The organism is Pseudomonas sp. MYb13 (assembly GCF_002980075.1).
Classification (GTDB): Bacteria; Pseudomonadota; Gammaproteobacteria; order Pseudomonadales; family Pseudomonadaceae; genus Aquipseudomonas; species Aquipseudomonas lurida.
This window is the reverse complement of sequence record NZ_PCQI01000026.1, coordinates 1-46,580: the sequence shown is the minus strand read 5'-3', so window position 1 is coordinate 46,580 and position 46,580 is coordinate 1. Positions and strand designations below refer to the sequence as shown.

Below are 46,580 nucleotides of genomic sequence, written 5' to 3'. Positions count from 1 at the left end.
TGTGTGCCCCCACCATGAACCTCGCCCCCAACCTCCCCGAAGACCCCGTGATGCAGCAACTCTTGCAACTGCTGCACGAAGAAATCGGCCTGCCGAAACACAAGACGATCCGCCTGCAAACCTCACTCAATTTCGACCTCGGCTGTGACGGCAGCGAGGCCAAGCAACTGATGGAAGCGCTGGAACAGGAATTTGCCCTCGACCTGGGCGACTACGACACTTATCGTTACTTCAACCCGCCGGTGTTCGATGTGTTCCTCAAACGCCGAGCCAAGGGGCGCGGCGAAAAAGTGCCGCTGACCATCGGCATGCTCTACCTGGCCATCAAGACCCACAGCTGGGACACACAGACGCTGGAAAACCTGAGCTGATCCCAAGAACACCGCTCCCACAGGGGTTATGCGTTAATCTGGCGATTAGAGCCATAAAAAGGGACCTTACATGGACGTAACAATGGGCCTGCTGGCCGCCCTGCTCTGGGGCGGTACGGATTTTCTCGTGGGTCTCAATGCCCGCGCCGTCGGCGTTAAACGCGCGGTGTACTTCGGCCAAGCGCTGGGGTTCCTGATCATGACCCTGCTGCTGGTCATCCTTCCAAGCTTCCTGTTCAAGTCCCTCGATGCCCCGCTGAGCGTCTGGCTGCTGGGCATCGCTGCGGCCCTGCTCACCGTGTCCGGCGCACTCGCGCTGTCCAAGGCGTTCGCGCTGGGTAAAGCCGCCCTCGTAGCGCCACTGGTGACGTCCTACGGCGTAGTGACCACACTGCTGTCATGGGCCAGTGGAGAACACATCAACCTGACGCAACTGGGCTGCATCGCGCTGTGCGTCATCGGCGTGACCCTCTCCAGCATGCACAAGGACAACGACATCCCCCACAACAACCCACGCCTGTCCATTGCCTACGCCATGCTCGCCGCATTGCTCTACGGCACCAGCTTCTGGCTGCAGGGCCGCTACACACTGCCGGCGTTGGGGCCAATCGCCATGCTCTGGCTGGGTTACTTGGTGGGCCTGTGCGTACTGGTGGTGATGGTGGTGAAGATCAAGGATGGCCTGAAGATCCCACCGCTGAAAAACTGCGCGACGCTGACCGGTGCGAGCGTGATGAACCTGGGCGGGTTATCGGCGTTTTCGTGGGGCGCGATGGCGGGGTCGGTGTCGGTGGTGACGGTGATCAGTACGTTGTCGGGAGGCATTGCGGCGATCCTGGGGTTTGTGTTTTTCAAGGAGCGTCTGTCGGCGGTGCAGGTGCTTGGGGTAGTGCTGGTACTGGTCGGCGCCGTGGTGTTGCACATCGCCGACTAAGGTGACGCCCACAAAAAAGCCGCCCACGAGAGGCGGCTTTTTCACAACGATCGAATCTTACAACTTGGGACCCGCGGCCTTGATCGCATCGCTCACTTCAAACTTCTTGAAGTTCTCGATGAACAGACCCGCCAGTGCCTTCGCCGCTTCATCGTAAGCAGCCTTGTCAGCCCAGGTGTTGCGTGGGTTCAACAGGCCAGTCTCAACGCCCGGTACGGCCAATGGCACGTCGAGGTTGATGGTGTCGAGGTGTTCGGTTTCGGCACCGATCAACGCACCGCTCTGGATCGCCGCGATGACGCCGCGAGTGGTCGGGATGTTGAAGCGCTTGCCGACGCCGTAGCCGCCGCCGGTCCAGCCGGTGTTGACCAGGTAGACCTTGGAGCCGAAGCCGCGGATGCGCTTGATCAGCAGCTCAGCGTATTCGCCAGCCGGACGCGGGAAGAACGGTGCGCCGAAGCAGGTGGAGAAGGTCGACTTGATACCGCCGCCCGACCCCATTTCAGTCGAACCCACCAGTGCGGTGTAGCCAGACAGGAAGTGGTAGGCCGCTTGTTCTTCGCTGAGAATCGACACGGGCGGCAGTACGCCGGTCAGGTCGCAGGTCAGGAAGATCACAGCGTTCGGCTCGCCGCCCAGGTTCTTCTCGGAACGCTTGGCAACGTGCTCCAACGGGTAGGCGGCGCGGCTGTTCTGGGTCAGGCTGACGTTGGTGTAGTCGGCGTGCTTGGCATCGTCGATCACGACGTTTTCCAGCACGGCGCCATGCTTGATGGCCTTCCAGATCACCGGCTCGTTCTTCTCGGACAGGTCGATGCACTTGGCATAGCAACCGCCTTCGATGTTGAACACCACGCCTTCGCCCCAGCCGTGTTCGTCGTCACCGATCAGGTAACGGCTTTCATCGGCGGACAGGGTGGTTTTACCCGTACCCGACAGACCGAAGAACAGGGTCACGTCGCCTGCTTCGCCAATGTTGGCGGCGCAGTGCATTGGCAGTACGTCGGAAGCCGGCAGCAGGAAGTTCTGCACCGAGAACATGGCTTTTTTCATTTCACCGGCGTAGCGCATGCCAGCGATCAGGACTTTTTTCTGTGCGAAGTTGAGGATCACGCAACCGTCGGAGTTGGTGCCGTCACGCTCTGGCACGCATTCGAAGTTGGCGACGTTGAGCACTTGCCACTCTTCACGACCGGCCGGGTTGTACTGGGCCGGGTTGATGAACAGGCAACGACCGAACAGGTTCTGCCAGGCAGTCTGGGTGGTCATTTTCACGGCCAGGTAGTGGTCTTCGGCAGCCCCTACGTGAACATGGGAAACGAAATGCTCTTGCGCGTTGTTGAATGCTTCTACACGGCTCCACAGGGCATCGAACTTGTCGGCCGGGAACTTGCGGTTGATCGGGCCCCAGGCAATGGAGTCCTGGGTGGAGGGCTCTTCAACGATGAAACGGTCGACTGGCGAACGGCCGGTACGGTGACCGGTTTCGACGACCAGCGCGCCAGTATCGGCAAGCACGCCTTCACCGCGCTGCAGGGCTTCTTTGACCAGATCGTCAACACTCAGATCGGTGTATACGGCGTTATTGGCTTGCGTCATGAGGTTCCCCGTCGGCCTGAGGCCGAGTGCTCCAAACGTTTTGTAGTAGAAAGTTGCGCACTACTACCGCGAAAAAAGTGGGCCGGATTATGCCAGAAAAGCCCAAAAAGAGTAGGGCCCTCCCGTCAGAACAGCGCTAATCCGGCATTTGTCAGGTGATTCACCTGTGCTTAAACGTTTTAGTGGCGGGTGTCGGAAGGGGTGTCGATGCCTGCGCCGGCGAACAATTGGGCGACATCGGCCGCATCGAACAGGTAGCGCTGGTTGCAGAACTGGCAGTCGATCTCGATATGGCCACCGTGCTCCACGACCAATTCCTGCGCATCCTCCAAGCCCAGGCTCACCAGGGCATTGGCCGAACGCTCGCGCGAGCAGCTGCAATGGAAGCGCAGGCCCTGTGCGTCGAACAGGCGCACGGCCTCCTCGTGGTACAGGCGGTGCAGGATGGTTTCGTTGTCCAGGCCCAGCAGCTCTTCAGCCGTCAAGGTGCCGGCCAGGGCGGTCAACTTGCGCCAGCTATCGGTGCGCTCATCGTCATCCTTGATGCGGTCGGCCGGCAATTGCTGCAACAGCAGGCCACGGGCACGCTTGCCATCGGCGTTGAGCCAGAACTTGGTGCCTACCTGTTGAGACATCACGAAATAGTTGGTGAAGCAGTCCGACAGGGTTTCGCCGTCCAGATCGACGATGCCCTGGTAGCGCTGGCCTTCAGTCGGGTCGACGGTAATCGCCAGCACGCCGTTGGCCATCAGGTCGGACAAGCTCGCATCCGGGGCAATCTGGTCAGCTTCGTAACGGGCCAGCCCGCGGATTTCGCGCTCGCTGGAGCATTCGATCATCAGCATCGGCACCGGCCCTTCGGAGCGCGCCTGCAGGATCAGCAAACCGTCGAACTTCATGGTGCCCACCAGCAACGCAGCGGCCGCCATCAACTCGCCGAGCAGTTGCGCGACCGGCTCCGGATAGGGGTGCTTGGCGAGGACTTCGGCATAGCTGCGCTCCAGCGAGACCAGTTCGCCGCGGGCGTCGGTCTCGTCGAAGATGAAGCGTTGGGTGAAGTCGGTATCCGGTAGATCAGTCATAGGTCTGGGTATCTGAATGGATGACAAAATGATTACAAGGTTTATAAAATTAAACGCTTTAGCACCATATTGGTGCGGCTTTCTCCTGGAAACAGAGAGCTTCATAGAGCGAAGAGGGACAGTTTATGAACAATCCGGGTTTGTTCCAAGCCAAGTGGAACCTCCGGCAATGGGCTCTTTGCAATCTACTCGCTATCGGACTGCTGTGTTTTTGGCTGTGGCCCACGGGCCAGATGCTGTGTGTGATTTTCGACGAGTGGCTGTTTCATCTGCTCAATGACCCGCTGGCGAGCAACCCGGCATGGCTGCATGTGTGGGCTGTCGCCAGTTTGCGGCCTTTTGATGCGGTAGTCGGGGTGATTCTGCTGGCGCTGCTGATCCGGGGAGAATGGGTGTTCAAGGCCGTGCAGGTGCGCCAGGCACTGTTAGGTTTTGTCGGCATTCTGCTGCTGTTGCTGTTTATCCGCATGCTGTTTTCCAAACTCGCGGCGCAGATGGGCTGGCAACACAGTAGCCCGTCAATGGTTATCAGCGGGGCGATCCAGATGAGCGACTATTTCCCGGGGCTGGAGAAGACCTGGGAATTGAAGGACCGTTCGAGCCAGAGTTTCCCGGGGGATCACGCTTCGGTCTTGTTGATCTGGGCGATGTTCATGACCGTGTTCGCCAAGCGCTTCAGCCAGGTGCTGGTGATCTGGGGCCTGGCGCTGCTGTTCATGATGCCGCGCCTGGTGGCGGGCGCGCATTGGGGTCAGGACGATTACATCGGCGGCGTACTGCTGGCGCTGTTGGCGCTGGGATGGGGGTATTACACACCGTTTGCGGCGAAAGTATCGGGTGGGTTGTTGCGTGTGACGGCGCCGGTGTTCGGGCTGTTCCAGCGGGTGCCGGTGATCGGCCGCCTGAGCGTCATGAGCTCGCCGCAATAACAGAACGGTGGCGAGTGGGCTGCCACAACAAGCCCGTTCGCCCCCCATAACGACTCGCCTGCGGCGCTAATCGTCATTGCCACTGCCGCGGAACTTGAACAGATCGCGGCGCTGCTTCTTGCTCGGCTTGCCGTCGGTGGTCATGCCGGTGGCGCCCGCCTTGCGCATGGCTGCCGCGTTTTCGCGCTTGGCAACGCTGGCCTCCGTCTCGGTGTACAGCGCCTGCGCTTCAGGCGCTCCGCGACGCACAATGGAAAGCGCCTGAACCACCACGGTCTTTTCGTCGAAACCGGTACGAATCTGAAACTCATCACCGACACGTGGCTCTTTGCCTGGCTTGCAGCGCTCGCCGCGATGATGAACCTTGCCGCTCTCGATAGCGGCCTTCGCCAGGGCACGGGTCTTATAGAAACGCGCGGCCCACAGCCACTTGTCCAGACGGACCTTTTCTTCCTCTTCCTGCTTTTGAGCCACTTGAATTCCTCGCTCTGAAAAATGTCGCAACTTTACCGTTGAAACCCTTCGACGCATAAACCCCAAGGCTCACCTAAGATACGCCAGGTAGCACCCTGTTTTCGCGAGGATACGCTGTGACCGAATTCCCCCCTTCACTCACCTCGCCCAACCAGCGTTGCGTGGGTTGCCAGCAAAGCGAGCCCCTGGGGTTCGATTTCGCGTTCGCTTACCAGCCTATCGTAGACCTTCGGGACCACTCGATCTTTGCCCACGAAGCCCTGGTGCGCGGCCCGCACGGCGAAGGCGCGTTGTCGGTGCTGGACCAGGTCAACGAAAGCAACCGCTACCGGTTCGACCAACGCTGTCGAACCCAGGCCATCGCCGGGGCGTCGGCCCTGGGCATGCAAACCCATCTTTCGATCAACTTCATGCCCAATGCCGTATACCGTCCGGAATTGTGCATCCGTAGCACCTTGGAGGCGGCGCGCGCGCATAATTTCCCGCTGGACCAGCTGATTTTCGAGACCTTGGAAAGCGAGCACGTAGATAACAATCGCCATTTGACGAATATTCTGCGTGAATACCGCGAATTCGGCTTCAAGACCGCCATCGACGATTTCGGCGCGGGCTATTCGGGGCTGAACCTGCTGGCCGATTTCCAACCTGACCTGATCAAACTCGACATGGCGCTGATCCGTGATGTCGATAAGGATCGTGTCCGTCAAGTCATCGTCCAGGGGATTGTCACAATCTGTGAGCAGTTGGGGGTTACTGTCATCGCCGAAGGCATCGAAAGTGCCGGCGAGCGTGACTTCCTGTCCGACTGCGGAATATTTCTGATGCAGGGTTACTGGTTCGCCAGGCCTGCATTCAAGGCCCTGGCCGAGGTTTCCCCTCAGGCCTGGGCGAATTGATCGGTTATCCATATTGAAGACATTTGACCATTTGACCGTTGTGGGTCTGCGTGAGTGGGTGGCACTTCCCGACTTGGGAGTGGCAGGCCTGCGCGCGAAGATCGACACGGGTGCGAGTACCTCAAGCCTGCACGCCACCGACATCGAACCATTCGAGCGCGATGGCGAGAAATGGGTGCGTTTTACCGCGCACCTGGGCAGCGTGGTGCAACTGCGCCACCGTCGCTGCGAAGCGCCCCTGGTAACGATGAAAACCATCAAGAGTTCGAACGGCCATGCGCAGGTGCGCTATGTCATCAGCACCACGCTGGCGATGGGTGATCGGGTCTGGCGTGTGGAGTTCACCCTGGCCTGTCGCAAGGCCATGCGCTACCGCCTGTTGCTGGGCTCCAAGGCGCTGATTGACGGCCAGTTGGTGGTCAATCCCGGTATCAAGTACGTTCAAGACAAGCCGGTGTTCCCGGTCTCTACTATTTCTGCCCCAGGTGCTGCATGAAGATTGCTGTGCTGTCGCGAAACCCGCGTCTGTATTCCACCCGCCGCCTGGTTGAGGCCGGCACCGAACGTGGCCACGAAATGGTGGTGATCGACACGTTGCGGGCCTATATGAACATTGCCAGCCACAAGCCGCAGATCCACTACCGGGGCAAGCCGCTAGAAGGGTTTGATGCCGTGATCCCCCGTATCGGCGCGTCGGTGACGTTCTACGGCTGTGCGGTGTTGCGCCAGTTCGAAATGATGGGGGTGTTCCCCCTTAACGAATCGGTTGCCATTGCTCGCTCGCGCGACAAGTTGCGCTCGCTGCAGTTGCTGTCGCGACGCGGAATCGGCCTGCCCGTTACCGGCTTTGCCCACTCCCCCGACGACATCCCCGACCTGATCGACATGGTCAATGGCGCGCCGCTGGTGATCAAAGTGCTGGAAGGCACCCAGGGCATCGGAGTGGTGCTGTGTGAAACCGCGACGGCGGCGGAGTCCGTGATCGAGGCTTTCATGGGGCTCAAGCAGAACATCATGGTGCAGGAATACATCAAGGAAGCCGGCGGTGCAGATATCCGCTGCTTCGTGGTGGGTGACAAGGTGATTGCGGCGATGAAGCGCCAGGCCAAGCCGGGTGAGTTCCGCTCCAACCTGCACCGTGGCGGCAGCGCCAGCCTGATCAAGATCACCCCTGAAGAGCGTATGACCGCACTACGGGCAGCCAAGGTGATGGGGTTGAGTGTGGCGGGTGTGGACATCCTGCGGTCCAACCATGGGCCGCTGGTGATGGAGGTGAACTCATCGCCAGGCCTGGAAGGTATTGAGACCACCACAGGGAAGGATGTGGCGGGAATCATCATTCAACATCTGGAAAAGAATGGTGGGCCGAATATGACCAGGACCAAAGGCAAGGGTTGAAGGCACTCGACCTATCAAGCGCTATAAAACAAGTGTGGGAGCGGGCTTGCCTGCGATAGCGGCGGTTCACTCAACTACAATGTTGAATGTGCCGACCTCATCGCAGGCAAGCCCGCTCCCACATATGGACTGGGTTGTTGCTTAGACCGCATCTCGGGGTAGCATCAGGCCAAGCGGCAAGCGCACACGTGCTTCCAGGCCACCCTCTTCGCGGTTGCGCAACTCGACATTGCCGCCATGCATCGAGGCAATCCGCCGCACAATCGCCAATCCCAGCCCGGTTCCCTTACCCCCCCGGGCACGGTCGCCACGGGTGAAGGGGTTGAAGATCCCTTCCAACTCGTCTGGGTCGATGCCCGCGCCCCGGTCCATCACGCTCAGCACCACGTAAGGCGCAGTGCTGTCGCCAGACACGTACGCCGCGACTTCCACATCTGAACCTGCGTGGTGCAAAGCGTTGCCAATCAAGTTGTTCAACAGGCGCTTCATCGACACTCGACGCAACGCAAACGGCTGGATCGGCTCCAGGCGCATGCGCACCTGTTCGCCGTTCTGGTTGTAGGGCGCGACCACCTCACGTACCAGGTCGGTCAGGTCGACCTCCTCTACCACCTCATCACGGCCATCGCGGATAAACGCCAGGAACTGGTCGAGAATTGCGTCCATGTCCTCAATGTCGCGGACCATGTCATCGGTGAGGTCGGTATGGTTGCCCATCAATTCCAGAGACAAGCGCAGTCGCGTCAACGGTGTACGCAGGTCATGGGACACCCCAGCCAGCATCAACTCGCGTTCGCGCCCGGCTTGTTCGACGTCCTCCGCCATCTGGTTGAACGCACCGTACACCTCGGTCATCTCACTGGGCGTATCGCTGACCGGCAGGCGCACACTGCGCCCCTGCCCGAGTTGGCGGGCGGCAAACACCAGGCGCTTGAGCGGCTGGTTGAGCTGGCGCACGAAAATCCACGCCGACGCCGTTGAAAGCAGCCCGATCGCCAGGAACCAGCCCAATACGTTCCAGATCTTCTGCCCCCGCAACGGATGCGGGTACAACGGCACCTTCAGCCAATCTTCGCCCAGGCTTGGCGCGCGTACCCATAACGCCGGCGATACATGCATGCGCAGCCGCACCTCGGTGTCCTCACCCAGTTCGGCCTGCATCTGGCGCTGGTAGATTTCACTGTAGGGCCAATGCTGCTCGCCCTCCGGCACACCCGCGCCCGCCACGCGTACAAGCGTGGCGGCCTTGGCGATTTTTTCGCGATTCTCAGGGTCAGCTGCCCAATAGGCGCGCAGCGTCAGGGCGACACCGTGGCTGTATTGCCGGTCTACCAGCACGTCCTCGTTCATCAACAGATAAACCAGCGTAAGTGCCTTGGAAAACAGAACGACGATCAGCACCAGCCAAAGGGTGCGGGAGAAGAAACTTTGAGGGAACCACAGCGGGGTTTTCATAGGAGACAGCTAGACACCTTGCAGGAACGAGCGGCGCTCGCAGAATTGCAGACGCCGGGCATCCCGTCGACTCTCATGGAGTCAAACACCGGAAGGCCCGCCTCTGCAAATCACTGGTCAACTGGTTTTATTGCCATCCGGCACAAACACATAACCTACGCCCCAGACCGTCTGGATGTAACGCGGCTTGGAAGGGTCTGGCTCGATCATCCGGCGCAGACGAGAAATCTGTACGTCGATGGAGCGTTCCAGGGCGTCCCATTCCCGGCCACGGGCCAGGTTCATCAGCTTGTCACGGGTCAGCGGCTGGCGAGCGTTCATCACCAGGGCCTTGAGTACGGCAAACTCGCCGGTGGTGAGCATGTGCACTTCATCGCCACGCTTGAGCTCGCGGGTCGCCAGCGACAGTTCGTAGTCGCCAAAGGTGACACTTTCGTCTTCGCTGCCCGGCGCACCCGGAACCGGCGGCGCCTGGCGACGCAGTACGGCTTTGACCCGTGCCATCAACTCGTCGGGGTTGAACGGCTTGGCCAGGTAGTCATCAGCGCCCAGTTCGAGGCCCTTGATGCGGCTCAGCTCATCACCCTTGGCGGTGAGCATGATGATTGGAATCTGGTTGTTCGCGCCGCGCAGGCGCTTGCAGGCGGTCAGGCCGTCTTCACCAGGCAACATCAGGTCGAGTACGACCAGGTTGAATACTTCACGCCCCAACAGGCGATCCATTTGCTCGGTGTTCGGCACCGCGCGGGCACGGTAGCCCTTGGAGTTGAAAAAACGCTCCAGCAGGCTGCTCAGCCCCGGATCGTCGTCAACGATGAGAATTTTTTCGCCTTCAGCAGTTTGTGCAGTGCTGCTCATTGGATGCTCCTCTTATCTCGGCGCGCATTATGGCGTAGCTGCCGTTATACGCACCGTGTGCATTGTTAGCAGATTTTTCCTTTACCGCCAGCGAACCCGCGCCCTACAACCGTTGGCGCAATCCCCCCCAAGGACAGAACGCTGGTTATAATGCGCCGCCGCCGTGCAGGGCAACGTCAGATCGTTACCGTTTGCTGCCGAGGCTTTTTTCACCCGCTTGTCGTGGTTTTTTCGATTTCGAGGGTCAATAGGCTGCCTCTTGACCCAGGCAGCGGCGCCAGTCGGGCCGCTCAACCAGCTTCCCAAGGCCTTGTTTTCCGGGCCTGCGAGCTGCTTTTAAGAATTTCAGGTGGTTTTATGGACAGCATCAACAGCCGCATCGCCGAGGAACTCGGTGTACGCCCACAACAGGTCGAAGCGGCCGTCGCTCTACTGGATGAAGGCTCCACGGTGCCCTTCATTGCCCGTTACCGTAAAGAAGTGACCGGCAGCCTCGACGACACCCAACTGCGTCACCTGGAAGAGCGCCTGCGCTACCTGCGAGAACTCGACGAACGGCGCATCAGCATCCTCGCCAGCATCGAAGAGCAGGGCAAGCTGACCCCGCAACTCGAGCGCGACATCAAGCTCGCCGACACCAAGACCCGCCTCGAAGACCTTTACCTGCCGTACAAACAGAAGCGTCGCACCAAGGGCCAGATCGCCCTGGAAGCCGGCCTGGGCGAGCTGGCTGACGGCCTGTTCAACGATCCGTCGCTGTCCCCGGAAGCCGAAGCCGCACGCTTCATCGACGCCGAAAAAGGCGTCGCCGACGTCAAGGCGGCCCTCGAAGGCGCCAAGTACATCCTCATGGAGCGTTTCGCCGAAGACGCCAGCCTGCTGGAGAAACTGCGTACCTACCTGAAGCAGGAAGCCATCCTCAGTGCGCGCGTCATCGCCGGCAAAGAGGAAGAAGGCGCCAAGTTCCGTGATTACTTCGAACACGACGAGCCGCTCAAGAGCATGCCGTCCCACCGTGCACTGGCGATTTTCCGTGGCCGCAACGAAGGCATTCTCAGCTCCGCGCTGAAAGTTGGCGACGAGCTGCCAGGCACCATGCACCCATGCGAAGGCATGATCGGTCAACAATTCGGCATCCAGAACCAGAACCGTCCTGCGGACAAGTGGCTCGGTGAAGTCGTGCGCTGGACCTGGAAGGTCAAGCTCTACACCCATTTGGAAACCGACCTGCTGGGTGAGTTGCGCGACGGCGCCGAAACCGAGGCGATCAACGTATTCGCCCACAACCTGCACGACTTGCTGCTGGCCGCGCCGGCCGGCCCGCGCGCCACCCTGGGCCTCGACCCGGGCCTGCGTACCGGCTGCAAGGTTGCCGTGGTCGACTCCACCGGCAAGCTGCTGGACCACGCCACTGTGTATCCGCATGTGCCGCACAACAAGTGGGACCAGACCCTCGCGATTCTGGCCGCCCTGTGCGCCAAGCATTCGGTGGACCTGATCGCCATCGGCAACGGCACCGCCAGCCGTGAGACCGACAAGCTGGCCGCCGAACTGATCAAAAAATACCCAGCCATGAAGATGACCAAGGTCATGGTCTCCGAGGCCGGCGCTTCGGTGTACTCGGCGTCGGAACTGGCGTCCAAGGAATTCCCGGACCTCGACGTGTCGATCCGTGGCGCAGTGTCCATCGCCCGTCGTCTGCAGGACCCACTGGCCGAGCTGGTGAAGATCGACCCTAAATCCATCGGCGTCGGCCAGTACCAGCATGACGTGTCGCAGCTGAAACTGGCTCGCGGCCTGGATGCGGTCGTGGAGGACTGCGTGAACGCCGTCGGCGTCGACGTGAACACCGCCTCCGTGGCACTGCTGGCACGGATTTCCGGCCTCAACGCTACCCTGGCGCAGAACATCGTCAGCCACCGCGACGAAAACGGCGCGTTCAAGACCCGCGCAGCGCTGAAAAAAGTCGCACGCCTGGGCGAAAAAACCTTCGAACAAGCCGCCGGCTTCCTGCGCGTGATGAATGGCGACAACCCCCTGGACGCCTCGGCAGTTCACCCGGAAGCCTACCCGCTGGTACAACGCATCGCCGCCGAGACCGACCGCGACATCCGTTCGCTGATCGGCGACGCCGCGTTTCTCAAGCGCCTGGACCCAAAGAAGTACACCGACGAGACCTTCGGTGTGCCGACTATTACCGACATCCTGCAAGAGCTGGAAAAACCTGGCCGCGACCCACGTCCCGAGTTCAAGACCGCCGAGTTCCAGGACGGCGTCGAAGACCTCAAGGACCTGCAACTGGGCATGATCCTCGAAGGCGTGGTGACCAACGTGACTAACTTCGGCGCTTTTGTGGACATCGGCGTGCATCAGGACGGTTTGGTGCATATCTCCGCGCTTTCGGAGAAATTCATCAAGGACCCGCGCGAAGCGGTGAAAGCCGGTGACGTGGTCAAGGTCAAGGTCATGGAAGTCGACATCCCACGCAAACGCGTCGGCCTGTCGATGCGCATGAGCGACACCCCCGGCGAGAAAATCGACGGTGCCCGTGGCGCCCGTCCGGGTTCCGCACCGCGCCAGTCGCAGAACACTGCGCCGCGCAAGGAAACCGCTACGGCAGCACCAAGCAACAACGCCATGGCCTCGCTGTTCGCTAACGCCAAACAGTTGAAGAAACGCTGATGGAAATCCCGGCCGGCTTGACCCAGAGCGCCTTCAGCGAACTGATCGGCTGCCGCCTGCAACGTCTTGAAGAAGGCGTTGCCGAGGTGGCCCTGACCCTGGAGCCCCAGCTGCGTAATCGCGCGGGCAAGCTCCATGGCGGGGCGATTTTCAGCCTGGTGGACATTACGATGGGGCTGGCCTGTTCCAGCGCCCATGGTTTCGACCAGCAGAGCGCGACTATCGAGTGCAAGATCAACTACATCCGCGCCGTGTCTGACGGCGACGTGCTGTGCACCAGCCGGGTGATTCATGCCGGCCGCCGCACGCTGGTGGTCGAGGCTGATGTGTATCAGGACGAACGACTTGTCGCAAAAGCACAGGGCACCTTCGCTGTCCTATAGCTCCCCACCCCCGATTTGAGTTAATTTCGGCGCTGCAGCAACGGCGTCGGAATTTTCTCGCTGCGCTGTAGCCAAATTCATGGAGTGAAGTCGGCATTTTCAGAACGGGTCAAATTGACTCTAAACCAGGCGATCACGCCAGTTTTAACTTCACCCTTGTAGACCGTCCTGCCCACCCCCATATTGGGGCGACTGACGCGTGAAGGAATCCAACTTGAGCGAACTTCTCAACCGCCGCCTGGCCCTGCTCGGCAAGCGCGAACACCTCTCCCTGCTAGAGCAGTGCTTGCACGGCATCGAGCGCGAATGCCTGCGTGTCACCGGTGAGGGTCGACTGGCGCAAACGCCGCACCCTGAAGCCCTGGGCGCCGCGTTGACCCATGAACAGATCACTACCGACTACTCGGAATCGCTGCTGGAGTTCATCACTCCTGCGCTGCCCAACCCGGCCGATACCCTGAGCAGCCTGGACAAGATCCACCGTTTTGCCTACACCAAGCTCGGCAGCGAATACCTGTGGAGCCCCTCGATGCCGTGCCCGTTGCCGGCCGAGGAAGATATTCCGATTGCCTACTACGGCACCTCCAATATCGGCCAGCTGAAGTACGTGTACCGTAAGGGCCTGGCCCTGCGTTACGGCAAGACCATGCAGTGCATCGCCGGCATCCACTACAACTTTTCCCTGCCGGAACAGTTGTGGCCGTTGCTCAAGGAGACTGAAGGGTTTGTCGGCACCGACCGCGACTACCAGTCCACCGCCTACATCGCGCTGATCCGTAACTTCCGTCGCTACAGCTGGCTGTTGATGTACCTGTTCGGTGCGTCCCCTGCCCTGGACGCGGGCTTCTTGCGCGGGCGTTCGCACCAGTTGGAAGTATTGGACGCCGACACCCTGTACCTGCCGTACGCTACCAGCCTGCGCATGAGCGACCTGGGTTACCAGAGCAACGCCCAGGCCGGCCTCACGCCGTGCTACAACGACCTGAGCAGCTACACCGACAGCCTGCGCGAAGCGGTGGCAACGCCCTACGCGCCGTACGTCGAAGTCGGCACGCACAAGGATGGTGAGTGGGTGCAGCTCAACACCAACATCCTGCAGATCGAAAACGAGTACTACTCCAACATCCGCCCCAAGCGCGTGACCTACACCGGCGAGCGGCCGATCCAGGCGTTGATGGCCCGTGGCATCCAGTACATCGAAGTGCGCTGCCTGGACATCAACCCGTTCTTGCCGATGGGCATCGACCTGCAAGAGTCGCGCTTCCTCGACGCCTTCTTGCTCTACTGCGCGCTGAACGACAGCCCACTGTTCGCTAACAACGAGTGCGGCAACGCCACCTCCAACTTCCTCAGTGTGGTCAAGGAAGGCCGTCGCCCGGGCCTGCAATTGCAGCGCCAGGGCCAAGCGGTGGACATGAAGGAATGGGCTGCCGAGCTGCTGGAGCAGATCGCGCCGCTGGCCGCCTTGCTGGATGAGAGCCACGGCATCACCGAGCACAGCCAGGCGATGGACGCTCAGTTGGCCAAGGTCAAGGACCCGTCCATGACCCCTTCGGCCCAGGTGCTGGCAGCGATGGCCGAGCGTAAGGAAAGTTTCGCGCAGTTCTCCCTGCACCAGAGCCAGCTGCACGCCGAGCATTTCCGCAAGGAACCGCTGCCGGCGCAAGAGCAGGCCCGTTTTGAAGAGCTGGCGCGCACATCGCTGGCGCAACAAGCGGAGCTGGAGCAGAACGAAGTGGGCGATTTCGATGTGTTCGTCGGTTCCTACCAGGCCAGCATCCTCGCCATCAGCAACTGATAACCCTACGCAAAACCTGGTGGGCGCGGGCTTGCTCGCGAACGCGGTGGATCAGTCGATATTCCCGGCGACTGACACTGCGTGTTCGCGAGCGAGCCCGCCGCCACATGGCCTGTGCGCCTTCAAGATCCACGTTCACTTCTACTAATAAGCTAATTCGAAAATGTTATTTATTTTCGAATTCTTAGATCATTTAGTCTCCTCACACGCCGACCCTCGGCCGCCTGATTGAGGAGCTTCCCCCTTGAAACTGCTAACCCCTCTGCGCCTCCTGGCCGCATTGTCCCTGGCCGGTGCCAGCCTGTTTGCCCAGGCGGCGGATGTGACCATCGCTTACCAGACCACCGTGGACCCGGCCAAAGTCGCCCAGGCCGACGGTGCCTACGAGAAAGCCACCCACGCCAAGATCGACTGGCGCAAATTCGACAATGGCGCCGACATCATCGCCGCCATCGCTTCCGGCGACGTGCAGATCGGCTACCTCGGTTCCAGCCCGCTGACCGCGGCGATCACCCGTAAAGTGCCGGTGGAAACCTTCCTCGTCGCCACCCAGATCGGCGGCGCCGAAGCGCTGGTGGCACGCGACGGCTCCGGGATCAACGGCCCTCAGGACCTGATCGGCAAAAAGATCGCCGTACCCTTCGTGTCCACCGGGCACTACAGCCTGCTGGCCGCGCTGAAGCACTGGAACATCGACCCGTCCAAAGTGACCATCCTCAACCTCGCGCCACCGGCAATCATCGCCGCCTGGAAACGCGGCGATATCGACGCGACCTACGTGTGGGACCCAGCCCTGGGCGTCGCCAAAGAGAACGGCAAGGTGCTGATCACCTCTGGTGAACTGGCCAAGTTCGGTGCGCCGACCTTTGATGCCTGGATCGTGCGCAAGGACTTCGCCGAGAAGCACCCGGAAATCGTCACCGCGTTCGCCAAAGTCACCCTGGATGCCTACGCCGCATACCGCAAAGACCCACAAGCCTGGCTCGCCGACACAGGCAACGTCGACAAACTGGTGAAACTGTCCGGCGCCAAGGCCAGTGATATCCCCTTGCTGCTGCAAGGCAACGTCTACCCGCTGGCGGCCGACCAGGTGACCCTGCTGGGCGCACCCACCACCAAGGCCGTGACCGATACCGCTGCGTTCCTGAAGGAACAAGGCAAGGTCGAAGCGGTGCTGCCGGACTATGCCCCTTACGTCAGCGCCAAATTCATCACCCACTGATTCGGGAGTTCATTGCGATGGCCTTGCTACAGCTGGAGCGCATCAGCGCACAGTACCCAGGCGCCACAGAACCGGTACTGTCAGACATTTCACTCGACCTGGGGCCCCAGCAATTGCTGGTGGCCCTCGGCCCGTCCGGCAGTGGCAAGACTTCGCTGTTGAACCTGATCGCCGGCTTTGTCGAACCGTCTGCCGGGCGCATCACCCTCGATGGCGTGCCGGTCAAAGGCCCCAGCGCCGAACGCGGTGTGGTGTTCCAAGACGACGCCCTGCTGCCCTGGCAAGATGTGCTGGCCAACGTCGGTTTCGGCCTGGAGCTGGCCGGCCTGCCCAAGGCGCAACGCGAAATCCGCGCCCAGGAAATGCTCGCGCTGGTCGACCTGGCCGGTTTCGACAGCCGCCGCATCTGGCAGCTTTCCGGCGGCCAGAAGCAACGTGTCGGCCTGGCCCGCGCCCTGGCGGCCGACCCTCGCGTGTTGCTGATGGACGAACCCTTCGGCGCGCTCGATGCCTTCACCCGCGAACAGATGCAGGAACTGCTGCTGCAAGTCTGGCGGCGCACGGCCAAGCCGGTGTTCCTGATTACCCACGACATCGAAGAGGCGGTATTTCTCGCCACCGACCTGATCCTGCTGGCGCCCAACCCCGGCCAGATCGTCGAGCGCCTGAGCCTGGACTTCGGCCAACGCTACGCCGCCGGTGAGTCGGCGCGGGCGATCAAGTCCGACCCGCGTTTTATCGAAACCCGCGAACACGTGCTGGGCAAGGTGTTCTCCCAACGGCAGGTGTCCGCATGAGCAGCTACGAACTCCCCGCTACCGCCACCCAGACGGTGACGCACACGGTTATCCCGGTACGTCGCAGCCTGAGCACGCGCTGGATCAGCCTGCTGACCCTGGTCGCCTTGCTGGTCATCTGGTGGGCCGTCACCGCCACCGGCCTCATAGAGCCGCTGTTCCTGCCGCCGCCGTCTGCCGTGCTGCAAAAAGGCTGGCTGCTGGCGACCACGGGCTACATGGACTCCACCCTCTGGCAGCATCTTGGCGCGAGCCTCAGCCGTATCGGCCTGGGCCTGGGCTTTGCCGTGCTGACCGCCGTGCCGGTGGGCATTGCCATCGGTGCCAATCGTATCGCACGGGGAGTGCTCGACCCACTGATTGAGTTCTACCGGCCGATTCCGCCGTTGGCCTACCTGCCGTTGATCGTGATCTGGTGCGGCATTGGCGAGCTGTCCAAGGTGCTGCTGATTTACCTGGCGATCTTTGCGCCGATTGCCATCGCCACCGCCACGGGCGTGCGCACGGTCGACCCGGCCAAACTGCGCGCCGCGCAGTCGCTGGGCGCCACCCGCGCCCAACTGATTCGCCATGTAATCCTGCCGAGCGCCCTGCCCGACATCCTCACCGGCGTGCGCATCGGGCTGGGTGTGGGCTGGTCGACACTGGTCGCAGCAGAATTGATCGCGGCCACCAGCGGCCTGGGCTTCATGGTGCAATCGGCGGCGCAGTTCCTGGTCACCGATGTGGTCGTGCTGGGGATCCTGGTCATCGCCCTGATCGCCTTCGCCATGGAAATGGGCTTGCGCGCCCTGCAGCGCAAATTAGTGCCTTGGCATGGCCAGGCACATTGAGTGAGAACAGCATGAGCAGCCTGACCGTTACCCCATTAAGCAGCGCACTGGGCGCCCAGATCAGTGGCGTCGACATCACCCAGCCGCTGACCCCCGAACACCGCGACGCCATCGAACACGCGTTGCTCGCCCACTCGGTGTTGTTCTTCCGTGGCCAAGAAATCAACCCGCAACAACAGGCGCGGTTTGCGGCGAACTTCGGTGACCTGCACATCCACCCGATCTACCCCAACGTGCCGGAACAGCCCGAAGTGCTGATCCTCGACACCGCCGTCACCGACGTGCGCGACAACGCGGTGTGGCACACCGACGTGACCTTCCTGCCCACCCCGGCGCTCGGCGCGGTGCTCAGCGCCAAGCTGCTGCCGGCGTTTGGCGGCGACACGTTGTGGGCCAGTGGTATTGCAGCGTATGAGGCACTGTCCGAGCCGTTGAAGCGCTTGCTCGACGGGCTGACGGCTACCCATGACTTCACCAAGTCCTTTCCGCTGGAGCGCTTTGGCAACACCGCCGAAGACCTGGCGCGCTGGGAAGAAACCCGCAAGAAGAACCCACCGTTGTCGCACCCGGTGGTGCGTACGCATCCGGTGAGTGGGCGCAAGTCGCTGTTCGTGAGTGATGGGTTTACCACCCGGATCAATGAGCTTGAGCCGGCGGAGAGTGAAGCAATCTTGAAGCTCTTGTTTGCCCACGCGACACGTCCGGAATTCACCATCCGCTGGCGCTGGCAGGAAAATGACGTGGCGTTCTGGGACAACCGCGTGACCCAGCATTACGCGGTGGATGACTACCGGCCGCAGCGACGGGTGATGCACCGAGCGACGATCTTGGGCGACGTGCCGTTCTAAACCCTCGTGAAGTTCAAATGGGGGAGCGGGCAAGCCCGCTCCCCCAGGTTGATCGAGTGGTGTCGGGTTATTCAGCGGTCGAAGGCTTTTCCCAAAGGTTGATGCCGCCTTCCTGCGCAAAGCGATCAATCTCCGCCAGTTCTTCGGCACTGAAGCTCAAGTTCTTCAACGCCCCCACGTTCTCGATGATCTGCTCCGGTCGGCTGGCACCGATCAGCGCACTGGTCACCCGAGGGTCACGCAGCGTCCAGGCCAATGCCAGTTGCGCCAGGCTCTGGCCACGACGCTGGGCGATTTCATTCAGCGCACGCACGTGGGCAATGTTGGCCTCGGACAGGTGCTTGGCCTGCAACGAACCGCCACCCGGCCGATTCACGCGTGCATCGGCCGGCACACCGTTGAGGTATTTGTCGGTCAGCAGCCCTTGGGCCAGCGGTGTGAAGGCAATCACCCCGGCACCGAGTTCTTCGGTGGTGTCCAACAGGTCTTTTTCCACCCAGCGGTTGAGCAGGTTATAGGCCGGCTGGTGGATCAGCAGCGGCACTTTCCACTCGTTGAGCAGGGCGGCGATTTCGCGGGTTTTTACGCCTGAGTAGGACGAGATACCGATGTACAACGCCTTGCCTTGTTGCACCGCAGTGGCCAGGGCGCTGGCGGTTTCTTCCAGTGGGGTATCGGCGTCGAAGCGGTGGGAGTAGAAGATATCCACGTAGTCGACACCCAGGCGCTGCAGGCTCTGGTCGAGGCTGGCCAGTACGTATTTGCGCGAACCGCCGCCCTGGCCGTAAGGGCCGGGCCACATGTCCCAGCCCGCCTTGCTGGAGATGATCAATTCGTCGCGGTAGTGCTTGAAGTCTTCGCGCAGCAGACGGCCGAAGTTGATCTCGGCACTGCCGTACGGCGGGCCGTAGTTGTTGGCCAGGTCGAAGTGGTTGATCCCCAAGTCGAACGCGGTGCGCAGGAGGGCGCGCTGGGTGTCGATCGGGGTGCTGTCGCCAAAGTTGTGCCACAGGCCCAGGGACAGTGCAGGCAGCACCAATCCACTGCGACCGACGCGGCGATACGGAATAGATTCATAGCGGTTTTCGGCAGCAATGTAAGTCATCGAATCCTCTCTTGGACGTAGGCAAATAAGGCCTGGGAATAACGATATTCCCAGGCCTTTTAACCAGCTGAATCGCTTAAGTCTGCCTGTCCGTTTTACAGCAATTTCCTACCAGAGTGGAACGACATAGCTGACATAAAAGCGGTTTTCATCTTGCACGGTGGCGCCGGTAATGTCCGGGCTGGCGTGGGCGTTTTTCCAGGTCACGCCGAGGCCTTTGAGGGTGCCGGTGGGCACTTGATAGGCGACGGCGACGTTACGTTCCCATTCGCTGGTAGTGCCCTGCGCCGTGCGAATGTCATCGCCATGGGCGTAGGCGGCGGAGAATGTGAGGCCGGTCAGGCCGAGCTTGCCCAAGTCATATTTGTACTGCGCCAGCCAGGTGCGCTCGCCGGCGTGCTGGAATTTGTTCAACTGCATGTTGGTCAGCGCCGGCGTATCGGCACCTGAGCCTGGTCCCTGGCGGTTGTCGCCGCTGTTCAGGCCGGAATCCAGATACGGGAAGTCGCTGTCACCGCTGTTTTTCTGGATACCCAAGCCAACGGTGTGGCCGTCCAGGCTGTAGCTCTCAAGCACGCTGGCGGTGGTCTGGTTGATGCGGCCCTTGCCCGCGCCGTCCCCGTAAAGGCCAGCCGCGGCGAAATCGTTGTCACCGTCGGCGTTGCCGCCCACACCCAGGCTGCGGAAAACGCGCACATCGGTGTCGATGGCGCCCACGGACAAGGCGTCATGCCGCTTGGCGCCGAGGAAGAACTGCTGGTAGTAATCCTCAAGGTTGGAATACCACAGGCTGACCGTGGTGTTCTGGATGCCGGTGTAGTCCGCACCGCCGAACAGGAAACGGTCGCTCTGCTGGGTGCCGCCGGCGGTGATCATGCCTTGATCGCCGGTTTCATTGCGGATCTTGGTCTTGAAGATGTCGCCGCCGGTGAAGGTGAAGTCACTGAAGTCCTTGGACACCAGCTGCACACCCGTGTTGGTCTGCTGGTACAGGCGCCCGTCGGTATTGGCTAACACCGGGTTGTTGCCGTAGAGCGTACCAACGCGCAACTCATCCTTGGCAAACCGCATCTTGAACGTCGGGCTCAACACGCCGAACTGGTCGGCGGACTTGCCGTTGTCCAGCGGGAACATGCTGCCGGGGTAACGGCCTTGATGATCCTTGTCGTTGAGGTCGCCACCCGAGTCCAGCTTCAACCCATAGAACGCCTGCAGGTCCAGGCCCAAGCCCACGGGCCCCTCGGTGTAGCCGGACTTGAAGTTGAACTCGAAACCCTGGCCCCAATCACGAATGCTGTGGGCCTTGGCGTTGCTGTTCACCACATCACGCCCCTGCTGGTTGAGATAGCGATTGAGCAGGGTCACATCGGCGTGGCTGTCATCGGCAAAATCGGCATGGGCGGACAGCATAAAGCTCGCCACGGCAACACCCACCATGGGGCTTAATAACGTCTTCATGGGTACCTGTCTCCGTCACTGTTCTGAAATGAAAGCGTCAAACGCTTCACACAATTACGCAGTGGCCAGATGACAGTTGCGCGTCAAACAGCGACGTGGACGGATGAAATTAAATTTAAGAAACCCTTCTACTACGCGGCTTAGCGGGCACTTTCGAAGTTTTTGGCGAGCCCGTCGACCAACCGGCCTGCCTCGCTGATGGACAGCTCGATGGCCCGGTAACGCGCCTGGCGGGAGGGTCTGACCTGCAGGGACAATTGGCGCCCCGCAGGTCATACCCGAGCCTCAGCGCACCAAGTGCAGGAACTGCAGGTGCCGCTCGTACTGGTCGAGGATGTCGTTGATGATCTGCTCCTTGGTGTAGCCGACCAGATCGTAGTCCTGGCTACCCTCGCTCAGGTGCACTTCCGCACGGTAGTAGCGACGGTTGTTGAGCTGCTTGGACCCCATGCCGCCGCGTGCAAAGGACGGCGTGAAATAGCCGCGCATCTGCACCTGATAAACGAACGGATGCTCTTCGCCGTGGCCGATTTCCAGGCTGACGCTGTCATTGGACGGGTCGGGCTGGGTAACCACGCTGAGGCCTTTTTCGACAAACACCGCCGTCACCTCTTCAATCGCCGGGCGCACCGTGGTCTCAAGGAACCGGTACACCTCGTCCCGTGACGGGAAATGCACGGCCTGGCTCAAGCGCTGGCGCCAACCGCCCGTGCCCTTGCGTGAGCCCGACACCGGCGCCAACGAGTGCAGTTGGGCGATCTGCTTTTGCGACTCGAGGTAGAACGCCTTGTGCAGCCCCCACATCATCAGCAACAGGATCATCGAGAACGGCAACGAGGTGAGCACCACCGCTGACTTGAGCGAGTCGATACTGCCGGCGAACAACAGCGCGCTGGTGACCAACGCGGTCATCGCGCCCCAGAACACCCGCAGCCACTTCGGCCCGTCTTCATCGGCGTTGCCGCCCTTGGACGACAGGGTCGACAGCACCACGGTGCCGGAGTCGGCGGAAGTGACGAAGAACACGAAGCTGATAAACACCGTGACCGCGATGACGGTCTTGCTCCACGGGTAGGTTTCCAGCAGCAGGTAGAGGCTCATCGACGGGTCATCGATAGCCGACTGGCCCAACGCTGTCAGCCCGTGGTTGAGCACCTGGTCGATAGCGCTGTTGCCGAAGATCGACATCCACGCCAGGGTGAAACCCAGCGGGATCAGCAGCACGCCGAACACGAATTCGCGGATGGTGCGACCACGGGAAATACGCGCGATGAACAGGCCCACGAATGGCGACCACGCGATCCACCAGGCCCAGTAGAACACCGTCCAGCCGCCCAGCCAGTCGCTGGGTTTGTCGTAGGCGTACACGTCGAAACTCTTGGTCGGCAAGGCGCCCAGGTAATCACCGATGTTCTGGATCAGCGTGTTGAGCAAGTGCTGGGTGGGCCCGGCGAACAACACGAACAGCAGCAGCGCACAGGCCAGCAGCATGTTGATGTCGGACATCACCCGCACGCCCTTGTCGACGCCGGAAACGGCGACCAGGATCGCCGCGCCCATCATCAAGGTGATCAGGCCGACCTGAATCCACTGGGTGTGGGCAATACCAAACAGGTAATCGAGCCCGGAGTTGAGGTGCAACACACCAAAACCCATATCGGCGCCGAGGCCGAACACCGTGGCGATGATGCCAAAGCCATCCACCGCGTAGCCGATGGGGCCATTGATGCGCTTGCCGATCAGCGGGTACAGCGCCGAGCGCAACGCCAGCGGCAGGTTATGCCGGTAGGCGAAGTACGCCAGGGCCATGCCGACGAAGGCGAACACACCCCAACCGTGCAGGCCCCAGTGCAGAAACAGAATCTGCATGGCCTGGCGCGCGGCATCGGCGTTCATCGGCGCGCCCTGGGGCGGTTGCACCAGGTGCGTCAGCGGCTCGGAAACACAGAAGAAAAACAGCGTGATGCTGATCCCGGCGGCGAACAGCATGCCGGCCCAGGACAGGTAACTGAATTCGGGCTCGTCGTGGTCGGCACCGAGTTTTATCTTGCCGTAGCCCGATAGCGCGGTGACCACCACGAAGACCAGATACAGGGTCATCGCCAGCATGTAGTACCAGCCGACCGTATTGGCCGCCCAGTTTTGCGCTGCCAGCAGCCAGGCACCGGCCTGTTGCGGGATAGCGATGACAGTGATCCCGAACAGCAGGATAAAGGACGCGGCAAAATAGAAGACGGGCGCATTCATGCGCACCAGTCCGCTGGAGGGGGTGGACGATGCACTCATGGACGATGCACCCCGAAGGTGTCGGATGTGGCTGTAAATAACGGACTCAGCAAAGGTAAGCCTCCTGTTGTGAGCGGGCAGCGAACCACCGGTTTAACTTGAACGAACATTCAAGTTAAACATACGAAGGCGGTCTGGGACTAATCGCACGGCTGAGTGGTAGGTAATTCCTACACTAGCTCAAGGACAGGTATGACGGGCGCGAGAGACAAATCGTTCAGCCACTTGGCGTTGAAATACGGACAAAAAATGTCGGAGCTGGCTTGCCTGCGATCGCGCAGTATCCGTCAACACATCGGTTGCTGACAGACAGCTATCGCAGGCAAGCCAGCTCCCGCAGGTGATGGGTGTTAGCCAGGGATTACTTCTGCGCCCCATCATCATGCTGCAGGTTCGCCTGGGTGATGTTCGCCCCCGCCGGCACGCTGCGGGTCAGCCACACGTTGCCGCCAATGGTCGAGCCCTTGCCGATGGTGATGCGCCCCAGGATGGTCGCGCCCGCGTAGATCACCACGTCGTCTTCGACAATCGGGTGGCGCGGGTGGCCCTTCTGCAACTGCCCGTCCTCATCTGCCGGGAAGCGCTTGGCGCCCAGGGTCACGGCCTGGTAGATGCGCACGCGCTCGCCAATGATCGCGGTTTCGCCAATCACCACGCCGGTCCCGTGGTCGATAAAGAAACTTGGGCCGATCTGCGCGCCGGGGTGAATATCGATGCCCGTGGCCGAGTGGGCGATCTCCGCGCTGATCCGCGCCAACAGCGGCAAACCGGCGCGGTACAGATGGTGCGCCAGGCGGTGGTGGATCACCGCCAGGATGCCGGGATAGCACAGCAGCACTTCATCCACGCTGCGCGCCGCCGGGTCACCGTGGTAAGCGGCCAGCACGTCGGTGTCCAGCAGGCTGCGCAGGGAAGGCAGGGCCAGGGCGAAATCCTGGATCAGGCGGATGGCATGAGCGTCGACCGCGCTGTCATCCTGGCCACCTTGGCGCGCGGCGTAGCGCAGTTCCAGGCGGGCTTGGGCGAGCAGCGCATTGAGCGCCACATCCAGGGTGTGGCCGACATAAAAATCTTCGCTTTCTTCACGCAGGTCCACCGGTCCCAGGCGCATAGGGAACAGCGCACCGCACAGCGCTTCAAGAATCTGCGCCACCGCCTCGCGGGACGGCAACTCACGGCCGCCATGTTCGCCACTCAAGCGGCCATTGCGCGCGCGCCACTGGTCCCGCGCACCGCGCAGTTGGCTGACGATGGTCTGTAATTGCCAATGACTGGAACGCTCACTCACAGTATTCACTCCTGACGTAATGGCGCTCACTTTACGGTATGCACCCTGGCCGCCCTTAAGAACCAATGGTGCACTACTAAGAACTCTGCGGAATAAGCGATTGACGGTTGCCCGATGAAAAGTGCCTGCCTATAGTCGCCCCATACTCCTCAACCGTGCGCAGCCATGATCAAACAACAGCTCGACCGTTTTAACCGCCTGGAACTGCTGGGCGGTGCCACTGCCCTGGAAAAACTCGAGCGGCTGTCGGCTTGGTTGGGCAGGGATATCTACGTCAAGCGCGACGACACCACGCCGCTGGCCATGGGCGGCAACAAGCTGCGCAAACTCGAATACCTCGCCGCCGATGCCCTCGCGCAAGGCGCCGATACGTTGGTGACCGCCGGTGCCATCCAGTCCAACCACGTGCGCCAGACCGCTGCGCTGGCCGCGAAGCTCGGCCTGGGCTGCGTCGCCCTTCTGGAAAACCCCACCGGCACCGACGACCCCAACTACCTCGGGAACGGCAACCGCCTGCTGCTGGAGCTGTTCGACGCCAAGGTGGAATTGGTGGAGAACCTCGACAACGTCGACGACCAGCTCAACGCCCTCGCCGACCGCCTGCGCAGCAACGGCAAGCAGCCTTACCTGGTGCCTATCGGTGGCTCCAATGCACTCGGCGCCCTGGGGTATGTGCGCGCCGGGCTGGAGCTGGCCGGACAGATCGAAGACAGCGGGATCGAATTTGCCGCCGTGGTCCTCGCGTCCGGCAGTGCGGGGACCCACAGTGGCCTCGCGCTGGCGTTGAGCGAAGCGCTGCCGAACCTGCCGGTGATTGGCGTCAGCGTGTCCCGCACCGACGAAGCCCAGCGCCCGAAAGTGCAGGGCCTGGCCGAGCGCACCGCCGAGCTCTTGGGTGTGGACATTCCCGAGGCCTTCAAGGTGATCCTGTGGGACGAATACTTCGGCCCGCGCTATGGCGAACCGAACGCCGGCACGCTGTCTGCGGTCAAGTTACTGGCGAGCCAGGAAGGCCTGCTGCTGGACCCGGTCTACACGGGCAAGGCCATGGCTGGCTTGCTGGACGGCATCGGACGCCAGCGCTTTGAGGACGGCCCGATCATTTTCCTGCACACCGGCGGGGCACCGGCGTTGTTTGCTTACCATTCGGTTTTTAACTGAATAAACGCGGATTAAAAGTGTGGGAGCTGGCTTGCCTGCGATGGCGGTCTGTCAGCTACCGATGTGCTGACGGTTCCACCGCTATCGCAGGCAAGCCAGCTCCCACATTGAATCCGCCGCATATTCCACAATAGAATATCAATTTATATTTATATTATTTTCAAGTCTTAAAAACACACTCTATAGTCGCGCCGTAGGCGAAGACGCGCTACGCGCTTTAAGGCAGGATACGACTACTGCGTCACCTGCTTCGCTCAACATAAAAACACAGGGGCTCTTCATGACTATTTCCGTATTCCGTCGCACGTTGTTGGTTGGCACTTTGGGCCTGGCGCTCGGGGCTGGCCTGCTGGGCCAGGCAGTGGCTGGCGAACAGCTGGATAACATCAAGAAAGCGGGCGAGATCAAGATCGGCCTGGAAGGCACCTACCCACCGTTCAGCTTTGTCGATGAAAGCGGCAAGCTCACCGGTTTCGAAGTGGAGCTGTCCGAAGCGCTGGCCAAGGAGCTGGGCGTGAAGGTCAAGCTGCAGGCCACTCCATGGGACGGCATCCTCGCGGCCCTGGAATCCAAGCGTCTGGACGCCGTGGTCAACCAAGTGACCATCTCCGACGCACGCAAGCAAAAGTATGACTTCTCCACGCCTTACACCATCTCTGGTATCCAGGCGCTGACCCTGGCGAAAAACGTCGACACCATCAAGACCGCCGACGACCTGGCGGGCAAGAAAGTCGGCGTCGGCCTGGGCACCAACTACGAACAATGGCTCAAGGAAAACCAACCAAAGGCCATCGTCAAAACCTACAACGATGACCCTACCAAGTTCCAGGACCTGCGCATCGGCCGTGTCGACGCCATCCTGATCGACCGCCTGGCCGCGCTGGAATACGCCAAGAAAGCCAAGGACACCGCTGCTGCAGGTGCGGCCTTCTCCCGCCAGGAAGCCGGTATTGCCCTGCGCAAGGGCGAGCCTGAACTGCTGGCCGCCGTGAACAAGGCCCTCGACAAGCTGCGCGCCGATGGCACCTTGAAGAAGCTGTCCGAGAAGTACTTCAACGCTGACGTCACTCAATAATGGAAGCAGGTTTCCAACTCGCGCTGGACTCTGCGCCCTTTCTGCTCAAGGGCGCGTACTACACGGTGATCCTCAGCCTCGGCGGGATGTTTTTCGGTTTGCTGCTGGGCTTCGGCCTGGCCTTGATGCGCCTGTCGCGCTTCAAGCTGGTGAGCTGGCTCGCCCGAGTCTACGTGTCGTTCTTTCGCGGCACGCCCTTGCTGGTACAGCTGTTTCTGATCTACTACGGCTTGCCGCAAGTGGGCATCGAGCTGGATCCGATCCCGGCGGCCATGATCGGCTTTTCGCTGAACATGGCCGCCTACGCCTGTGAAATCCTGCGCGCCGCCATCGGCTCCATCGAGCGTGGCCAGTGGGAAGCCGCCGCCAGTATCGGCATGACCCGCGCGCAGACCCTGCGCCGGGCCATCCTGCCGCAGGCGATGCGCACGGCCCTGCCACCGCTGGGCAACAGCTTTATTTCGCTGGTCAAGGACACGGCGCTGGCCGCCACCATCCAGGTGCCCGAGCTGTTCCGCCAGGCACAACTGGTGTCTGCACGGACCTTCGAAATCTTCACCATGTATCTGTCCGCAGCCCTGATCTACTGGATCCTGGCGAGCATCCTGGCGCATTTGCAGAATCGTCTGGAAGACCGGGTCAACCGGCATGACCTGGAGTCCTGAAGCATGATCGTGGTTGAAAAACTGACCAAACAATTCAAGGGCCAGGTGGTGCTCAACGGCATCGACCTTGAGGTCAAGGAAGGCGAAGTCATCGCCATCATCGGCCCCAGTGGTTCCGGCAAGACCACCTTCCTGCGCTGCCTGAACTTCCTCGAACAACCCACCAGTGGCCGCATCAAGGTGGGTGACATCGAGATCGACACCAGCAAGCCGATCAACCAGCAACAAAGCCTGGTGCGGCGCCTGCGCCAGCACGTGGGTTTTGTGTTCCAGAGCTTCAACCTGTTCCCCCACCGCACTGCGCTGGAAAATGTCATCGAAGGCCCTATCGTGGTCAAGAAGATACCGCGCGAAGCCGCCGTGGCGCTGGGGCGCAAGCTGCTGGCCAGGGTCGGCCTGGCGGGCAAGGAAGACGCCTACCCACGGCGCCTGTCCGGTGGCCAGCAGCAGCGCGTGGCGATTGCCAGGGCGTTGGCCATGGAGCCGGAAGTGATCCTGTTCGACGAACCCACCTCGGCCCTCGACCCCGAACTGGTGGGTGAAGTGCTGGCGACCATTCGCAGCCTCGCCGAAGAAAACCGCACCATGGTCATTGTCACTCACGAGATGAGCTTCGCCCGCGATGTCGCCAACCGGGTGATCTTCTTCGACAAGGGTGTGATCGTGGAACAAGGCGAAGCCAAGGCGCTGTTCGCCAACCCCAAGGAAGAGCGCACCAAGCAGTTCCTGAGTAAATTCCTGGCTCACTGAGGCTTTTTTGGGCGCTGGCTTGGCCGCGATGCAGGCACCCCTGAGTGTCCGTCTCACCGCATCGAGGCTGTCGCAGGCAAGCCAGCGCCCCCACGAGGGCGTTCCTACAATGCATGCTCATTACGCACCGTAAAACACCCTGGTCCCCCCTTCTGAAAAGCCCCTTCCCAGTCAGACCATTCTGAATCTCTCCAACACCGCCGTTTAGCCCTTTGCCGCCATTGACGCCCCTCGGCCAACCCTCTTATCTAACGTCCAAAGGATTGGATCCTATCCCGGCTACTCACTGAATCGTCCCGTTCGGCCCGCCGCGCACACCTGCGCCAACGGTCCGGAGCGATTGCTGCTGGCTGCATCAAGGAGATACTTATGACGCACCCCCTGCTCACCGCACCGACACTGCCCCAGGCCATCGGCAATGGCATCAATGCCCTCGCCGCCACACACCTGCAGGTCGACATTGCGCCGTATCCCGGCATGGATGAAGGCGACCTGGTCGAGCTGTTCTGGAACAACTGCTTCGCCGCCTCGCGCCGCGTCACCGCCTGCAAGATCGGCACGGTTACCCGCCTGCGAATCCCGGAGAGTTTCGTGCTGGAGGGCCCGGCCCGGGTGCACTACCGGGTCATGCAAATCGGGCGTGCGCCTACACGCTCGGCCATGGCGCACCTGCGCGTGAAGACCCACCCTCCAGGCGGCCAGCCCTCGTCCCTGTACCGCGATGAGAACCAGAACCTTGCCCCCGTAGGCTTGCCCGACGCCATCCGCCGCTACGGCGTCAACGCCAGCCAGGTGCGGCGCGGTATCCCCCTGACCATCGAACCGTACCTGAATATGACCTGCGGCGACGCCATCACCGTGCGCTGGGGCGATGCGCGCCTGGACCTGCCGAAGCTCCAGGCCCAGGACGTGGGCCTTGCAGTGCAGGTGTGGGTGCCGTCGGCGCTCATCACCGAGGCCGGCGACGACTGCCGGCTGGAGGTGACGTACTGCATTCTGGATCGTGTCGGCAACAATTCACGCTGGGCGCCAGCCCGTACCTTGCGCATTGCCGCCGAGGCGCCAACCCGAGCGGCCGGGGCCGCGCGGATCTAGCAGCCGCGCGCACCGGGCTCGCCCGGCGACCTGGGTGACAGACCTTCTATGCATATTCCCAAAAGTTAGTTTATTTAAATATTTAACAAGCTTAGGGTATATGCACCGGACCACCGGACATCGCTGATTTTTCTGTTTTTATTTCATTGAATGCGAGGTCGGTATGGTCAGGATTACCCCGGTGCGTAACGCCAGGGCATTACGTGCAGCCAAGGAGCGGCGCTGATGTCTAACTTGGCTCTAACACCCCCCCAGAGTGATCTGGACGTAGCCCCCCTGCTGTTGCCGGCCGCCGTGCTGCGCAACGATGCAGAGGCGCTGAAGGCTGCCCATGAGCTGGCCCAGGCTGCGCGCCTGCAAGCCGCCAAGCGCGACCAGCAGCGCAAGCTGCCGTGGGCACAGATCGAGCAGTTCACCCGCAGTGGGCTGGGCAGTATTTCCATTCCCCGTGAGTACGGCGGCCCGCAGGTGTCCTTCGTGACCCTGGCCGAGGTATTCGCGATCATCAGCGCGGCAGACCCGGCCCTCGGGCAGATCCCGCAGAATCATTTCGGTATCCTGCAGCTGTTGCAGGGCGCCGCCACCGAGCGCCAGAAAAAGCAGCTGTTCCAGAGCGTCCTCGACGGCTGGCGCATCGGCAATGGCGGCCCGGAACGCGGCACCAAAAACACCCTGGAGCTCAAGGCACGCATCACCGCCGAAGGTGACGGCTATGTGATCAGCGGCCAGAAGTTCTATTCCACCGGCGCGTTGTTTGCACACTGGGTCGCGGTGAAAGCGCTGAACGATGACGGCAAGCAGGTCATGGCGTTCGTACGCCGTGGCACCCAAGGGCTGCGCATCGTCGATGACTGGTCCGGCTTCGGCCAGCGCACCACTGCCAGCGGCACCGTGCTGCTGGACCAGGTGCCGGTGGACGCCGAACTGGTGATCGAAAACTGGCGTATCGGCGAAACACCGACGGTCCAGGGCGCTGTCTCGCAGTTGATCCAGGCGGCCATCGACGCCGGCATCGCCCGTGGAGCACTGGACGACACCCTTGCATTCGTGCGTGAGCGCTCGCGCCCATGGATCGACGCCAAGGTCGAACGCGCCAGCGATGACCTGTACGTGATCGCCGACATCGGCAGGCTGAAGATCGAACTGCACGCCGCCGAAGCCCTGCTGCGCAAGGCCGGCCAGGTGCTGGACCACGTCAGCGCCGCGCCGATCACTGCGCAGTCTGCTGCGCGGGCATCCATCGCGGTGGCCGAGGCCAAGGTGCTGACCACCGAAGTGTCGCTGCTGGTCAGCGAAAAGCTCTTCGAACTGGCCGGCAGCCGCGCCACCCTCGCCGAATTCAACCTCGACCGCCACTGGCGCAACGCGCGCGTGCACACCCTGCATGACCCCGTGCGCTGGAAGTATCACGCCATCGGCGCCTATCGATTGAACGGCACGTTGCCCGCTCGTCACTCCTGGATTTAACCGACCAGAACACTTTTTCCACGAGCTTCTGGAGAACAACATGACTGTCTCTACTCACGTCGCGGTTATCACCAGCGACGAACAAGCCCTTATTGTCGCCAGCGACCTGGCCGAAGACTTTCGCCGCGACAGCGCACAGCGCGACCGCGAGCGCCGCCTGCCCTTGCCCGAACTGGACGCGTTTTCGCGCTCCGGCCTGTGGGGTATCAGCGTGCCCAAGGAGTACGGTGGTGCGGGCGTTTCCAATGTCACCCTGGCCAAGGTCATCGCCTTGATCGCGCAGGCGGACGCTTCCCTGGGCCAGATCCCGCAAAATCATTTCTATGCCCTGGAAGTGCTACGCGTGAATGGCAGCCCGGCGCAGCAACGCCGCCTGTATGCCGAGGTATTGGCAGGTCAACGCTTCGGCAACGCCCTGGCAGAGCTGGGCACCAAAACGGCCCATGATCGCGTCACCACACTCACCCGCGACGGTGACGGTCTGCGTATCAGCGGACGCAAGTTCTATTCCACAGGGGCGATCTACGCCCAGCGTATCCCCACCTCGGTGGTGGATGAACACGGGGTGCAGCAACTTGCTTTTGTCCCGCGCCACAGCGAAGGCTTGAGCGTGATCGACGACTGGAGCGGCTTCGGCCAGCGCACCACCGGCAGCGGGTCGGTGGTGTTCGACAACGTGTGGGTCGCCGCCCAGGATGTGATCCCGTTCCAGAGCGCCTTCGAGCGCCCGACCACGGTCGGGCCCCTGGCGCAGATTCTGCACGCCGCCATCGACACCGGTATTGCCCGCGCCGCCTTTGAAGACGCGCTGCACTTTGTGCGCACCAAGACCCGTCCGTGGATCGACGCCAGCAGCGACAAAGCCAGCGAAGACCCACTGACCCTGAAAAGCTTCGGCCACCTGAGCATCCGCCTGCACGCCGCCGAGGCGTTGCTGGAACGCTCGGGCGAATTCCTCGACCGCGCCCAGGCCGACAACAATGCCGAGACCGTTGCGGCCGCCTCGATCGCCGTCGCCGAAGTGCGCGCCTTGAGCACCGAAATCTCGCTGGCCGCCGGCAGCACCCTGTTTGAACTCGCCGGCAGCCAGGCAACCCTGGCCGAGCACGGTCTCGACCGCCACTGGCGCAACGCCCGCGTGCACACCCTGCACGACCCGGTGCGCTGGAAGTATCACGCGGTGGGCAATTACTACCTCAACGCTGAAAACCCGCCACTGCGGGGGACCATCTGATGGCGAAGAAAAAAATCCTGCTCAATGCCTTCAACATGAACTGCATCGGGCACATCAACCATGGCCTGTGGACCCATCCACGGGACACGTCCACCCAGTACAAGACCCTCGAGTACTGGACCGACCTGGCCAGAACCCTGGAACGCGGGCTGTTCGACGGCTTGTTCATTGCCGATATCGTCGGCGTCTACGATGTGTACCAGGACTCGATCGACGTGCCGCTCAAGGAGTCGATCCAGCTGCCGGTCAATGACCCCTTGCTGCTGGTCTCGGCCATGGCTGCGGTCACCCGCCATCTCGGCTTTGGCCTCACCGCCAACCTCACCTACGAACCGCCGTATCTGTTCGCCCGGCGCATGTCCACTCTGGACCACCTGAGCCGCGGCCGAGTGGGTTGGAACATTGTCACCGGCTACCTCGACAGCGCCGCCAAGGCCATGGGCCTCACCGAGCAGGTCGAGCATGACCGCCGTTACGACCAGGCCGATGAGTACCTGGAGGTGCTCTACAAACTCTGGGAAGGCAGCTGGGAAGACGATGCAGTGCTCAATGATCCGCAGGCGCGGGTGTATGCGCAGCCGGGCAAGGTGCACAAGGTCGAGCACCACGGCGAGTTCTACCAGGTGGAGGGGTATCACCTGTGCGAACCCTCGCCGCAACGCACGCCGGTGCTGTTCCAGGCCGGCAGTTCGGACCGCGGCCTGCTGTTTGCCGGGCGCCATGCCGAGTGCGTCTTCATCAGCGGCCAGAACAAGGCCGCGACCAAGGCACAGGTGGATAAAGTGCGCGCCAGCGCGGTCGAGGCCGGGCGCAATCCGGATGACATCAAAGTGTTCATGGGCCTCAACGTGATCGTGGGCGCCACTGAAGAACTCGCCTGGGCCAAGCATGCCGAGTACCTGAGCTACGCCAGCCCGGAAGCCGGCGTGGCGCATTTCTCGGCCTCCACCGCCATCGACTTTGCCCAGTACGCACTGGACGAGCCGATCCAGTACGTGAAGAGCAACGCGATCCAGTCAGCCACCAAGAACCTGCAGAACAACGACTGGACCCGGCGCAAGTTGCTGGAACAGCACGCCCTCGGCGGACGCTATATCACCCTGGTCGGCTCGCCCGAACAAGTCGCTGACGAACTTGAATCCTGGATCAGCGAAACCGGCCTGGACGGCTTCAACCTCACGCGCATCGTCACGCCGGAAAGCTACGTGGACTTTATCGACCTGGTGGTGCCGGAGCTGCAAAAGCGTGGCTCGTACAAGACTGAATATGAACAGGGAACACTGCGGGAAAAAGTCTTCCACGGCCGCGCTCGCCTGCCCGAACAACACACCGGGTCCACCTACCGCCACTGAAGCAGAACGCTGGAACTCGATTGTTTGCACCAACACCCCATGACTGGAAATAGACCATGAAAAAAACCCTGCTCGCCCACCCAGTCAAAGCACTGGCCCTGGCTTTCGGACTGTTCAGCTCGGCGGTGTTCGCCGCCGATGCACCGTTGAAGATCGGCACCACCGCCGCCTTCGCCATTCCCCTCGAAGCCGCTGTTGCTGAGGCCGGCAAGCAAGGCCTGAAGGTCGAGCTGGTGGAGTTCACCGACTGGATCGCGCCCAACGTCAGCCTGGCGGCTGGCGATATCGACGTGAACTACTTCCAGCACATCCCGTTCCTGGAAAACGCCAAGGCCGCCGCCGGCTTTGACCTGGTGCCGTATGCGCCGGGCATCATCAACAACGTCGGCCTGTATTCGAAGAAGTACAAGAGCATCAGCGACCTGCCCGAAGGCGCCAGCGTGGCGATTGCCAACGACCCGATCAACAGCGGTCGCGGCCTGCAGTTGCTGGCCAAGGCGGGCTTGATCACCCTCAAGCCAGGCGTGGGCTACAAGGCCACCGAAGAAGACATCGTCACCAACCCCAAGAACATCAAGATCCTGCAAGTCGAGGCCGTGCAACTGGTGCGCGCCTATGACGATGCCGACCTGGTACAGGGCTACCCGGCGTATATCCGCCTGTCCAAGACCTTCGATGCCGAGTCGGCGCTGTTGTTCGACGGCCTCGACCATCCGGAGTACGTGATCCAGTTCGTGATCCAGCCCAAGAGCAAAACCGACCCGCGGGTGATCAAGTTTGTCGACATCTACCAGCACTCGCCGGTCGTTCGTGCTGCACTGGACAAGTCCCTCGGCAAGCTCTACCAGGTCGGTTGGGAAGATAAAAAATGACCGCCGCCCACTCTCAACTGCGCGACCTGGGCTTGCCGCCCAGGGACGCCGAGCAGACAGAACTGCACCCTGACCTGAACCGTGCCCATGTACGCTTTATCAACCTGGGCAAGACCTACGACGGCAGCGTGCATGCCTTGCAAGGCATCGACCTGGCGATCCAGCGCGGTGAAGTGTTCGGCATCATTGGCCGCAGCGGCGCCGGCAAGTCGTCGCTGATCCGCACCATCAACCGCCTCGAGCAACCGAGCAGCGGACGCGTGCTGATCGATCAGGTCGACATTGGCGACTTCGATGAAGACCGCCTGGTGGCGCTGCGTCGGCGCATCGGCATGATCTTCCAGCACTTCAACCTGATGTCGGCCAAGACCGTGTGGCAGAACGTCGAGTTGCCGCTGAAAGTCGCTGGCGTACCCAAGCCCGAGCGTGAGCAAAAGGTGCGCGAGCTGCTGGAGCTGGTGGGCCTGCAGGACAAACACACGGCTTACCCGGCGCAGCTGTCCGGCGGGCAGAAACAGCGCGTGGGCATCGCCCGATCGTTGGTGCATGACCCGCAGATCCTGCTGTGCGACGAGGCCACGTCGGCGCTCGATCCGGAGACCACCCAATCGATTCTCGGCTTGCTGCGCGAGATCAACCAGCGCCTGGGCCTGACCATCGTATTGATCACCCACGAGATGGCGGTGATCCGCGAGATCTGCGACCGCGTAGTGGTGCTGGAGCATGGCCGTATCGTCGAGCAAGGCCCGGTATGGCAAGTGTTCGGCAACCCGCAACATGAGGTCAGCAAGACCCTGCTGGCACCGCTGCAGCATGGGTTGCCGGAAGAGTTGCAAAGCCGTTTGCAACCCACACCTGGGGCTGCGGACGCGGCGATTGTGCTGCGCTTGCAGTTCACCGGCAGCGACACCGACGAGCCGGACCTGGCCGCGCTGTTCAGCGCCCTCGGCGGGCGCGTGCGCTTGCTGCAAGGCGGCGTGGAACGCATCCAGGGGCATGCCCTCGGGCAACTGCTGCTGGCGGTGAACGGCTCACCCCACGGCGCCGAAGAACTGCGCAAGCGCGCCGGCCATTGGGCACAACAGGTGGAGGTGCTGGGCCATGTGGTTTGATCGTTTAGTGCAGGGCGCCATCGACACCTTGCTGATGGTCGGCGTGTCGTCGCTGATCGCGCTGCTGGTGGGGATTCCGCTGGCAGTGTTCCTGGTGACCAGCGACAAAGGCGGCATCTACCAGGCGCCGGCGTGGAACCGCGTACTGGGGGCGTTCGTCAACCTGTTCCGTTCGATTCCGTTCCTGATCCTGATGGTGGCGTTGATCCCGTTCACCCGGCTGATCGTCGGCACCACCTACGGCGTATGGGCTGCCGTCGTACCGCTGACCATCGCCGCCACACCGTTTTTTGCACGCATCGCCGAGGTGAGCCTGCGCGAGGTCGACCACGGCCTTATCGAAGCCGCGCAGGCCATGGGCTGCCGCCGCTGGCACATCATATGGCACGTGCTGTTGCCGGAAGCGCTGCCGGGGATTGTCGGCGGGTTTACCATCACACTGGTGACCATGATCAACTCATCGGCCATGGCGGGCGCGATCGGTGCGGGCGGGCTGGGGGACATTGCCTACCGCTACGGTTACCAGCGTTTTGATACGCAGATCATGCTGACCGTGATTGTGCTGCTGGTGATCCTGGTGGCGGTGATTCAACTCGGTGGTGATCGCCTGGCCCGGGTGCTGAACAAGAGGTGAGGTATAGTCGGGCCATCGAAGACGCCCGGTACTACCCGTCATGACCCTCAAGCCCGACGACCTCAACACCATCACCGCCACCACCCTCGGCCACTACAACAGCGTGGCCGAGGACTTCCGCGAAGGCACCCGCGACCACGATGTGAGCCAGAACATCGACGCGCTGCTGCGGCATATCCAGGGTTCGGCGCCGTTTACCGTGCTGGATTTCGGCTGCGGGCCGGGGCGCGACTTGCAGACCTTTACCCGCATGGGGCATATCGCCGTCGGGCTGGATGGCTCGGAGCGGTTTGCACAGATGGCGCGCGAAGACAGTGGTTGCGAAGTGATGCAGCAGGACTTCCTGAAGCTGGACCTGCCTGCCGAACGCTTCGACGGGATTTTCGCCAACGCGGTGCTGTTCCATATTCCCAAGCAGGAACTGCCGCGTGTGCTCAAGCAGTTACAGGGCGCGTTGAAGCCGGGAGGCGTGCTGTTCAGCTCCAACCCTAGGGGTGAAAACCAAGAAGGCTGGAATGGACCTCGGTATGGGGCTTACCACGACTTGGAGGCGTGGCAAGCGCTGCTGACGCAAGCAGGGTTTGTGGAACTGGAGCACTACTACCGTCCCGCAGGCTTGCCTCGGGAGCAACAACCTTGGTTAGCCAGTGTGTGGCGCAAACGGTAGGGCTGAATGACCTGGACCAACCTAGAAAAACTTTGCAGCCCCAACCCCAACCTAACCCTAACCACGATGCGAAGCGAGCCGCTCTTGATCGTGATCTTGATCGTGCTTTTGATCTCAGGCGCCCCATCAAACACGCTGGCCGGAATTCGACAGGGATTTGGGGGGTAAACCGGCAGGGATGCCGGTTTAGCCGCCCCGCGCCATGGAGGGCGCGTGGCGGCGGCCCCCCAAATCACTGTCGGATTACGGGCACACCGAGCGTGAGCGAGGTGCCGAGTGTTGGGGCAAGAGCCCTTTTGGTTACTTTTGGCTGGGCCGGCATTCCGGGCTCTTTTCCAAAAGTGACCCGCCGTAAGGGCGGAACCCATAGCAGCCGTTACCTAAATAACGGATATGTACCCGGCCTGATCCGACATCCAGGCCGGCTGTCAGGCCGCCTTCGCGGGCAAGCCCGCTCCCACATTTTTGGATCGTGGGGTGACAGGTAGACAGTGGTCGGCTGTCAGGCCGTCTTCGCGAGCAAGCCCGCTCCCACAGTTTTGGATCGCGGGGTGACAGTTAGAGAGTGGTCGGCTGTCAGGCCGTCTTCGCGAGCAAGCCCGCTCCCACAGTTTTGGATCGCGGGGTGACAGTTAGATGGTGGTTGGCTGTCAGGCCGTCTTCGCGAGCAAGCCCGCTCCCACAGTTTTGGATCGCGGGGTGACAGTTAGAGAGTGGTCGGCTGTCAGGCCGTCTTCGCGGGCAAGCCCGCTCCCACATTTTTGGATCGTGGGGTGACAGTTAGAGAGTGGTCGGCTGTCAGGCCGTCTTTGCGAGCAAGCCCGCTCCCACCGTTGGATCGCGGCCTACAGTAAGACAGCTGTGGCCGCCGGCTTGCCGGCGATTGCTATTTCACCCGATACACCACAGGCTCCTCACCCACGACCAACACCGTCACACTGCGCCCGGTAAACCCCGCTTTCTCCTCTACGGCAAAATTCGCCACCAACCGCGTCCCATCGGCAAAGGTGGTTTCCTGCACCTGCCTATCCGAGGTCAACCAACGAAACCCCGTCATCGCCTGGGTGGCCAACCGCTGGTGCAAGGGCCGGAAAAACCGGTCCTGGCGCTGGATCACCGGCAGACGCTGCTTAATCGTAGAAGCACTCAAGTGATACAGCGGCGGCACGTTGTAGAGCAGCTGCATCAGCTCATTCTCAGCCCGCACATTGCTCAGCTTCAGGCTGTCGAACAGCCAATGATGAGTGGTGATCACCGAGCCATGGAACACCGCCTGGTACAGAGGCAGGCGCATGGTCGGCTCGAAATACACCGTGCGAAACGGCTCGTTCAGCGGCACCGGCTTGAAGAACACGGTCGGTTGCTCCGGTGGGTACCAGTTACCGACGTAATAGGGTGATTGCTTGTCTTGGGTCATGGCGTGATCACCCCAGCCCATCACGGGCGTCTGCATGCCATGCGCGAACAGGATGCCTTCGGCTGTGATGGCGTTGCCGTCTTCCGAACCGGCGGGCAACTTGAGTGCGGTACTGAGCCAGCGCGAGGCGTCGATGTTGCCTTCGGCGTTCTGCGCCTGGGTCATGCGGGCGCCGTCCCGGTAGCTGTCGAACACCATGCTGGTGGCATAGGCATCGAGGAACCAGGCGTTGAAGCCAGCCTTTGCCTGGATAGCCTTTACGCGTGCCTCCAACAGCGGCCGCACGCAGCGCGGGTCGGTGTAGTGTCCAGACTGCTGGAAGCCGGTTTTCAGCTTGCCGTCCTTCAGCACAATCGCGCACTCGCGGTAGGCCCTGGCGCCCAGGTGAGCGGTGGTCCAATCCGGATTTTCCGTGGCGGACAACGCGGTTTCATAGGAGTCGTAGGGCGCCATCAGGAAACCCGCGTCGACGCCGGCCCGGATCGCCTCCGGGTGCCAGAGGCCGCCTTCCCAGCCCTCGCCCAGGGTCAGCAGCAAGCGCGGCAGGCCTGAGCCGCGCAGTGACTGGATCACCTGGCTGCCCCAATGTGCGGGGGTATCACTCAAGGCCCCGGCAAAATCCACGGCCAGTTCGCGACGCAGCTCGCCATAGCGCGCGGCGAGCTGGGTCATGTCAGGTTCTTCCACCTGCCAACGCTGCCGCGCCTGTTGGTTGATCGCCGCATTCAGGCCACGGAGCACGACCGTCTGCTCATAGCGATTCAACGGGGAACCCTGCGCAACGATCTTGGCGGACTCCTTGTCTAGCAAGCCCTGGAGTGCATGCCCACGCAAGCGCTTGAGCAACAGCGGCCAATCGCGCACATCTTCGGGGGCCAGCAAGTCATTGCCCCACAGGTAGACATGGCTGGCGCCCAGCAACTTCTCGGCCTCGGGGGTCTGCCGCAGTTTGTCCGTCAACGGTTCATAACGGCCGCGCTCAACCAGCCATTGGCGGTAGCGCTTGGCGCCGGACAACGGATCAGCCTCTCCCAGGTGCAACAGCAGGGTTATGGGCGCGCCAGGGTCGAGGGCGGTGAACTCATGGGCCAGTGACAGGGCCTGGGTTTCCTGCCAGCGCAGGCGGTTGTTGTAGGGGTTGGTCAATAACCAGCTGAGGGTCACCGCGCCGTGATCGACACCCCACAGCGGCAGGCTCAGATCCTGGGTAGTGTTGACGTCAACTTGCTCCAGCAGGAAATCCTTCCACAGGGCATTCCCGGTGGGCACGTAATGCCCCTCGGCCAGCGGCCACATCAGGCCCCTGCCCAGCGCACTGGCCGGTTGCACGAGGATCGGCAGCTCACCCGCTTGCCGCGCCGTGACGGCTAACGCCAGGTCACGTTGCTCAAGGCTGGCACTCACCCGAAAGGCGCCGTCATCCCATTGCCAGCTCGCTTGCTGATTGCTGTGTTCAAGTTGGCTGACGGCACGGGCCGCTACGCCGCTGGAGGCTTGTATCGCCGGTTGACCCTTCGGTGTAACGCGGATGGCCAGGGTGGCCGGGTCGAGCTCGACTCGCCAGAAGGCGTTTTCCAACACCGTGGCGAACGTCGGCGGCGAGAGGAAGAAACCATAGAGCAGCACAATGGATCGCAGGTAGCGCATGGGATTGGACCCGAACGAGGTGAAAGTCGGGAGGGTAGAACACTTGATGGCTTGCAGGAGGTACCCAAGGTCATTCGGGACGTTTCATACATCCCTTGAGGCGGGTGGAGAACCATTGTGTGGGAGCGGGCTTGCCCGCGATTGCGGTGGGTCAGCCAGCAGGTGTGCGACTGACAGACCGCCTTCGCGGGCAAGCCCGCTCCCACATTTTTAATGGCGTTGTTCCTGCTGTTCCTGCTGGGGCTCGCGGATTTTGTACCAGGCCACATACAGCGCTGGCAGGAACAACAGCGTCAGCAAGGTAGCGATAATGATCCCGCCGATCATCGCGTACGCCATCGGCCCCCAGAACACTTCGCGGGCGATGGGGATCATGCCCAGGCTCGCAGCGGCCGCCGTCAGCAGGATCGGCCGGCGCCGATGCTCGGTGGCTTCCACTACCGCATCCCACGGCGTATAGCCTGCTACCTCATATTCATGAATCTGCGTCACCAGGATCACCGAGTTACGGATGATGATGCCGATCAACGCCAGAATACCCAGGATCGCCACAAAGCCCATGGGCGTGCCCGTGGGGATCAGCGCCAGCACTACGCCAATCAACCCCAGCGGCGCCACGCTGGCCACCAGGAACATCTTCTGCACGCTGTGCAACTGGATCATCAGGAACGTCGCCATCAGGAACAGCATCAGCGGCACCACGCTCGCAATCGGGCCCTGGGCCTTGCCGCTTTCTTCCACGGTGCCACCGGTGGCGACCTTGTAGCCCACCGGCAGGCCGGCGCTGAATTTGTCGATTTCAGGCTTGAGTTGCTTCACCAGGTCCGTCGGTTGCATCTCATCGCGCACCGACGCCTTGATGGTAATGGTCGGCTTGCGATCGCGACGCCACACCAGCGGCTGTTCCAGTTCATAACGCACCGTGGCGAAGGCCAACAGTGGAATCGAAGTGCCGTTGGGCGTGACGATCTGCAGGTTCTGCAAGGTTTCCGGCGTACCGCGTTCGGCGTCTTCGGCACGGCCAACCACGTTGATCAAGTAGATATCGTCGTGCACCTGGGTTACCGAGGCACCACTGACCACGCTGTTCATCAACTGCGCCACATCTTCCGACGACAGCCCCAATTGGCGCGCCTTGTCCTGGGCGATGTCGATGCGCAGCACTTTGCCGGGCTCGTTCCAGTCGTAGATGATCTCGCCCAGGTGGCTGTTCTTATCCAGCAAGGTCGCCAGTTCGATGGCGTGCTTGCGCACCTGGTCAGTGTCTTTGCCTGAGACGCGATACTGGATCGGCCGCCCCACGGGTGGGCCCATCTCCAGCGGTTGCACGAAACTGCCGATCCCCACGAAGTCATCGCGCAGGCGCTTTTGCAAGCGGGCGATCAGCTCGCCGCGCTCTTCCAGGCCCTTACTCACGATGACCAACTGCGCGTAGTAGGGGTTTTCCAATTGCTGGTCCAGAGGCAGGTAGAAACGGATCGCGCCCTGGCCGATATAGGTGCTCCAGCGGGCAATGTCCGGGTCGTCCTTGATGATCGCTTCAAGGCGGTCGACGGCCTTGCGCGTCTCGTTGATCGAAGCGTTCTGCGGCAGGTTCAGGTCGACGAGGATCTCCGGGCGGTCCGACGAGGGGAAGAACTGGTTCTGCACAAACTGCATGGAAAACACCGACGCCACGAACAGCGCCACGGTGATACCGATTGCCCACCAGCGGTTGCGCATGGCCCACAGCATGCCGCCATTGAAGGCGCGGCCGATGCGCCCCGGCTCTGCAGCGTGGGGTTTCACGTTGGCGCTGAGGATATGCACACCAATGACGGGTGCAAACAGGACCGCCACCACCCACGACACCAGCATCGCCACGGCAATCACCGCGAACAGGGTGAAGGTGTACTCGCCCGCCGAGCTGGCGTTGAGGCCGATCGGCACAAAGCCCGCCACGGTCACCAGCGTACCGGTCAGCATCGGGAACGCCGTGGAGGTATACGCGTACGTCGCCGCCTGTTCCTTGGTTTCGCCTTTTTCCAGGCGCGTGATCATCATCTCGACGGTGATCATCGCGTCGTCCACCAACAGGCCGAGGGCGATGATCAGCGCGCCCAGCGACACCCGCTGCATGGTGATGCCGCTGTATTCCATGAACACGAACACCAGCGCCAGCACCAGCGGAATCGAGCACGCCACCACCAGCCCCGCGCGCATGCCCAGGCTGATAAAGCTCACCACCAGCACGATGATCACCGCTTCAAACAGTGCACTGGTAAAGCCGCCAACGGCCTCCTCCACCACCTCGGCCTGGTCGGACACCTTGTGCACGCCGACGCCCACCGGGAGGTCGGCGGTCAGCTCGTCCATGCGCGTGTGCAGGGCCTTGCCAAACGACTGGATATTGCCGCCCTTCTGCATGGCAATCGCCAGGCCAATCGCCGGCTTGCCGTTGAATCGGAACATGGGCCGCGCCGGGTCCACATAGCCACGGCTGATGTCGGCAATGTCCGCCAGCCGATAGAAACGGTCATTGAGCCGCAGGTTGACGTTGGCCAGGTCTTTCTCCGAGGCGAACTGCCCGGAGGTGCGCACCGAAATCCGTTCCGGACCGGCCTCGATCACCCCGGCGGGCGTCACTGCGTTTTGCGATTGCAGGCTTTGCACGACCTGGCGTTGATCAATGCCCAGGGCTGCCAGTTTGCGTGTAGAGAAATTCAGGTAAATCACTTCGTCTTGCTGGCCGATCATCTCGACCTTGCCCAGCCCCGGCACCGAACGGATCTCGGCGCGCACCTGCTCCACGTAGTCGCGCAGCTGGCGCATCGACAGGCCGTCACCGGTAAAGGCGTACACCGAGCCAAATACGTCACCGAATTCGTCGTTGAACGACGGCCCCTGCAAGCCCTGGGGGAAAGTGCCGCGAATATCGTCGATCTTCTTGCGGACCTGGTACCAGATCTCCGGGATAGCCTTGGCGCTGGTGGTGTCCTTGAGGAAGACGAATACCGTGGACTCACCGGGTCGGGTGTAGCTTTTCACGTAGTCGAGGGAGTCCAGCTCCTCAAGTTTTTTCTCGATGCGGTCAGTGACCTGCCTGAGGGTTTCTTCTTGGGTCGCACCCGGCCAGCGAGTCTGGATCACCATGGTCTTGATGGTGAACGAAGGGTCTTCCTCGCGGCCCAGGTTCATGTAGGAGAACACGCCCATCAGCAGCGCGACGAACATCAGGTACCAGACAAAGGACTGATGCTTGAGGGCCCAGTCGGATAAGTTGAAGCTCCCTTTCATCGCGGGCTGTCCTCGTCGATTTTGACTTTCTGCCCGGGTTTCAGGCTGTTCACGCCGGCGGTGACGATGCGCTCGCCGGGCTTGACGCCACCGTTGAGCACGGCGCTGTCGGCGTCACGGCTGATCACGGTAATGTCGCGCGGCTGCACAGTCTGGTTCTGTGTATCGAGCAGCCAGATACGGGTCTTGCCGTCGACTTCCTGCAAGGCGCTCAGGGGCAGTTCGATGCGCGGGGCAATGGCCGTGCTCAGCGTCACGCTGATCGCCGTGCCCAGGCGGAACGCGGGCGGTGTTTCGGCCAGGGTCAAACGTGCACGACGGGTGCGCGTGGCGCTCTGGGCCTGGGGTTCGATCTCGCGCACGATGGCCGTGGTGTTCACGTTGGGATCGAGTTGCCCGGCGACCAGGAACACCACGTCCGGCGGCAGACGCTCAGCAAGGCCGGCAGGCAGGTCGATCACCGCTTCCTTGATATCCGGGCGCGCCAGGGTCACCACTTGCTGGCCGGCACTGACCACCTGGCCGGCCTCGGCATTCCAGGCGGTGACGATACCGGCGTGGTCGGTGCGCAATTGGGCATAGTTGAGTTGATCTTTGGCCTGGTTGACCGAGGCTTTCGCCTGGTCGAGGGTGGCCTGGGTGGTCTTCAGGTCGGTCTGGGCGATATCCAGCTGGGCCTGGGCGCCGACGCCACGGTTGAACAGCTCCTGCTGGCGACGGGCGTTGGCCTGGGCATTGATGAATTGCGCTTGCACCCGGGCCAGATCGCCCTGGGCCGAGCGCAATTGGTTCTGTTGGTCGGTGGGGTCGAGCACGGCGAGCAGGGCGCCCTGCTCCACCTCGGCGCCCACGTCCACGGCACGGCGGGCAATGCGGCCGGGCACGCGAAAGCCCAGGTTGCTCTCATAGCGGGCCTGGATGGTGCCGGCAAAACGGCCGAGGTTTTCCTGGTCCTCGGATGTCACTTCCATGGACAGCACCGGGCGCACGGGCTCGGGCGGCGGCTCTTCCTTGGAGCACGCCACCAGCAACAGGCTGGCGGCAAGTATCCCTGTCAGGCGCTTCATGGCTGCGCTCCTTGCTGGGCGATCTCGACCAGCATGCCGGGGTGCAGCAATTGCCCACCGGCCACCACGACTTTTTCGCCGCCCTTGAGGCCGTCGCCAATGATGACTTTGCCGGTGAGGTAACGCGCCACGGTGACCTTATGCAACTGCGCCTTGCCGTCGCCGTCGATCAACCACACCGCAGGCTCGCTGAGGTCTTTGGTCAACGCCGCCCAAGGCAGTTCGATACTGGCTTTGGCCGGGCCGCTGGCGGTGGCGCTCACGACGGAGCCCAGTTCCATGCCCTTGGGCAGGGCCTGCAGGGCGATCTTGACCTGCACCGTGCCGGTATTGGCAGCCACGGCAGGCGTGACTTCACGCACGGTGCCCTGGACCTTGATGCTTGGGTTATCCAGCAGGCTGACGGTGATCGGCGCATCCGGTGGTGGCTCCACCAGCAGGGATTCATACACGTTGAACACCGCATCGCGCTCGCCATCGCGCGCGAGGCTGAAAATCGGCACCGTGGCCTGCACCACCTGGCCGACCTCGGCCTGGCGCGCGGTAATCACGCCAGGCGCTTCGGCAATCAGCGAGGTATAGCCAAGTTGTTCGCGGGCGTTCGCCAACTGGGCCTGGGCAGCCGCCAGGGCACTTTGGCTACTGCGCAGCGCGGCCTGGGCGGAGTCGTATTCACTGCGGCTGGTGTAGCCCTTGGGCAGGAGTTTTTCCTGGCGCACGAAGGCGGCCGCGGTTTGCTTGACCCGCGCCTGCTCGGCCACGACCTGGGCCTGGGCGGAATCGACGTTGGTCTGCAGATCCTTGGGGTCGAGCTTGGCCAGCACTTGCTTGGCCGTCACACGGTCGCCCACGTCCACCATGCGCTGGATGATCTTGCCGCCGACGCGAAAGGACAGGTCGGTTTGCACCCGCGCTTGGATATCCCCCGTCAGCGTCACCGCCGCGGCAAAGTCCGCCGGCTGTACAGTCTGCACAAATACCCGTGAATGGGCCTTGGGTTCAGCCTTTTCTTCGCCACAGCCGCTCAGCAGCGCCACCAGGCCAAGGCTGAGTAAAAATAGTGAGGTGCGACCGCCCATGCAGGCTCCTTTTGCGTGATGCCGAGTTGCCAGTGTGTATGCGACTGTGAGCTTAGTTCAGGGTTCCTTATCTGCATGGAGGCTCCCATACTCCAATGGTTCCCAAGCCGACTGAATACCCATGCTCAAGACCCTCGCGGTAGCCAATTATCGCTCGATCAACAAATTGGTAGTGCCCCTGGACCGGCTGAACCTGGTCACCGGCCCCAACGGCAGCGGCAAGTCCAACTTGTACCGCGCCCTGCGCCTGCTGGCGGAAACCGCACAGGGCGGGGTGATCAATGCGCTGGCACGTGAAGGAGGGCTGGACTCGACCTTCTGGGCCGGGCCGGAGACCATCAGCCGGCGCATGCACAACGGTGAGGTGCCGGTGGAGCCCATCGTCCGCCAGGGTGCCAAACGCCTGCGCCTGGGCTTTGCAGGCGAAGACTTCAGCTACGCCATCTCCCTGGGGCTGCCGGAAAAAACGCTGTCCTATTTCGCCCTCGACCCGGAGGTGAAGAAGGAATGCATCTGGGCCGGCCATGTCTACCGCCCGGCCAGCCTGCTGGTGCAGCGCTCAGGGCCGATGGTGCGTGCGCGCGACGGTCGGAACTGGGACGTCCTCGCCCAGCACACACCCAACTACCACAGCCTGTTTGACCAGGTCGGCAGCCTGCGCGGCTCGCCGGAGGTGTTGCTGCTGCGCGAAAGCATTCGCGGCTGGCGCTTTTACGATCACTTTCGCAGTGACGTGGATGCACCGGTACGCCAGCCACAATTAGGCACGCGCACGCCCGTGCTGCACCACGATGGCCGCGACCTGGCGGCAGCGTTGCAGACGATCCGGGAGATTGGTGACCCCGAGGCGTTGCAACGGGCGGTCAGCGATGCATTCCCCGGCGCGCGCTTGAACATTGAGCCGTTGCAGGGCGGACGCTTTGCAATTGAGTTCTATCAGGAGGGCTTGCTGCGACCGCTGTCAGCGGCAGAGTTGTCCGACGGCACCTTGCGCTACCTACTGCTGATCGCAGCGCTGCTCACACCGCGGCCGCCGACCATGATGGTGCTGAACGAGCCGGAGACCAGCTTGCACCCGGACCTGCTGCCGGCATTGGCGCGCCTGATCATCCAGGCATCCCAGCAGTGCCAGGTATGGGTGGTGTCCCATGCCAGCCGCCTGATCGCGGCGTTGCAGCAGGATGAAGGGTGTAATTCGATTGTGCTGGAGAAAGTATTGGGGGAAACCCGCATCGTCGGCCAGGGCATCCTGGACGCGCCGGCCTGGCATTGGCCGCAATAGCAGTAGCCTGTCCACCACCCCCAACCTGTCTC

At 61.9% G+C, this 46,580-nt stretch carries 39 protein-coding genes; 26 read left to right on the top strand and 13 right to left on the bottom strand.

Annotation, left to right across the window (positions count from 1 at the left end):
* On the top strand, positions 1-371 hold a 371-nt coding region (locus CQ002_RS27130), incomplete at its 5' end, for a DUF1493 family protein (protein WP_256589527.1).
* Positions 372-441: 70 nt separating this feature from the next.
* The gene (locus CQ002_RS27125; RefSeq protein WP_234010375.1) at positions 442-1,305 is read left to right on the top strand and encodes an EamA family transporter; all 864 of its coding nucleotides are present in this window, start codon (positions 442-444) and stop codon (positions 1,303-1,305) included.
* A gap of 57 nt (positions 1,306-1,362) precedes the next feature.
* Here CQ002_RS27125 and CQ002_RS27120 read toward each other — a convergent pair whose 3' ends face one another.
* Positions 1,363-2,904 (bottom strand): phosphoenolpyruvate carboxykinase, encoded by a 1,542-nt coding sequence (locus CQ002_RS27120; RefSeq protein WP_034108643.1) that lies wholly within the window; start codon positions 2,902-2,904, stop codon positions 1,363-1,365.
* A 179-nt stretch (positions 2,905-3,083) separates the two neighbouring features.
* On the bottom strand, positions 3,084-3,986 hold the full coding sequence (gene hslO / locus CQ002_RS27115; RefSeq protein WP_034108641.1) for an Hsp33 family molecular chaperone HslO: 903 nt from the start codon (positions 3,984-3,986) through the stop codon (positions 3,084-3,086).
* A 125-nt stretch (positions 3,987-4,111) separates the two neighbouring features.
* Here hslO and CQ002_RS27110 point away from each other — a divergent pair, with 125 nt between their 5' ends.
* Complete coding sequence (locus CQ002_RS27110) at positions 4,112-4,915, top strand: phosphatase PAP2 family protein (protein WP_105161480.1); 804 nt, start codon at positions 4,112-4,114, stop codon at positions 4,913-4,915.
* A 66-nt stretch (positions 4,916-4,981) separates the two neighbouring features.
* Here CQ002_RS27110 and CQ002_RS27105 read toward each other — a convergent pair whose 3' ends face one another.
* A complete protein-coding gene (locus tag CQ002_RS27105; protein WP_034108637.1) occupies positions 4,982-5,389 on the bottom strand; it encodes an RNA-binding S4 domain-containing protein in 408 nt (135 codons plus the stop codon).
* Positions 5,390-5,505: 116 nt separating this feature from the next.
* Here CQ002_RS27105 and CQ002_RS27100 point away from each other — a divergent pair, with 116 nt between their 5' ends.
* Genes CQ002_RS27100 through rimK form a run of 3 tightly spaced genes read left to right on the top strand, consistent with a single transcriptional unit; the run spans position 5,506 to position 7,683 of the window.
* Positions 5,506-6,285 (top strand): EAL domain-containing protein, encoded by a 780-nt coding sequence (locus CQ002_RS27100; RefSeq protein ID WP_098465572.1) that lies wholly within the window; start codon positions 5,506-5,508, stop codon positions 6,283-6,285.
* 31 nt (positions 6,286-6,316) lie between these two features.
* Positions 6,317-6,781: an ATP-dependent zinc protease gene (locus tag CQ002_RS27095; protein ID WP_262409492.1), complete on the top strand. Its 465-nt coding sequence runs from the start codon at positions 6,317-6,319 to the stop codon at positions 6,779-6,781.
* Entirely contained in the window at positions 6,778-7,683 is a 906-nt protein-coding gene (rimK, locus tag CQ002_RS27090) for a 30S ribosomal protein S6--L-glutamate ligase (protein WP_010214091.1), read from the top strand. Before CQ002_RS27095 ends, rimK begins: the two co-directional genes overlap by 4 nt.
* A gap of 141 nt (positions 7,684-7,824) precedes the next feature.
* Here rimK and CQ002_RS27085 read toward each other — a convergent pair whose 3' ends face one another.
* Together CQ002_RS27085 and ompR are read right to left on the bottom strand one after the other, a co-directional pair.
* Positions 7,825-9,138 (bottom strand): ATP-binding protein, encoded by a 1,314-nt coding sequence (locus tag CQ002_RS27085; RefSeq protein WP_034108632.1) that lies wholly within the window; start codon positions 9,136-9,138, stop codon positions 7,825-7,827.
* A gap of 117 nt (positions 9,139-9,255) precedes the next feature.
* The gene (gene ompR, locus CQ002_RS27080) at positions 9,256-9,996 is read right to left on the bottom strand and encodes a two-component system response regulator OmpR (protein ID WP_016979041.1); all 741 of its coding nucleotides are present in this window, start codon (positions 9,994-9,996) and stop codon (positions 9,256-9,258) included.
* 357 nt (positions 9,997-10,353) lie between these two features.
* Here ompR and CQ002_RS27075 point away from each other — a divergent pair, with 357 nt between their 5' ends.
* The 7 genes from CQ002_RS27075 to tauD all read left to right on the top strand — a co-directional run bounded on the left by CQ002_RS27075 (position 10,354) and on the right by tauD (position 18,559).
* Entirely contained in the window at positions 10,354-12,678 is a 2,325-nt protein-coding gene (locus CQ002_RS27075; protein WP_105161479.1) for a Tex family protein, read from the top strand.
* On the top strand, positions 12,678-13,061 hold the full coding sequence (locus tag CQ002_RS27070) for a PaaI family thioesterase (protein WP_034108628.1): 384 nt from the start codon (positions 12,678-12,680) through the stop codon (positions 13,059-13,061). Before CQ002_RS27075 ends, CQ002_RS27070 begins: the two co-directional genes overlap by 1 nt.
* A gap of 214 nt (positions 13,062-13,275) precedes the next feature.
* Entirely contained in the window at positions 13,276-14,859 is a 1,584-nt protein-coding gene (gshA, locus tag CQ002_RS27065) for a glutamate--cysteine ligase (RefSeq protein ID WP_105161478.1), read from the top strand.
* Between the two features lie 244 nt (positions 14,860-15,103).
* Positions 15,104-16,081: a taurine ABC transporter substrate-binding protein gene (gene tauA / locus CQ002_RS27060; RefSeq protein WP_034108624.1), complete on the top strand. Its 978-nt coding sequence runs from the start codon at positions 15,104-15,106 to the stop codon at positions 16,079-16,081.
* 17 nt (positions 16,082-16,098) lie between these two features.
* Positions 16,099-16,878 (top strand): taurine ABC transporter ATP-binding subunit, encoded by a 780-nt coding sequence (tauB, locus tag CQ002_RS27055; protein WP_105161477.1) that lies wholly within the window; start codon positions 16,099-16,101, stop codon positions 16,876-16,878.
* Positions 16,875-17,711: a taurine ABC transporter permease TauC gene (gene tauC, locus CQ002_RS27050; protein WP_098465569.1), complete on the top strand. Its 837-nt coding sequence runs from the start codon at positions 16,875-16,877 to the stop codon at positions 17,709-17,711. The genes tauB and tauC overlap by 4 nt, the downstream gene beginning before the upstream one ends.
* 11 nt (positions 17,712-17,722) lie before the next feature.
* On the top strand, positions 17,723-18,559 hold the full coding sequence (tauD, locus tag CQ002_RS27045; protein WP_069021148.1) for a taurine dioxygenase: 837 nt from the start codon (positions 17,723-17,725) through the stop codon (positions 18,557-18,559).
* Between the two features lie 67 nt (positions 18,560-18,626).
* Here the strand turns inward: tauD and mgrA are convergent, their stop codons facing one another.
* The 4 genes from mgrA to epsC form a co-directional block, all read right to left on the bottom strand.
* The gene (mgrA, locus tag CQ002_RS27040; RefSeq protein WP_012721676.1) at positions 18,627-19,664 is read right to left on the bottom strand and encodes an L-glyceraldehyde 3-phosphate reductase; all 1,038 of its coding nucleotides are present in this window, start codon (positions 19,662-19,664) and stop codon (positions 18,627-18,629) included.
* 108 nt (positions 19,665-19,772) lie between these two features.
* Positions 19,773-21,101 carry an OprD family outer membrane porin gene (locus tag CQ002_RS27035; RefSeq protein WP_105161476.1) on the bottom strand — a complete coding sequence of 443 codons (1,329 nt, stop codon included), beginning with the start codon at positions 21,099-21,101 and terminating at the stop codon, positions 19,773-19,775.
* Between the two features lie 306 nt (positions 21,102-21,407).
* Positions 21,408-23,369, bottom strand: a complete 1,962-nt coding sequence (betT, locus tag CQ002_RS27030; RefSeq protein WP_174555869.1) for a choline transporter BetT — start codon at positions 23,367-23,369, stop codon at positions 21,408-21,410.
* A gap of 400 nt (positions 23,370-23,769) precedes the next feature.
* A complete protein-coding gene (epsC, locus tag CQ002_RS27025; RefSeq protein ID WP_034108611.1) occupies positions 23,770-24,696 on the bottom strand; it encodes a serine O-acetyltransferase EpsC in 927 nt (308 codons plus the stop codon).
* Between the two features lie 165 nt (positions 24,697-24,861).
* Between epsC and CQ002_RS27020 the strand changes: the two genes are divergently transcribed.
* The 12 genes from CQ002_RS27020 to CQ002_RS26965 all read left to right on the top strand — a co-directional run bounded on the left by CQ002_RS27020 (position 24,862) and on the right by CQ002_RS26965 (position 36,780).
* Positions 24,862-25,857: a D-cysteine desulfhydrase gene (locus tag CQ002_RS27020; RefSeq protein ID WP_105161475.1), complete on the top strand. Its 996-nt coding sequence runs from the start codon at positions 24,862-24,864 to the stop codon at positions 25,855-25,857.
* A gap of 280 nt (positions 25,858-26,137) precedes the next feature.
* Complete coding sequence (tcyJ, locus tag CQ002_RS27015) at positions 26,138-26,932, top strand: cystine ABC transporter substrate-binding protein (protein WP_034108607.1); 795 nt, start codon at positions 26,138-26,140, stop codon at positions 26,930-26,932.
* Positions 26,932-27,597: a cystine ABC transporter permease gene (gene tcyL, locus CQ002_RS27010; protein WP_010214112.1), complete on the top strand. Its 666-nt coding sequence runs from the start codon at positions 26,932-26,934 to the stop codon at positions 27,595-27,597. The genes tcyJ and tcyL overlap by 1 nt, the downstream gene beginning before the upstream one ends.
* Positions 27,598-27,600: 3 nt before the next feature.
* The gene (gene tcyN / locus CQ002_RS27005) at positions 27,601-28,347 is read left to right on the top strand and encodes an L-cystine ABC transporter ATP-binding protein TcyN (RefSeq protein WP_034108606.1); all 747 of its coding nucleotides are present in this window, start codon (positions 27,601-27,603) and stop codon (positions 28,345-28,347) included.
* A gap of 369 nt (positions 28,348-28,716) precedes the next feature.
* Entirely contained in the window at positions 28,717-29,442 is a 726-nt protein-coding gene (locus CQ002_RS27000) for a hypothetical protein (RefSeq protein ID WP_105161474.1), read from the top strand.
* 225 nt (positions 29,443-29,667) lie between these two features.
* Positions 29,668-30,909, top strand: coding sequence for an SfnB family sulfur acquisition oxidoreductase (locus CQ002_RS26995; RefSeq protein ID WP_105161473.1), 1,242 nt, complete (start codon positions 29,668-29,670; stop codon positions 30,907-30,909).
* A 40-nt stretch (positions 30,910-30,949) separates the two neighbouring features.
* Positions 30,950-32,143, top strand: coding sequence for an SfnB family sulfur acquisition oxidoreductase (locus CQ002_RS26990; RefSeq protein WP_105161472.1), 1,194 nt, complete (start codon positions 30,950-30,952; stop codon positions 32,141-32,143).
* A complete protein-coding gene (locus CQ002_RS26985; protein WP_034108602.1) occupies positions 32,143-33,495 on the top strand; it encodes an LLM class flavin-dependent oxidoreductase in 1,353 nt (450 codons plus the stop codon). The genes CQ002_RS26990 and CQ002_RS26985 overlap by 1 nt, the downstream gene beginning before the upstream one ends.
* A gap of 56 nt (positions 33,496-33,551) precedes the next feature.
* Positions 33,552-34,367 (top strand): MetQ/NlpA family ABC transporter substrate-binding protein, encoded by an 816-nt coding sequence (locus CQ002_RS26980; RefSeq protein WP_105161471.1) that lies wholly within the window; start codon positions 33,552-33,554, stop codon positions 34,365-34,367.
* Entirely contained in the window at positions 34,364-35,479 is a 1,116-nt protein-coding gene (locus CQ002_RS26975) for a methionine ABC transporter ATP-binding protein (RefSeq protein ID WP_105161470.1), read from the top strand. The genes CQ002_RS26980 and CQ002_RS26975 overlap by 4 nt, the downstream gene beginning before the upstream one ends.
* Complete coding sequence (locus tag CQ002_RS26970) at positions 35,469-36,113, top strand: methionine ABC transporter permease (RefSeq protein WP_034108595.1); 645 nt, start codon at positions 35,469-35,471, stop codon at positions 36,111-36,113. The genes CQ002_RS26975 and CQ002_RS26970 overlap by 11 nt, the downstream gene beginning before the upstream one ends.
* Positions 36,114-36,153: 40 nt before the next feature.
* Complete coding sequence (locus tag CQ002_RS26965) at positions 36,154-36,780, top strand: bifunctional 2-polyprenyl-6-hydroxyphenol methylase/3-demethylubiquinol 3-O-methyltransferase UbiG (protein WP_069021127.1); 627 nt, start codon at positions 36,154-36,156, stop codon at positions 36,778-36,780.
* An 886-nt stretch (positions 36,781-37,666) separates the two neighbouring features.
* Here the strand turns inward: CQ002_RS26965 and CQ002_RS26960 are convergent.
* The 4 genes from CQ002_RS26960 to CQ002_RS26945 form a co-directional block, all read right to left on the bottom strand.
* Positions 37,667-39,844, bottom strand: a complete 2,178-nt coding sequence (locus CQ002_RS26960) for a glycoside hydrolase (RefSeq protein ID WP_105161469.1) — start codon at positions 39,842-39,844, stop codon at positions 37,667-37,669.
* A 210-nt stretch (positions 39,845-40,054) separates the two neighbouring features.
* The gene (locus CQ002_RS26955; protein ID WP_034108589.1) at positions 40,055-43,120 is read right to left on the bottom strand and encodes an efflux RND transporter permease subunit; all 3,066 of its coding nucleotides are present in this window, start codon (positions 43,118-43,120) and stop codon (positions 40,055-40,057) included.
* Positions 43,117-44,187 (bottom strand): efflux RND transporter periplasmic adaptor subunit, encoded by a 1,071-nt coding sequence (locus tag CQ002_RS26950; RefSeq protein WP_034108587.1) that lies wholly within the window; start codon positions 44,185-44,187, stop codon positions 43,117-43,119. The genes CQ002_RS26955 and CQ002_RS26950 overlap by 4 nt, the downstream gene beginning before the upstream one ends.
* Positions 44,184-45,266 (bottom strand): efflux RND transporter periplasmic adaptor subunit, encoded by a 1,083-nt coding sequence (locus CQ002_RS26945; RefSeq protein WP_034108585.1) that lies wholly within the window; start codon positions 45,264-45,266, stop codon positions 44,184-44,186. The genes CQ002_RS26950 and CQ002_RS26945 overlap by 4 nt, the downstream gene beginning before the upstream one ends.
* Positions 45,267-45,387: 121 nt before the next feature.
* On the opposite strand from CQ002_RS26945, the gene CQ002_RS26940 reads away from it, so the two are divergent.
* The gene (locus CQ002_RS26940) at positions 45,388-46,548 is read left to right on the top strand and encodes an AAA family ATPase (RefSeq protein ID WP_034108583.1); all 1,161 of its coding nucleotides are present in this window, start codon (positions 45,388-45,390) and stop codon (positions 46,546-46,548) included.
* Positions 46,549-46,580 lie beyond the last annotated feature (32 nt).

Excerpts from the sequence above, each read along its gene's own strand:
- CQ002_RS27085 (WP_034108632.1), bottom strand. The coding sequence starts at position 9,138 with ATGAAAACCCCGCTGTGGTTCCCTCAAAGTTTCTTCTCCCGCACCCTT.
- CQ002_RS26965 (WP_069021127.1), top strand. The coding sequence starts at position 36,154 with ATGACCCTCAAGCCCGACGACCTCAACACCATCACCGCCACCACCCTC.
- CQ002_RS27125 (WP_234010375.1), top strand. The coding sequence starts at position 442 with ATGGACGTAACAATGGGCCTGCTGGCCGCCCTGCTCTGGGGCGGTACG.
- CQ002_RS27000 (WP_105161474.1), top strand. The coding sequence starts at position 28,717 with ATGACGCACCCCCTGCTCACCGCACCGACACTGCCCCAGGCCATCGGC.
- CQ002_RS27035 (WP_105161476.1), bottom strand. The coding sequence starts at position 21,101 with ATGGTGGGTGTTGCCGTGGCGAGCTTTATGCTGTCCGCCCATGCCGAT.
- mgrA (WP_012721676.1), bottom strand. The coding sequence starts at position 19,664 with ATGACTTACATTGCTGCCGAAAACCGCTATGAATCTATTCCGTATCGC.
- CQ002_RS26980 (WP_105161471.1), top strand. The coding sequence starts at position 33,552 with ATGAAAAAAACCCTGCTCGCCCACCCAGTCAAAGCACTGGCCCTGGCT.
- tcyL (WP_010214112.1), top strand. The coding sequence starts at position 26,932 with ATGGAAGCAGGTTTCCAACTCGCGCTGGACTCTGCGCCCTTTCTGCTC.
- CQ002_RS26940 (WP_034108583.1), top strand. The coding sequence starts at position 45,388 with ATGCTCAAGACCCTCGCGGTAGCCAATTATCGCTCGATCAACAAATTG.
- CQ002_RS26950 (WP_034108587.1), bottom strand. The coding sequence starts at position 44,187 with ATGAAGCGCCTGACAGGGATACTTGCCGCCAGCCTGTTGCTGGTGGCG.
- CQ002_RS27020 (WP_105161475.1), top strand. The coding sequence starts at position 24,862 with ATGATCAAACAACAGCTCGACCGTTTTAACCGCCTGGAACTGCTGGGC.
- tcyJ (WP_034108607.1), top strand. The coding sequence starts at position 26,138 with ATGACTATTTCCGTATTCCGTCGCACGTTGTTGGTTGGCACTTTGGGC.
- tcyN (WP_034108606.1), top strand. The coding sequence starts at position 27,601 with ATGATCGTGGTTGAAAAACTGACCAAACAATTCAAGGGCCAGGTGGTG.
- CQ002_RS27120 (WP_034108643.1), bottom strand. The coding sequence starts at position 2,904 with ATGACGCAAGCCAATAACGCCGTATACACCGATCTGAGTGTTGACGAT.
- CQ002_RS27070 (WP_034108628.1), top strand. The coding sequence starts at position 12,678 with ATGGAAATCCCGGCCGGCTTGACCCAGAGCGCCTTCAGCGAACTGATC.
- CQ002_RS27110 (WP_105161480.1), top strand. The coding sequence starts at position 4,112 with ATGAACAATCCGGGTTTGTTCCAAGCCAAGTGGAACCTCCGGCAATGG.
- CQ002_RS26990 (WP_105161472.1), top strand. The coding sequence starts at position 30,950 with ATGACTGTCTCTACTCACGTCGCGGTTATCACCAGCGACGAACAAGCC.
- CQ002_RS26985 (WP_034108602.1), top strand. The coding sequence starts at position 32,143 with ATGGCGAAGAAAAAAATCCTGCTCAATGCCTTCAACATGAACTGCATC.
- tauD (WP_069021148.1), top strand. The coding sequence starts at position 17,723 with ATGAGCAGCCTGACCGTTACCCCATTAAGCAGCGCACTGGGCGCCCAG.
- CQ002_RS26945 (WP_034108585.1), bottom strand. The coding sequence starts at position 45,266 with ATGGGCGGTCGCACCTCACTATTTTTACTCAGCCTTGGCCTGGTGGCG.
- tauB (WP_105161477.1), top strand. The coding sequence starts at position 16,099 with ATGGCCTTGCTACAGCTGGAGCGCATCAGCGCACAGTACCCAGGCGCC.
- rimK (WP_010214091.1), top strand. The coding sequence starts at position 6,778 with ATGAAGATTGCTGTGCTGTCGCGAAACCCGCGTCTGTATTCCACCCGC.
- CQ002_RS26995 (WP_105161473.1), top strand. The coding sequence starts at position 29,668 with ATGTCTAACTTGGCTCTAACACCCCCCCAGAGTGATCTGGACGTAGCC.
- betT (WP_174555869.1), bottom strand. The coding sequence starts at position 23,369 with ATGAATGCGCCCGTCTTCTATTTTGCCGCGTCCTTTATCCTGCTGTTC.
- CQ002_RS26955 (WP_034108589.1), bottom strand. The coding sequence starts at position 43,120 with ATGAAAGGGAGCTTCAACTTATCCGACTGGGCCCTCAAGCATCAGTCC.
- CQ002_RS27075 (WP_105161479.1), top strand. The coding sequence starts at position 10,354 with ATGGACAGCATCAACAGCCGCATCGCCGAGGAACTCGGTGTACGCCCA.
- CQ002_RS26975 (WP_105161470.1), top strand. The coding sequence starts at position 34,364 with ATGACCGCCGCCCACTCTCAACTGCGCGACCTGGGCTTGCCGCCCAGG.
- ompR (WP_016979041.1), bottom strand. The coding sequence starts at position 9,996 with ATGAGCAGCACTGCACAAACTGCTGAAGGCGAAAAAATTCTCATCGTT.
- CQ002_RS26970 (WP_034108595.1), top strand. The coding sequence starts at position 35,469 with ATGTGGTTTGATCGTTTAGTGCAGGGCGCCATCGACACCTTGCTGATG.
- CQ002_RS26960 (WP_105161469.1), bottom strand. The coding sequence starts at position 39,844 with ATGCGCTACCTGCGATCCATTGTGCTGCTCTATGGTTTCTTCCTCTCG.
- tauC (WP_098465569.1), top strand. The coding sequence starts at position 16,875 with ATGAGCAGCTACGAACTCCCCGCTACCGCCACCCAGACGGTGACGCAC.
- hslO (WP_034108641.1), bottom strand. The coding sequence starts at position 3,986 with ATGACTGATCTACCGGATACCGACTTCACCCAACGCTTCATCTTCGAC.